Here is a 55,778-nt window from a genome sequence, read left to right as displayed (position 1 = left end):
CGAACATCCTGCTCTACTACATGGGCCGTGAGCAGGGGAACCGCGTCCCGGAGGACGTCAACGCCCTCCCCATCAACGGGTCGGTCGGGTCCCAGCTTCCCCACGCGGTCGGGCTAGCCTGGGCTAACGCCCTCCGGGACGACCCCACCTCTGCCTGCGTCGCGTACTTCGGCGACGGGGCGACCAGCCAGGGGGACGTCCAGGAGGCGTTCAACTTCGCGGGCGTGTTCGACACTCCGAACGTCTTCTTCTGCCAGAACAACCAGTGGGCTATCTCGGTTCCACGCGAACGCCAGACCGCCAGCGAGACCATCGCACAGAAGGCGAACGCGTACGGCTTCGAGGGCGTGCAGGTGGACGGCATGGACCCGCTGGCGGTCTACGAGGTCACGAAGACTGCAGTGGAGAAGGCGAAGAACCCCGACGGCGGCGAACGACGCCCGACGCTCGTCGAGGCGGTGCTGTACCGCCTCGGCGCACACAGTACGGCCGACGACCCGTCGAGGTACCGCGACGAGGAGGTGACCGAGAAGTGGCGGCAGAAAGACCCCGTCCCGCGCTTCGAGTCGTTCCTCCGGGAGACTGGCCGCCTCGACGACGAGCAGGCGACCGCCATCCAGGACGAGGTGGAGGACCGCGTCGCAGCGGCCATCCGCCGGGCGGAGAACACCGAGCCCCCCGACCCGAGGCAGCTGTTCGAACACACCTACGAGGAGCTACCCGACCACCTCGAGGAACAGGCCGAACTGCTGGCCCATCTGCGCGAGACGTACGGCGACGAAGCACTCACAGAGTAGGGGGCACCCGGCGACCGCATCGACCCATGGACGTGCGCTCTGTGAGGCGGCCATCCCGCTGCAGTCTCGGACGCTCCGTGTACGCCTGTGACTCGCTGCTCGAACCCTTCGACAAGCAGGGCCACGCGGCGGTCGTCTACGACCCGTCGACCAGCGCGTACAGCGTCCCGTTCTCGCGTTCCACCGGAACCGCCTCCAGCGACGCGTCCTGCCCGCTGGTACACGCGCCGGTTTCGGCGTCGAACTCCCAGCGGTGGTTCGGACACACGAGCGTCTCCCCGTCGGACACCCTCACTCGTCCGCGCTGGTGTGGACAGACGGCGCTGAAGAGGACGGGACCGTCGCCGTCCGCCGAGAGGACGAACCGGCCGCCGGAGGGTGGCGAGACCACCGTCGGCAGGTCGTCGAGGAGGGTAACCGGGCCGAGTTCGACCGGTTCGCCAGCATCGTCACCGCAGCCGTCGTCACTCATCGTCGACGTCCCAGACTGGCACTTTGCGGTGCGTTCCGGTGGTCTCTACCCGGGTCCGTGCGCGCCCTTCGTCCCCGTCCACGGTCAGCAGTATCTCGCCCATGGCACACGCTACGAAGGTTCCTGCCTTGTATCTTTACGCAAAACCCGCCTCTCGGGACGTCCGTAACTGCGGACTCGACCCGCCTCCTCCGGACTACTGCCCCGCTTTCAGTTCGAGTTTGTAGCCGAACGGGTCCGTCACGTACACCGCGGGGTTCCGACCGGTCGCTCCGAGCGGGTTCGACTCGCGGTCTATCTCGATGCCCGCCTCGTCCAGGACGGTCTTGATGTCGTCGATGTCGGCGTCCAGCACGATGCAGTAGTGCCTGTAGTTGTGCTCGGTCGGCGGTTCGAACCCGTCGGTCGGGCTGACGTGGACGACGCTGCTCTCGCAGAGGCGGAACGAGAAGAGCGGTCGCTCCCCGTCGCGCCACGCCTGCAGGTTCTCGGTTTCGAATCCGAGGCCGTCACGGTAGAACGCCACGGCCTCGTCGACGCGGTCCGCCGGGATTCTGACGTTCACGTGGTCGATCGCTCGTGCGTCCATGACTGTACGGATACGTGACCGCCATACACATAAACCGGCCGGCTGGCCGGCACAAGAGTCAACTCCCCTGCGCGAGAGTGATAACTGATGACACGAGACAGCGAGAGTGCCGACCTCGTGGTGGTCGGCGCGGGGATGGCGGGCCTCGCAGCCGGGGTCAGGGCGGTCGAGCGCGACGCGGACGTGCTCGTCCTGGAGAAAGGTGCCCGTGCCGGGGGGTCGATGCGGCTCTCGGCCGGACTGATATGGTCGTACGAGACGTTCGAGGAGGCGCGCGAGGAGGTGCCGGCGGGCGACCCCGCGCTCCAGCGACTCGTCGTCGAGGGCCTGGACGACGGCTACGAGTGGCTCGAGAGCATGGGTATCGAGGTGCTCGAACCGCCGGTCGAACTCCCGACGGGCGACGTCGTGACCGAACCGACGCCGGGCGCGAACTGCGGGAAGATCGACCCCGACGAGTACACGAAGACGATGCGCGGTCGCATCGAGGACGCTGGTGGCCGGGTCCTGCTCGAAACGCCGATGACCGACCTGCGGACCGACGACCGGGGCCGCGTGGTCGGTGTCGAGGCACGGGGGCCGGACGGCCACCTGACGGTGGACGCCGACGCTGTCGTCCTCGCCACCGGCGGGTTCCAGGGAAGCGAAGAGTTGCTCCAGGAGTACGTGCTGGAACCCGTCGAGAACCTCTGGCTCCGGGCGAACCCCTGGAGTACGGGCGACGGCCTTCAGGCGGCGCGAGACGTCGGTGCGACGACGACGGCTGGCCTCCACACGTTCTACGGGCACAACCTGGCCGCGCCACCTGCCGAGGTCACGCCCGACCGGTTCCTCGACGCCACCCAGTACTACGGTCCATTCGCCGTCGCCATCGACCGGCAGGGCGAGCGGTTCACCGACGAGTCCGAGTCCGAACTCGAACACACGCTCGCCCAGGACACCGCGCTGAAGGCGGACGGTCGGGCCTACTACGTCCTCGATGCAGACCTCTACGACGACGACGTGTTCAGCATGGGCCACGTCGGCACCATCGTCGAGCGCGCCGCGGAGATGGGTGCGGAGGTGCTCCGCGCGACCACGCTCGACGGCCTCCGCGACCGGTTCTACGACGCCGGCGTGGACGGCGATACAGCCGTCGCCACCATCCGCGAGTACAACGAGGCGGTCCGTGCCGGTGACGGCGACCGCCTGTCGCCGCCACGACGCGACCACGCCCAGCCCCTCGACTCGCCGCCGCTGTACGCCGTCGCCGTCCAGCCGGGAATCACGTTCACCATGGGCGGACTGGCAACCGACCACCGCCTGCGCGTCCTGCGGCGGGCCGAGAGCCAGTCCGGGCTCTGGGAGTACGACTACGAGCACGACGCCCTCCGGTCCCGGCCGATTCCCGGCCTCTACGCGGCGGGCGTCGACATCGGTGGCGTCAACAACCGCCACTACATGGGTGGACTGGCGAACGCGCTCGTGACCGGCCGGACGGCGGCCGAACACGCGACCGAGTGACCGTCCCGGTCACGTTCCGGTCGGCGGGCACGCCGTGAACGCGTCCCCGTCTGCCCCTCACGGGACTGCCAGCCAGCGGGTCCGTACGACCGCCGCAGAGCCCGACTAGAGGTCGTATCCGCCGGCGGGTTCGTCGGCACCGCGAATCGAGAGCCCGCTGTCGGCCTCGACGATGGTGCCCGTGGAGGCCCGCGAGTCGCGCTCGGAGGCGAGCAAGACGTAGTAGCCCGCGTACTCCTCCGGCATCGGGATGGGCAGCGGATAGCGCTCGTCGATCTCCTCCGGGACGGCAGAACTCGACTCCTGGCCGAGTGCGTCGATGCCCGAGAGGTTGGTCGGACTGTAGCCGATGCCGACCCCGTTGACCCGGACCTTCGGCGCGAGTTCGTACGCCAGCTGCCGGACGATGCCGGCGACGGCGTGCTTCGACGGGGTGTAGAGGAACCCGCCGGTCGCCGGGTAGAAACTGGAGTAGGAGGCGGTGAATATCATCCGACCCCCGGTCTCCAGCAGTTCGGGGAGCGCGGCTTTCGCGCCGAGCATGTAGCCGAGGACGTTCACGCTGAACAGCTCGTCGAACCCGGCTTCTATCTCCTCGGGCGTGAGGTCGGCCATGTGGACGGCGTCGTCGAAGATGCCTGCGTTGCCGACGAAGACGTCCAGCTGGCCGAACTCGGCGACTGTCTCGGCGACGGCGCGCTCGTTGGCCTCCCACTCGCTCACGTCGCCCTGCATCGCGTGGACGTCGTCGAACTCGTCGTTCAACTCGTCGACGCGCTCCTGGACGAGTTCGAGGACGCCGACTCGCGCACCTTCCTCCACGAACCGCTCGACGACGGCGCGGCCGATGCCTGACCCGCCACCGGTGACCAGCGCCGTCTCGCCTTCGAGCCAGCCCATCTAGGACCCCTTCTCGAGGAACTCCGGCCCGGGTACGACGCCACCCCAGTTGGAGACGGTGTTCTCCTCGCGGTTTATCTGGCGGACGCCGGGCTCTGCACCCTCGTCCACCGTGGCCATCTCCGCGGTCAGTTCGATGCGGTTGCCGCCCGGCGTCCAGAGGTACGCGAAGTTGTTCGCGCCGGCGTTGTGGCGGCTCGGGCCGAGTTCGAACTGGTAGCCCTTCTCGGTGAGGCGGTCCGCGAACGCCTTTATCTGGTCGAATCCCTCCATCTCGAAGGAGAGGTGGTGGAGGGTGTACGCGACGTTGTCGGCGGTCGAGATGCCGACGTCGTGGTGGAACTCGCCGAAGCGCAGCCACGCCTGGATGGTGAACCCGGACTCGCCGACGATCTTGTCGGACATCCGGAAGTCGAGGTGCGTCTCCAGGAACTCCCTGTCGCGGTCGGGGTCCCAGGACATCAGGTTGATGTGGTCCACGTCGCGGGGCGTGACGCGACGACGCTCGCCGACGGACTTCGTCGGGTGGTGATAGCTCGCGTCCGCGACGGTCACGAGTTCCATGTCCACGCCGCTCGGCAGGGAAAAGCGCACGCCCTCGACCTGGTTCGGTTCCGCGCCGTCCGTTCGTTCGACGTCGACGCCTGCGTCTTCGAGGCGGTTCTCGTAGTGGGCCAGTTCCTCGCCGTCCGCCAGCCGGATGGCGAAGTGTTCGACGCCGGTCTGTCCCTCCACGAGGCCGACGTCGTAGTTCTCGTCCAGGCCACAGCCCAGGTAGACAGCCCCGTCCGTCCGCTCTATCTCGACGAGTCCCATCACGTCCGTATAGAACTCGACGGCCTCGTCCAGGTCCTCCACGCGTAGCGTCGCGTGCTCGAATTTCTTGACTCCTGACATTGTCTAGCGTGCCTCCTCGAATCGGTTTATAGTTTGTTGCATCGTCCACTCCCGTCCAGTCGCTGTCCCGTTCCGCGGTGGGGCCGGCGTCGACGACCGACGAGGCCCCCTCACGGGCGCCTCAGTGTCCATGGTCGTGGTCGTCCGCATCCGGCCCGAACGGCGTCTCGAGCCACTCGGTGAACGTCTCGTGGTCCTGCGTGGCCAGCCACTCCAGTTCACGGACGTTCAACCGTATCTCGTACCCCAGTTTCGGCGCGCTAACGTGGAGCAACTCGGTCCCGTCCTCCACGACCTTGGTCACCCTCGCGAGCGCGAACTCGCTGCTGACGGTGACCGGTTCGTCGCGCTCCTCGCCGTCCAGTTCCGGCACCGGAACCGCGGTGTCACGGTCCAGCGCCTCGGCACGGGCCGCCATCTCCTCGGTGTCCTGCCAGGAGACGCTCTCCAGTGCGATGGCGTCCATCGAGACCGACTGGCCGAGCGTCTCTGCCGTCAACTCGAGGCGCTCGCCCATGGGGGTGAACACCTTCTGGGCGGTCACGACGTGCTCCTCGTCAGCCACGTGGAACGGGTCGCCGGCCGGCCGGGTCGCGTTCCGCATGGTCAGAAGAACACCGAGATGTTCTTCATCGGCAGGACGGTGTGGTCGAGGTGGATGTCGCGCTCGGCCAACTTGAGGTCGTCGTCCACCCGCCGAAGCGTGTCGACGCGCTCGGCCGAGAGCACCGTCCCGTCGGTGTCTTCACCCTGCCCGCGGTACAGCAGCAGATTCGTCTTGACGGTGAGTTCGTCGCCGTCCACGTCCTCGACCCGGACGTTGGTGACGAAGTGTCGGGTGCGCGACGGCGGGTCCTCCGACCAGGCGAACTCGGACTGGAAGCGCTCTACGCGGGCTTCCAGGGTGCTGTAGTCCTCGCGGTAGTTGTAGCCCTCGACGCTGAACTCGGACCGCTCCGCCGTCTTCTCTCGCGAGACTCGTATCGGCATGTCGTAGCGGACGTCCTCGGTCAGCATGGTGAGCCACTCCTCCAGTTCCTTGTCGTCGAGCAGTTCTGCCTCGCGGTTGTAGAACGCCACGCACTCGTAGTGCCGTTCCATCTCGCTCTTGCGTTCGGTCGTCTCGCTCATGGTTCTAGACGTGGTCCTCCGGGTAGCGCATACCGACTTCCTGTCCGGTCATCGCCTTGTACCAGTTGCCGTGGAAGGTGCGACAGGTCCCCTCTTCGAGGTTGGTGTCCCAGGCGGTGCCGGGGCCGTCCCAGTCGTCGTCGATGCTGGCGGGACTGACGTCCTCCATGCCCATCTGGTAGTTCATCTCGAATCCCTCCTTCTCGACGAACACCGAGCCTGCCGCTTCGGCGATGCCGTCCCAGACAGCGAAGTCGTCCTGCTCGAAGTTGCCCGAGGGGCTGAACGTCCCCAGCGCGACGTCGTAGGCGCGCTGTTTGTACTCGTCCGACGCGGCGGCAGGGGCGAGCACCCAGCTCCAGGCCTCCATCTGGCCGGGAGCGACCGGTTGCCACTGGCGGAACGACAGGAAGCCGTCGAGGTCCTTGTCGGGGTCGTTGGTCGCCGCGAGGTGGATGAACGAGAGGTTCGGGAAGATGGTCCCGGTCGCCGCACCACAGGCCGCCGCGACGTCCGTCTGTGCGTCGTCGAAACTCGACGTGTCGACGTACTCCTTCGGGTAGCCGAAGTATATCTCGTCGTCGGGGTCGAGCAACCGGAGACTCGTCGAACCGGAGTCCACGTGCGTCACGTGGCGCTGGGTCTCCTGGCCCGCCGTCCCGGAGATCTCCTCCGCGCCGAAGCCGACCTCGAACACCGACCGGTGTGCGAAGCCGGTGTGGTAGGAGTCGGCGGAGAAGTTGTCGGCGCCGGACTTCCAGTCGCTGTCGGCGCGCCACCGGTGGGGTTCGCCGACGACCTCCATCCCGCCCTTGGCGACGTCGAGGTGGATGTCGAGGAACCACTTGAAGTCGCCCAGGTACTCCTCCAGGCCCGGGCCGTCGCGGCTGAGGGAGGCGAACACCATGCCCTTGTAGTTCTCGACGCGCGGCGCACCGTGCATCCCCCACTCGCTCGGGTCGAGTTTGTCGTACGCCTTGTGTTTCAGCGGGATGCCGGCGAGTTCGCCCGTGTTCTTGAACGTCCAGCCGTGGTACGGACACCTGAAGTGCGAACTGTTCCCCTGTTCGGCACGACAGAGCTTGCTCCCGTGGTGGGTACAGGAGTCGAACAGCACGCGAATCTCGTCGTCCTCGCCGCGGACGAAGACGAACGGGTCCTTCCCGATGTAGCGCTGTGCGTAGTCTCCGGGTTCGGGAATCTCGGTCTCGTGGCCGACGAACACCCAGTTCTCGCCGAAGATACGTCGAAGCTCTGCCTCGAAGAGTTCCTCGTCGTTGTAGACCTTCTGCGGCAACCGTCCCGATTCGAGTGCCTGCCCGTGCTGGTCGATGATACGCTGTGCCCGGTCGGAGATTTCGAACTCCATCCCCAGCGAAGAGGGGTCCCGTCCCTCATCGTGCGGGCACGCGTCTTCTTCCGTTGCCATGTGGTGACAATACTACTCCTAGGACTTAGTGATTCGCGTCGACATAGGAGGGATTTATCAGCAGTCGTGGAACTTCGGCGCACGGTTGCGTATTCGACCGGGGAGGCCGACGTCCACGACCGGAACCGCGTGAACGCGTCCTCGGCGCCGAGGGAACCGACGTTCACTACGGGCGCTGTTCGACGGGACGGGACTGGTCTGCTGTCCCGACCCGCGTTCGACGCCACCTCCGTTCGACTACCGAATCGACGTCAGTTCGTCTTTCAGCACGCTGCCGCCGCTCGGGTTCCGTGGAATCTCCGGGACGAATGCCACCTCCCGTGGTCGCTTGTAGTCGGCCAGGTGGCTCTCCTTGCAGAACTGCTCCACGTCGTCGGCGTCCAGCGACGCATCGGGTTCGGTCACGACGAACGCCTTCGGCGTCTGGCCCCACTCCGGGTGGGAGACGCCGAGTACGGCCACGTCGTCGACGGCCGGATGGCCGAGCAGGACGTTCTCGAGTTCGCTCGGATAGACGTTCTCGCCGCCGCTGATTATCATGTCGTCCTTGCGCCCCTCGACGTAGAGGTAGCCGTCCGCGTCGCGCCGTGCCAGGTCGCCCGTGAAGTACCAGCCGTCCACGAGGACCGACTCGGTCTTCTCGGGCAGGTTGAGGTAGCGGTCCATCACCGACTCGCCCTCGACGACCAGTTCGCCGGTCTCGCCGGGGTCCACCGTCGCGCCCGGGTCCGGGTCACCGTCCGGTTCGACCACCCTGACTTCCTGCCCCATGTGGCCCGTCCCGCAGGACCCCGGCCGTTCGTGGCTCTCCTCGGGCGGGAGCGTCGAGACGGGTGGGCCGACCTCGGTCGCGCCGTAGACGATGGAGTGCGTGTCACAGAGCGTCTCGTGACACCGGTCGCGCAGTTCCTCGGTCAGCGGTGCGCCCGAAACCCACCAGAAGCGCATCGAGTCGAGGTCGGAGTCCGACTCGGCTGCCGCCTTCGAGATGCGGTCGTACTGTGCCGGAACGCCGCCGAGAACGGTCACGTCCCACTCCTCGATGGCGTCGAGCGTCAGTTCGGGGTCGAACCGCCTGAGGACGATGCTCGGAACGCCGAACTGGACGAACGGCATGAACCCCGTGTACAGCGGGCCACTGTGGAACAGGGGGAGGGGATTGCAGTTCACGTCGTCCCGGCGGAGGCCGAACTCCGAGACGACGTTCACGTTCACGAACACGCGGTCCGAGTGGGTGTGGACGACACCCTTCGGCCTGCCAGTACTACCCGACGTGTAGAAGTAGCCGTCCTCCGCGTCTGCCCCCACCGTGATTCCCGGTGGCGTCGTCGAGGAATCCGCGAGGTCCTCGTAGCTGTGATACTCGCCGTGGTCGCCGACGGTGACCACGTCGACGTCTCGGGCCGCCACCGTGTCCTCGATTCCATCCAGTTCGGCCAGCAGGTCCGGTTCCGCGACGAGGCAGGCGGGGTCGGCGTCCGTCAGCACGTGTTCGACGTCCGCCGCGTCGAACCGGACGTTGATCGGTACCACCGGTGCCCCGATCTTCTGGGTGGCGAAGAGCGTCTCGACGAACTCGATGGAGTTGTGCGAGAGGACGGCGACGGGGTCACCGAACCCCACTCCGTGGTCGAGAAAGCCGTTGGCGACTCGGTTTGCGGCCTGGTCCAGTGCAGCGAACGACCGGGTTCGCGTCTCGTCCGCCGAGAGACACGCGACTGCGAGGTCGTCTCCGAAACGCGCCGCTGACTGGGCCAGCATCTGTCCCATGTCCATTGTTATCACGTTATTCCCGGTGGTGACGGAATAAACATACCGGTAGAACCGATTCGGCAGTTGACATTCCCCGGATTCTAGCAGATAGTGACCAGGTTATATATATTTAGCTATCGTACCAATCCTTGTTCCATGCCATTTGATACCACTACCCGGAGGGATTTCCTCAGGGCGAGTGCTGGCGCGGCCGCTGCCGCCCAGTTCACCACGGTGACACTCGCTTACCAGGAGCACTCCGGACAGCAGGTTCGAGTCGTCATCAGGCGGGACGAGTACGGGGTCCCACACGTGTTCGCGCCGGACGCGAGCGGACCGGAGGCAGTGTTCTTCGGCTACGGATACGCCTCGGCCGCCGACAGACTGTTCCAGCTGGAGCTGTCGCGCCGGTTCTACCACGGCACCGTCGCGGACGTTCTCGGCCCGGACTGGGTGGATTTCGACCGGGCCGCGCGGGTGAACCGGTCCCTCCAGCCGAGCGTTTCGGAACAGCTCGAAACGCGACTCGACGACGAACACCGGTCCGTCCTCCAGGGGTACACGGAGGGCGTCAACCGCTACATCGAGACGGTAGAGACCTCGGACGAGCAGTTCCACAAGGGGTTCGTCGACAACGACTTCACGCCCGACCGGTGGACCGCAGAGGAGGTCGCGGGTATCTTCGTCGCCGTGATGGAGTTCTTCAGCAACTTCCAGCTGGAGACGCTCGGTGCCGCCGTCTTCGGCAGTCTGGAATCGGAGTACAGCACGGAGCAGGCCCGCGAACTCTTCGCGGACGTGCAGTGGGGTAACGACCCTGGGGCACCCACATCTGGCGCGGCCGCGTCCGGTTACACCCCGCCGTACACGCCGTCCGGTCCCGGGTCGGACGAGGAGGAGACAGCGTCGGCAGACGTAGCTGACGGGGACGCGGTCGCTCCCGAACCCATCGGCACCCACCGCATCCCGAGCGACCCCGAGGGCGTTCACGAGGCGGAGATGGAGCGCCAGCGCATCCTCGCGAAGGGGCTGGACGCGCTCGGCCTCCCCATCAAACTCGGGAGCAACGCACTCGCCGTGAACGGCGAGAACACCGAATCCGGCGACGCCATCCTCTTCGGCGGCCCGCAGATGGGCTTTTCCTCCCCCTCGGTCATGTACGAGGTCGGACTTCACGGACCCGACATCGACGTGACCGGCAGCACCGTCGCCGGGTTCCCGTTCGTCATGTTCGGACACAACCAGCACGGCGCGTTCACCAGCACTGCGGGCCTCGACAACGCCGTCCAGACCTTCGTCGAATCCATCGACACCGGTGGCGAACAGCCGACCTACACCTTCCGGGGCGAGGAACTCCCCGTCGAACGTCGGACCGAGTCGATTCCCGTGGCTGGCGGCGACGACGCCTCGGTGACCATCCGGCGGACTCGACACGGCGTCGTCACCAGCTGGACTCCGGAGGAGAACGAGGCCCTCGCCATCGACCGCGGGTACGAGGGACGGGGGCTCGACAGCCTCCGTGCGTTCTACGACGTGCAGTTCGCGTCCACCGTCTCCGAGTTCGCGGCGGATGCGAGCCAGTGTACCCACCCCATCAACTTCATGTGGGCGGACGAGGCGGGCGACATCGGGTTCTTCCACCTCGGCCGATACCCCGACCCCGAGCAGGTGGACTGGGACCTCAGACTCCCGGCGGACGGGACCCGGCACGACCTGACCCCAGGGGACTACCGGAGTGCCGCCGACGGCGACACCCCGTTCGTCGTGAACCCGGACCGGGGGTTCACCGCGAACTGGAACAACAAACCAGCGCCGGGGTGGAACAACGGCGACCTCAGCTACGCCTGGGGGACCGACCACCGCGTCCAGCGCATCATCAACCTCGTCACGAACCGCATCGACAGCGAGGGCGCGGTCTCGTACGAGTTCATGAAGGACATCGTGCGCGACATCGCGTTCGTGGACCTGCGGGCCATCCGCTACAAGGGTGCCCTCGTCGACGCACTCTCGAACGCGGACCTGAACGAGACCGAGCAGCAGGCCTTCGAGGCGCTCCGGTCGTGGGACGACTACCGACAGGCGGACGGCGAGGACTTCCTCGGCACCTATCCCGTCGGTTACACCGTCTTCGACGCGTTCTTCCCGCACCTGCTTCGGCGGACGTTCGAACCGACGTTCGGGTCGGCGTTCCAGTTCTCCAGGGGCGTGTTCTTCAACTACCGGTACGGGCGCCCACTGCTGATGCGTGCGCTCCACCCCGACGAGGCCGCGCTCGAACCCGCCGTCGACTACTTCGACGGGGAGCCGGAGACGGTGATGGTGGCGGCGTTCCGTGACGCGGTCGCCGACCTCGAATCGGAGTTCGGGAGCGACGTCGGTTCGTGGCGTGCGGACGCCATCGTGGACCGACTCGACAACATGGCCCTGTTCGGGATGCCCATCGGCGTCGGCGACGCCGGGAACATGCCGTTCTTGAACCGCGGCACGGAGAACCACTTCGTCAGGCTCGACACCGACGAGGCGAGCCAGACCTTCACCGCCGAGAACGTACTCCCACCGGGCAACTCGGCCTACGTGGCGCCCGACGGCACGCAGGACGAACACTACGCCGACCAACTCGAAGAGTTCCTCGACTTCGAGTACAAGACGCTGCTGTTCACACGCTCGCAGGTGTCCAAGAACCAGGAATCCACCCGGTCGGTCCATAGCGACTACGACGGACGGGGTGCCTGACCGGGTTCACCCGTCTTGCTCGTGGCGGGGGACGCGCCGACGAAGACGACGAACCCGATTATCCGGGCGAGTTGCCCACCGACGAAGCCCATCGGCAGCGCGACGCCGCCGTACTCGACCGTCAGAACGAGGGGAGGACCTCGTCCACGAACTGCTCTAACTGCCCTTCCTGGTCCTCGCCACCGAAGCGGATGATGAACTCCTTGCACCCGCGGTCGTTGAAGTCCTCGATCCACTCGATGAGGTCGTCGGCGTCGCCGCTCGGGCCCCACTCCAGGGGGTCCTTCCCCTTGTAGAGGTGGGGGTAGTAGGTCTCGATGTACTCTGCCATCTTCTCGTCGGCGGCGTCCGTGTCGTCGTCGATGGTCATCGTGACCTGGAACGTCGTGTGCACGTCGTCGGGGTCGTAGCCGTTGTCGTTGGCGTAGTCCGCGATGGCGTCGATCTGGCGCTCGTACTCGTCGGGGGCGTGGCCGAGACCGGCGGCCATCCAGCCGTCACCGAGTTCGACGATGCGCCAGGCGGCGCGGTTGACGACCTCGTCGCTCGCGGTGCCGTGGTGGGCCGGGTTGGAGACGACGAGAATCGGTGGGTCCTCCTGGACGGGTTCGAGGTCACGGACCTCGGGGCCGCGACGGAAGTCGACGTCCTCGTACTGGTAGATGTCACCGTCGTAGTTCAGTTCGCCCTCGCGCCAGAACTGCTTGAATATCTCCAGTTGCTCCTCCAGCATCTTGGCGCGCTTGCGGTAGTCGAGGCCGACCGCCTCGTACTGCTCCTTGCAACCGGGCGTCGGCGGCCCCATGCACGCCCCGAGGACCATCCGGCCGTCGGACAGCATCTCGAGGCTGTTCCACGCCTGCAGGAACTGGATCGGGTTCCGAAGCGGCGTTATCATACAGCCGGTGCCGAGTTTCACCTCGTCGGTCCCCCGGGCGAGGTGACCGAGGAGGCTGATCGGTTCGAGGCGCGGCCTGTCGAGGAGGCTGTCGCCGACCCAGACCGAGTCGAAGCCGTTCTCCTCTGCCAGTTCCCCCATGCGCATCATCTTGTCGACGGTGTAGCTCTCCACCAACAACGGCTCGCGATTGTTGATGTTGATACCGAACTCTACCATTTCCTTCTGGGATACGGAAACCCCCGAGTTAATACTTACCACGTCTATGTGGGGGTGGACGTATCGTACGGGCTCCGACAGGTACTCGTCGCCCCTCTCACTCGGATTCGTAGCGCGCCTCCAGCGCCTGTATCTCGGCGAGACCCGTTATCTCGTCACGGCCCTCCCACGAGACGAGGCGGTCCAGGAGGTGCGTCTGGGTGCCGGTCTCCAGAATCTCCCCGTAGAGGTCCTGGAGCGTCTTGCAGACGGCCTTGAACCCGGTCGCCGGGAACAACACGACGTCGAAGCCCAGCGCTCCGAGTTCGTCCGCGGGGAGCATCGGCGTCTTCCCTCCCTCGGTCATGTTGGCGACGAGCGGTGCGTCGAGTTCGCGGCCCACGCGGGCGAGTTCCGCCCGCGACTCCGGGGCTTCGACGAACAACACGTCTGCGCCGGCCTCGTGGTAGGCCCGTGCGCGCTGGAGTGCGGCGTCGAGTCCGTCCACCGCTGCGGCGTCGGTGCGAGCGATTATCTGGAAGTCGTCGGACGTACGCGCGTCCGTCGCCGCGTGGAGTTTCTGGACCATCTCTGACGTCGGAATCACGTCTTTGGACTCGAAGTGGCCACAGCGTTTCGGGAACGTCTGGTCCTCGACGTGGATGCCTGCCACGCCTGCTCGCTCGAACTCCTCGACGGTGCGCCGGACGTTGATTGGGTTCCCGTAACCGGTGTCGGCGTCGCAGAACACCGGAACGTCCACTGCGCCGGCCATCTGGCGCGCCCGCCGCACCATCTCGGTCGCTGTGGTCAACCCGACGTCGGGGCCGCCGTGGACCGACGTCGAGACGCTGGACCCACTCATGTAGACGACGTCACCGCCGGCTTGCTCCACGAGAGACGCAGAGAGCGCGTCGTACCCGCCGAGGGCGATGGTCGGGTCGTCCGATTCGACGAGCGCGCGGAACCGCGCCCCTGCTGTCCGCGTCCCCGCCTCCGTGGCTGGTCCGGAATCCGTCATCTTTCACCAAGCAGGAAGCCCCGCCGTTTACGGCGGGGAGGAATGCGACACTTGACTGTCTGTCCCATTATTGCGCCTCCTCGGTGTCGAGCGCCTTTGCGCCCTCTAACATCAGGCCCTTCCACGTGTATCCGCGGTCGTCTTTGAGTTGGGTTAGCCATTCGTACTGTTCGTCGTCTACCTCGAACCGAACCGATTTGCTCACACATGTTTATCGTTTCCGTGCAATTTATGTGCTTTGGTTGCGTACGCTGTACTGTCGGATGCCCGCCGGAACCACCGCCACGAAAACGCTCCAGGCCACGCTCGCGCCACCGCCGGCGCACAAAGAGCACCGACTTCAGCGGACCGTGGCCACGTACCGCCGCGCCCTCGAAGACGCCTTCGAGAGTGGCGCGGACACGCAGACGGCGGTCAACGATGTCGTCACCCCCTACACCCTCACGTTCTACGCCAAAGACGCGCTCAAGAACTACGTCCCGAAACTCCGGAACACGTACGACGCTCGTGAGATCGAAGACGACCACCCCGTCCGGTTCACGAACCGGGGGTTGCGTCTCGACCACTCCGAAGACCGCGAACACGAGTTCTGCTGGCGCGTCCCGCAGGCCGGACGTGGCAACGCCTTCTGGATTCCGCTCCGCATCAACCCCGCACAACGCGAGCTGTGGGACGACCTGCTCGACGGTGACGTGACGCCCTGCGAGTTCCGACTGCAGGAACACCGCACCACCTGGGAGTTCCACGTCACCGTCGAGTACGAGGTTGCGGCCCCCGAGGAACCAGACGACCCGACGCCGGTCGGCTTCGACATCGGCGAATCCAACCTCCTGACGGGCTGTGCCCTGACGGACACTGGTACTCCGACCCGACCCATGCTGTTCGACGGCGGGCGGGCGCGACGGCTCCGCAAAGAGATGTTCACGACCCTCCGCCGACTCCAGGAACGCGGCGCCGCCGAGTGGCGCGTCGACGAGCGGTTCGACCACTATCAGAACGCGCTCACGGACATCGTCGAGAAGGCGTCTCGGCAGGCCGTCGAGTACGCCAAACAGTTCGAGCGCCCGGTAATCGTCCTCGAAGACCTCTCGAACATCCGTGAGGGCTTGGACTACGGCAAGTGGATGAACCGGCGGTTGCACACCTGGGCGTTCGCGCGTCTCACCGGACGTATCGAGGATAAGGCCCTCGACGCGGGTATCCCCGTTCGGAAGGTGAACCCGGCGTACACGTCCCAGACGTGCCACGAGTGCGGACACATCGGGTCGCGGTCGTCGCAGGCGGCGTTCCGCTGTACGAACGACGAGTGTTGGGTGACGGAATACCAAGCAGACATCAACGCGGCGGCCAACATCGCTGGCCGCCTCGACCCGTGGGGAGAGAGCCTGCCGCTGAACACGGCGGGCGATGACTCGCCACAGGACGGGAGTGCTTGTGACAGCACCACGGGACACCGGGAGACGAGTCGGAACCCCCGACAGACGACTCTCTCGGAGTACGTCCCGGAACCTCCTCGAACGACGAGGCTTCCCTTGTAGGAAGCCCCGCCCTAATGGGCGGGGAGGAGTCACACAGCCACCTTCGAAGCCGAGGCCAAAAACCGCGTGGGTACCTCGCTGGCTCCGTCCCCCGCCCGAATCCCGAAGCGTTTAGTTCGCCTACGGCCTCAACTCGTGCAATGTCACTGTACACGCGGGTCAGGCCGGTTCTCTTCTCCCTACCGCCGGAGACGGCACACGAACTCGGCAAGAAGACGATGCGGGCGTCCCAGCAGTTCGGCGTCACCCGGCGACTCGTCCGGAAGCAGTTCCGCTACCGGCACCCGAAACTGCAGGTCGAGCGGTTCGGGCTCACCTTCCCCACACCGGTCGGTGTCGCTGCCGGGTTCGACAAGGACGGCGAGGTGACCCACACCCTCGCAGACCTCGGTTTCGGATTCACCGAGGTCGGGACCGTCACGCCGTTCCCGCAGGACGGCAACCCCAGACCTCGCCTCTTCCGTCTCCGGGAGGACGACGGGATGATAAACCGCCTCGCGTTCAACGGCCAGGGGGCCGACCGGGTCGCCCGCCGCCTCGAGGCCGACGGTCGCCCGGACGTACCGGTCTCCGTCAACGTCGGCAAGATGAACGACTCCGACGCAGAGGACGCCATCGACGACTACCGCTACGTCTTCGAGACCCTCTACGACCACGCCGACTACTTCGTCGTCAACGTCTCCTGTCCGAACACGCCCGAGGAGTACGACGAGCAGAGTCCAGAACACCTCGAAGCCATATTCTCGACGCTCGACGACGCGAACGACGACGACAAACCCGTCCTCGTCAAGGTCGGCCCGGACTCCCGCGCCGATGACCTCGCGGACCTCGTGGACATCGTTCACGACTTCGACGTGAGCGGCATCGTCGCGACCAACACCACCACGGACCACTCCGGCCTGCAGTCCGAGGACGCCGACGAGTGGGGCGGCGTCAGCGGCGAACCCCTCGAAGAACGCGCGACGGAGACGGTCCGGACCCTCGCCGGACTGACCGACCTCCCGATCGTGGGCGTCGGCGGCGTCCGCGACGCCGAGTCCGCCTACCGCAAGATTCGGGCGGGGGCGAGCCTCGTCCAGCTCTACACCGGGTTCGTCTACAACGGTCCCCGGACTGCCTACGACATCAACACCGGGCTCGTGGAACTGCTGGACAGGGACGGCTTCGACTCCATCGAGGAGGCCGTCGGCGTGGACGTCTAGTCCGTCTTCCTGCTCACTGCCACCCCTTCGCCGATGGGCAGGACGACCGTCTCGAAGTCCCGGTCGTCGCGGACCGTCGTCAGGTAGTCCGCCACGCCCGCCGTCGAATCGTTCAGGTCACCGGCCTCGCGTCCTTCGAGCGTCGCCAGCAGGCCGTCGAACTGGATGGACGTGCTCACCATCGCGTTGTCGGCGACGACGAGTCCACCCGGGTTCACCCTGTCCCGAACCGCGTCGAAGGCGTCCCGGTAGCGGGACTTCTGGTGGTCGATGAACACGACGTCGAACGACTCGAAGTCCGCGACGACGTCGTGTGCGTCGCCGACCGTGAACGTCGCCCGGTCCGCGACCCCGGCCTCGGTGTAGAACTCCTCGGCCTGCGCCACGTTCTCCTCCTCGACGTCCGTCAACACGACCGCCGCACCGCCGAGGACGAACCAGTACCCCGAGTAGCCGTACCCCGACCCGAACTCGAAGACGCGCTCGGCGCCGGTCAGTTCGGTCAGCAGGCGGCACAACTGGCCGACTTCGCGCCCGACCGTCGTCGGGCCGTGCGTCTCGCCGTATGCTTCCATCGCCGCCACGGTCTCGTCTGCCTCGGGTGCCATCGCACGCACGAACCGCGCCGTCTCCGCCGGTATCACGTCGTCCATGTCCGTTCGTACCGACGGCGAGCCGATAAATCCGTCCCCGGAGCACCCAGCCCGAGACGCCAGTCCTGGCGCTACCGTCGCGCCCGCAAGAGCACCTTCAGGTTGGCGAACGACGCCATCCCGTCCTCGTCGTGGGTGACGTCGTAGAGGTCGCTCGCCCCGTCCGGCGGGTCCGCGAACAGGGATTCGAGTTCGCGCCTGTTCTCCTCGGGCGTGTCCAGCTGGATCACCCAGTCGCGGTAGTCGATGGTCTTCTTGACGACGAGCGTCTCCTCGACCGAGAACCCAGCGGCGTCGACCCACTCGCGCCACTCGGACTCCCGGTGCGAACGACCGTGTGAGGGGTCCCGCAGGCGTTCGACCCGGTTCAGGAACGAATCCAGGTCGTCGTCCTCGGGCGCGATGTTGTCCTCGAACGCGAACACGCCGCCGGGTTCGGTCACCCTCGAAACCTCCTCGACGAACGCTTCCGGGTCGGGGAAGTGGTGTGCGGCGATGCGGCATGTCACCGCGTCGAACGAGTCCGCGTCGAAGGGCAACCGCTCGGCGTCGGCCACCACGCCCTGCACGCCGGGGAACTCGGTCTCCGCGGTCCGGACCATCTCCGGCGCGGCGTCGGTCGCCACGACCGCCGCCGCGCCCCGGTCGAGCACCGCGCCGGCGGTGTGACCCGCACCCGTCGCCACGTCGAGCGCCCGGTCGGCGTCCGCACACCACTCCGCGAGGGTGTCCAGGTCGTCGCCCGCACGGTGGACCGCGCTCTCGACGTAGGCCGAGGCGTGCTCGTCGAACGTCTCCGCAGCAGCGCGCTTTCTCCCGCTGTCGTCGGTCATTGCATCCACGATTGCCCGCGGGTGTGAAGTGGTTTTCCCCGACCTGCTCCGCGGAGTGTGCTGTCCGCGACCCTCGCAGAGAACACGACCCTGGGACGGTCCGACGGACGGCGTCGGCCGATACTATAAGGACCAGTGCCACGTAGCCCCGACCAGATGACACAGGAGAGCCTCCCCGCCACGCTGTTTCGGGGCGGGACGAGCAAGGGGGTGTACTTCCGGGAGTCCGACATGCCAGAGGACCGTGACGACTGGGACGACCTGCTGTTGACGCTCTACGGCAGTCCGGACCCGATGCAACTCGACGGCATCGGTGGGTCGCACTCGACGACGAGCAAGGCGATGATAGTCTCCGAGAGCGACGAGGACGACGTCGACGTGGACTACCTGTTCGGCCAGGTCGGCGTCGAGAACCCGGTGGTCGACTGGGGTGGGAACTGCGGCAACCTCTCGTTCGCCATCGGGCCGTTCGCGCTGGAGCGCGACCTGGCGACCGCCGACACGGCGGACGGCCGCGCCTCGCTCGTCCTCCGGAACTCGAACACCGGCACCGTCGTCGAGCAGTCGATACCGGTCGAAGACGGGACGCCCCGCTACGACGGCGATTTCAAGGTGTACGGCGTCCCCGGGACTGGCGGGCGTATCACGTCCCGCTTTCTCGACCCCGGCGGGTCCGTCACCGGCGAGGTGTTCCCGACCGGGACCCGGACGGATACCCTCGACGTCGACGGGGTCGGGGACATCGAGGTCTCGCTGGTGGACGTGTCCAGTCCCTGCGTCTTCGCGCGGGCGGCCGACCTCGGGATGGACGCGACGGAACTTCCGGACGAGGTGAACGCCGACCCGGACCTGCTGGACCGACTGGAGCGCGTGCGGAGCGCGGCCTGCGAGCGCTACGGGTTCGTGACCGACCGGGCTGACGCGACCGCCGAGAGCCCGGGAATCCCGAAGATGGCGGTCGTGGGCGAGCGCCAGCCCTACGAGACCGTGGGCGGCGAGTCGGTGACGCCCGACGACTACGACCTGCTCGCGCGCATCATGTCCATGCAGAAGCCGCATCACGCCTACGCGGTGACGGGTGCGATGTGCACCGCCGTCGCCGCGGCCGTCCCGGGGACCATCCCGAGCGAGTACCTCGACGCGGAGCGCCCCGACCGGGTCGTCCTCGGCCACCCGAAGGGGACGATGGGTATCGGCGTGGGACTGGACGGGGAGACGGTCACGTACACCGAGGCCGAGCGGACCGCCCGCCAGATAATGCACGGCGACCTCTACTACGTCCCGAGATGAGCACCGACCGGGACGGGACGGACGTAGAAGGGTTCGTCGGGCAGACGTTCGAGGGGAGCGAGTTCACCGTCGAGCGCTGGATGGCCTACCTCTGGGCGGACGCGACGGAGAACCCCGACGACGGTTTCCGCTACCCGGACGACGACGGTGTGCAGTACGTCCCCCCGACGTTCGGGCAGGTTGTCGCGCGCCAGGCAGCGGGAATCGACGACATCGAGGCGAGACTGCGCGGCGGCGACTGGGCAGACCCGAACGTCTTCCTCGGCGGCCAGCGGTTCTCCTTCGACCGGCCGCTCCGCGTCGGGGAGACGTACCGGGCCAGCGCCGAGATAACGGACCTGGAGGAGAAGTCCGGGTCGTCCGGCGACTTCCACGTCCTGACCGTCGCCTACACCGTCGAGACGGCGGACGGCACACCGGCCTACGAGATGGAGACCGACCTCGTCGTCCAGCGACCGGAGGCGGACGGATGACCGGGGACGGCGACCCCCTGGAACCGGGGACGGTCCTCGCCACGCGGACCATCGAGGACGTGGACGCCGAGGCGATGAAACTGGTCACGGCCGTCGTCCGCGACCCGAACCCGATGCACTACGACCCCGAGTACGCGACCGACCAGGGCTTCCCGGGTCGGGTGAACCAGGGTCCGATCAACGCGGCGTACGCCGCACAGGCGGCGCTGCTCGTGGCCGACTCCCCGGCCGACCTTCGCACGTTCGACGTCCGTTACGACGGGTTCGTCTTCGAGGGGGAGACGGTGGAGGCGACCGCGACGTTCGAGGGTGCCCGCGATGCGGACGGTCCCCTCGTGGACCTCTCGCTCGAACTCGTGAACCAGGACGGGGACGTGGTCCTGACGGGAACCGCGACCCTCCGGACGTCGCCGGAGGACATCGTCCGGTCCGGGAGCGAACGATAGGCGAACCCACGCCTCGCTCGTGAGGCACCCTCGGCGTGACACCTGCGCTCCCCGGTGACTGCAGCAGGTCTCACCGGACGTCGCCATGCACACTTAAGCCGTCGACGCCCGACGTCTCGCCCATGCGCGGACTCGCCGAGAAAACGGTTCTGGTCACGGGCGGTGGTCGTGGCATCGGACGAGCAGTCGCCGAGCGACTGGCCGAGGAAGGGGCCTCCGTCGCGGTGAACGACCGCCACGAAGAGCGCGCCGCCGAGACGGCCGACGCTATCGCGGACGTTGACGTCGCGGGAGACGCGGTCGCCATCGAGGCGGACGTGACGGACTTCGACGCCGTACGTTCGATGGTCGCGGACGTCGCGGCGGCCGTCGGTCCCATCGACGTACTCGTGAACAACGCGGGGTGGTACACGATGGATTGGTTCCTGGAGGAGGACCCCGACGTCTGGCCGGACCTCCTGGAGGTCAACCTGCTCGGACAGATTTACTGTGCGCGTGCAGTCGCGACGCAGATGGTCGAGACCGACACCGCGGGGACCATCGTCGCCATGAGTTCAGACGCGGGCCGGAACGGGACGAGCGCACAGGCGGTCTACGCCGGTGCGAAGGGCGGCGTCGTCGGCTTCACCAAGTCCATCGCCCGGGAACTCGCCCGGTACGACATCACCGCGAACGTCGTCTCGCCCGGCCCGACCGAGACCGAGGGTATGGACGAGGTGAAAGCGGAGAGCGAGGTTGCCAGGAAGATTCTCGGTAGCATCGGCGACCACACCCCGCTCGGTCGGATGACCCGCCCGGACGACGTGGCGGGGACCGTCGCGTTCCTCGCCAGCGACGACGCCGACTTCATCACCGGACAGGTCGTCAGCGTGTCGGGCGGACTGACGATGAACGACTGACGGGGGCACCCGGAGAACCGCCCGACGGCCGGCGTTCTCGAAGCACCCCCGACGGCGGCGGCACAACCCTTATAGTGGCACTTTCTGACTATACTGCTATGGCCGAGCAGCGACTTGTCTACGAGGACGTAGAGGGAATCTTCGGTATCATGCCGACGCCGGCGACGGACGACGCGAGCGACCCCGCCGTGGAGTACACGCTCGACGAGGAGGAGTCGAGACGGGGCGCCCGCGCGTTGGCGGACGACGGCGTGGACGCCATCATGATAAACGGGACGTTCGGGGAGGCCGCGACGCTCACCGAACGCGAGTGGAAGGAGTTCACCCGCATCGTCGTCGAGGCGGTGGACGGGGACGTGCCCGTCATCGCCGGTCCGACCACCCTCAATACCCGGACGACCATCGAACGCATGCGGTACGCCAGGGACGTCGGTGCGGACGGGGTACTCCTCGGACGGCCGATGTGGCTCGAACTCAGCCAGGAGGCGACCATCGAGTTCTACCGACAGGCCGGGGAGGCGGTCCCCGAACTCGGCATCGTCGTCTACCACAACCCGCCCGCGTTCAAGAACCGCATCACGCCCGAGATGTGGCGACAGCTCGCGGAGATTCCCCAGGTCGTCGCCGCGAAGTACGGCGCGACGGACGTGATGTGGCGCGACGCGGTCGCGCAGGTCGGTGACAGGGTCCAGTTGATGCCCATCGAGCGGAAGTGGTACCTCGCGAACGAACTCGCGCCGGACCGTGCGAACGCCGCCTGGTCCGGCAGTGCCTCCTGCGACCCGCTCCCCGCGCTCCGTCTGAAGGAGGCCATCGAGTCTGGCGACGAGGAGACGGCGCGCGAGCTGAACACCCTGATCAACGCGACGAACACCAAGTTCTACCCGCAGGTCGGCCCCGAGGCGGTCTATCCCGAGGCGCTCAACGTGCGCCACGACGACCTCTACGGCCTCTACACGGTCGCGCTGCAGAAGGCCCGCATCACCGGTTCCGGGTACATCGACGCCGGTCCGCCGCGCCCGCCGTACCACGTCGCGCCGGACGAACTGGTGGAGATGGCCGCCGAGTCCGGCCGCGAGTGGAAGGAACTGGCGGACGACCTCCGGGAAGCCTGAGAACGCCCCACCGCGACCGCGTTCTGCTCGCCGGAACCGGCCGGGCGCCGGACGTATCCCTCCCGGCCGTTCCAAACTCACACCGACCGCGACGCCCCGCCGTCGATGAGGACGCTTTCGCCGTTCACGTACCCCGCCCGTGGCGAGCAGAGGTAGGCGACGGTGTCACCGAGTTCCTGCGGGTCGCCGACGCGTTCGACGGGAACGTCCGCCGCCCAGTCGTCGAGTGCGTCCTCGTAGCTCTCGTAGTCGCCGCGTTCGACGCTGTCCCGGGCGAGTTCCTGCATGCGGGCCGTCTCGTGAGCACCGGGCAGGACGTAGTTCACCCGCACCTCCGGCGCGAACTCTCGCGAGAGCGTCTTCCCGAGGCCGACGACGGCCGACCGGACGGCGTTCGAGAGGACGAGGTCGTCGGCCGGTTCCGTCACCGTCCGTGACGCGACGAGGGCGACGCTGCCGCCGTCGCCCGCAGCCAGGTCGTCTGACACGGCCCGGAGCAGGCGGACGACGCTCATCACCAGCAGGTCGTAGGCGTCGTACCAGTCCTCGTCGGTGGTGTCCACGAACGACCCGCTCGGCGGGCCGCCGGCCGAGGTGACGACGTGGTCCAGCCTGTCGAACTCGTCCCGCGTTCGCTCGACCAGCGTCTCGATACCCGCCACCGTCGAGATGTCCGCCGGTACACCCAGGACGCGCCCACTACCGGCGGCGTCGATTTCGTCGACTGCGTCAGCGAGTCGGTCCGTATCGCGACCGTTCACCACGACGTGCGCTCCCTCGCGTGCGAGTGCCAGCGCGGACGCCCGGCCGAGTCCGCTCGTCGATGCCGTCGTCAACGCCACGTTCCCCTCCAGTTCGAGGTCCATGTACCGTCCGTCTCCCGGGAGACTGAAAAACCCCTCCCCGTCGGCGACGGTCCCGGTGACGCTCCACGGGAATCCGCCTCAGGATTTATCTCGTATGTCCCAGTAATTGAGAGTGGGTTTACCATGGGACTCGACTCACACGAGTACATCATCACCGCGGACGGAGACGCTATCCTCGGAATCGACCGGACGGAGTTCCTCGACGTGCTGCAGGACGAGGAGCGACTCACCGTCGAAGACCTCTTCTTCGACGGCTTCGTGACGGAGTACACGGACTTCGACTCGTTCGACGGGTTCGTCGACGAGAGCCCGTGGACGATAGAGTCGGCGTCCGACTTCGAGGACGTCCCGAGGGACGCACTCGACGAGTACGTCGCCGAGAACACCGAGTTCGAGAACTGGAAGTGGATGGTCCGAGCCGCGAGCGAGGAGTACGTCCAGCGCAAAACCAGCTACTGACGTTCCGGTGTCCCCGCGGACCGACTACCGCGGCTTCCCGCCGTCTGGCAGCAGAGAGCGAGAACAGTGCCGGACGAACCGGACGTCGCTCAATCGTCGAGCGGTGCGGGGGCTTCCTCGCCCACGTACGGGTCCTCGGTGTAGTGCTCCAGCCACGCCTCGCCGGTGAGGAACCGGTCCGGAACGTCGTCCTCGGTGGCGGCGGCGGTGACGTGGAGCCAGCCGTCGCCCTCGTCGGTCCGCCAGGCGTGACACGGCTTGCCGAGCGCCATGTAGACGTCGCTCTCCTCGGGGTCGTCGCCGTCGATGTCGACGATGATCGCCGAGAGCGAGGTCTCGTCCGTGTACCCGTGCTCCTCGTGGCGGCAGATGGAGTTCAGCCCGGGACCGTTCTCGTGGTCCACCGAGAGGTCGCGCATCGTCTCGACGGTCACGTCGCCGGCGTTCTCCTCCAGGACCTCCATGACGCGACCGTAGCGCGCGTACGAGGACGGAATCTCGTCTTCGGACCGGGCGAGGTCGGAGAGGACCTGGAACTTGTTCGCACGGCCGATGACCTCGTTCTCGACCCACTCGCTGGCGAGGTGGGTGAACTCGCCCTCCAGGACGATGGCGCGTTCGTGGTCCGCGATGTCGATGTTACCGGGTGAGGACATCGGGTCCGCAAAGAGCATGGGCGTGATGTGCTCGGCGACCTCGTCGGCGGTGTCACCGTGCAGGATGCCCTGGCGCATGTACTCGCCGCGCGAGGCAGCGGCCCAGTCCTTCGAGTCCGTCCCCTCCTCGTCGAAGGTGACGGTCCGGGAGATGTTCGACCCGATGGCGACGCCCTGGTCGTTCAGCCCCATCTTCACCGCCGAGGACCCGGCGGCCGTGATGGCGATGACCTTGTTCCGGTCGTCGGGGTCCTCGATGCGGACGACGTTTATCTGCTGGTGTTCGTGGTAGTCGTCGCCCTCGAACTCGTCGGCACCCTTCTTGTCGCTCTGTTTGAAGAAGACGGTGTCGCCGGCGGCGGCGGCGTCGCCGGCAGCGATGGCAGTCGTACAGCCGTCCGGAACGAGCGTCTCCTCGAACAGGGTGAACGCGAGGAGGTCGCTGTACGCGACGCCGGAGGTCTCCGCCTTCCCCTCGAGTTCGGCCCGCGTCTCGGGTGCGAGACGGTCGGCTCTCGCCCGTGCTTCCGCGTACACTGTTTCGCGGTCGATGCCGCGTGCGGTCACGTCGCTCCAGAAGCCGCGAACGTTGTGGCGGATGGCGTCCCGCAGTCGGCGTCCGCGCTCGCGGCCGAATTCGATGTAGTAATCGGTGCTCATGCGTATGCGTCGGTGATCTCTTTCACGTGTTGGTTGATAACCGATGGTGGTCGTGCGACCCGAACTCGTCAGTACGCCTTGTCGAGTTCGGTCTCTTTGCGCTCTTCCGGTGGTTCGCCGTAGTCGTTGTCGATGTCGTCTACGTCGACGCGGGTTCCGAAGCCCGGTTCGCCGACGACGTCCTGGTCCTCGTCGTAGACGAGTTCGCCGCGCACGATGGTCTTGGTCGCCTTGCCGGTGAACGACTCGCCTTCGAACGGCGTGACGGTGTTCTTCGAGTGGAGGGTGTGGCGGTCCTCCAGCGTCCACTCCCGGTCGAGGTCGAAGATGGTGAAGTCGGCGTCGGTCCCTATCTGGAGCGACCCCTTCTCGGGGTACATGCCCCATATCTGGGCGGGGCGGGTGGAGTGCATCTCGATCCACTTCTCAAGGCTCATCTTGCCGTCGTTGACGAAGGTGAGCATCGCGGGAATCTCGGTCTCCAGGCCGACGAAGCCGGAGATGACCTCCCAGGTGTTCTTGAACGGGTCGTCCATGCCCTTCTCCTCGTCCGTGTGCGGCGAGTGGTCGGTGGCGATGCAGTCGATACCACCGTCCTCGTCGAGCACCTCGTCCCAGAGGATGTCCCGCTCTTCCTCGTCGCGGATGGGTGGCTGGATGCGTGCGACGTTGCCCTTCTCGTTCATCACGTCCTCGGTGAACCAGAGGTAGTGAGGCATCGTCTCCGCGGTCACGTCGAGGTCCCTGGCCTTGCCATCGCGGACGAGCTGGGCACCGGTGCCACAGGAGAGGTGGAACATGTGGATCTTCGTGCCCATCTCCTCGGCGAAGAGCATGGTCCGCGAGATGGATTCACGCTCGGTGATGGGTGGACGGGACCACGAGTGGTGTATCGGGTCGTTCTTCCCTTCCGCCTGGAACTTCTCCGCGAGGTGCGTGAGAATCTGGTCGTTCTCCTCGTGGAAGCCGAGGCGCTTGCCCGTCTCGGCGACCTTGCCCATCGCCTCGAGCAGTTCGCCGTCGTTCGGCGGGGGGATGGCACCGATGGTGGTGCCGAGGAAGACCTTGTACCCGATGACGCCGGTTTCGTCGAGCCCCTTTATCTGGTCGAGGTTGTCGGACGTGATGACGGCGTAGGCCTGGAAGTCGACGAGGGCGTTCTCCTCGCCCAGGTCGAACTTCGTCTGGAGGTACTCCGGCCGGTCGATGATCGGGTCGGTGTTGGGCATCCCGACGACCGTGGTGACGCCACCGGCCGCGGCGGCGCGGGTCGCCGTCTCCCAGTCCTCCTTGTACTCCAGCCCCGGCGACCGATTGTGGATGTGACAATCGATGACGCCCGGTGCGAGGTACGCTCCGTCTGCATCGATGACTTCGTCCGCGTCCGGCAACTGGTCGTCCTCACTGACGGCGACTATCTTGCCGTCGTCCACCGCGACACCTGCGTTCGGACCGGTCTGTCCATCCGGTGTCACGATGGTGCAGTTTCTGACCACTAGGTCGACTGGCATACGGTGCCAATTTCAAAGCCCGACGTAATAAATGTGTGCTGTCCCGGGAAGCGTCACTTGACGCCGAGGTACTGCTCCATCAGCTCGCGGTTCTCCTGGAGTTCGGCCGCATCGCCCTCGAACTCGATGGCACCGCTGTCGATGACGTACGCCCGGTCGGCGAGCGTGAGCGCCATGTCGGCGTTCTGCTCGACGAGCATGATGGTGACGCCGTCGTCGTTCAACTCGCGGATGATGTCCGCGACGTCCGAGACTATCTGGGGTGCGAGTCCCTCACTCGGTTCGTCGAGGAGGAGGAGGTCGGTGTCGAGACCCACCAGTGCGCGGGCGATGGCGAGCATCTGCTGTTCACCGCCGGACATGGTCCCCGCCTTCTGGTTCCGGCGTTCGTCGAGGCGCGGGAAGCGGTCGTACATCGCTTCGAAGTCGCCGTCAGAGTCGTCCCCGTGGTGGGCGGCCAACCGGAGGTTCTCCGCGACGGTCAGCATCGGGAACACGCGCCGGTCCTCGGGGACCCAGGAGATTCCCGCACGCCTGACCTCGTGTGGGTTCGAACCCTGAATCGCCGTTCCCTTGAACCGAATCGTTCCGGATTCGGGTGGCGTGAGCCCCATGACGCTGCGCAGGGTCGTGGTCTTGCCCGCGCCGTTGCGCCCGACGAGCGTCACGACCTCGCCTTCGTCGACGTCGAACGAGATGTCGTGGAGGATGTGACTCGTCCCGTAGTAGGCGTCGACGTTCGAGACGTCGAGCATCGTGCGCCCCCGTTGCTCGCGCCGGGAGGTTTTGCAGTCGATACCACCGTCCTCGTCGAGCACCTCGTCCCAGAGGATGTCCCGCTCTTCGGCAGCGTCGCTCATGCGACCTGCCCACCTCTCAGGTAGACGTCCTGGACCTGTTCGTCCTCCTGCACCGCCTCGGGAGTGTCCATCGTCAGCAGGGTCCCCTGGTTCATCACCGCGATCTTGTCGGAGACGCTCATCACCACGTCCATGTCGTGTTCGATGACGAGGAGACTCGTCTCCTCGGCGATGTCCTCGATGAGGTCCATCGTTTCCCGCGTCTCGTCCGGCGACATCCCGCTCGTCGGTTCGTCCATCAGCAACAGGTCGGGGTCCGACCCGAGTGCGATGGCGATCTCGAGGTGGCGCTGCTGGCCGTGCGACAGCGTCTCTGCCGGTTCGTCCGCGATGTCGGCCAGGTCGAGTCGCTCCAGCACGGCCCGTGCCTCGGCCCGAGGGCCTTCGAGCGAGGAGTGGTGAGAGAGGAAATCTCTCGGTTTGAACCCCGTCTCCTCGGACTGCGTCGCGAGTCTGACGTTCTCGAAGGCGGTCAGTTCGGGGAAGAAGTTGGTTATCTGGAACGAACGGGCGATGCCGGCGTGATAGATGTCGTGTGGTGGGTCGCCGTCGATTCGCTCGCCACGGAACCGTATCTTCCCCGTGGTCGGTGTGTAGTTGCCGCTCAACAGGTTGAAGAGGGTGGTCTTCCCGGCACCGTTCGGCCCGATGATGGCGGTGACGTCCCCCTCCGCTACGGAGAGCGAGACGTCTTCGACCGCCGTGAGTTCGCCGAACTGTTTGGTCAACCCCTCTGTCTCGAGGAAACCGCCCATGTTCTATGTAACTACGGACGTGGGTCTTATAATTACCGTGCCGGACGGCCTGGCAATATCTTCGGAACCGACTGTCCTCCTCTCTGTCCGGGAGATTCCCCAGAAAATATATTGATTTTTACATTTCCTAAAGGTTATGTCACTCCTGATTCCAGACTCACGTATATGCCAACGAGTGGCAGGGGCAGCAGACCGGCCAGTAGAGAATCATCAACGAACAAATACTTCTCCAGGCGCTCGGTCCTCGCAGCGACCGGTACGGTGGGTGCAGCGTCGCTCGCGGGGTGTCTGAGTGGATTCGGTGGTGGCGACTCCGGCACGCTCACGGTCGGGTTCGCAGAGCCGCTGTCCGGGTCCATCGGCAACCTGGGGAACGAGGTCATCCGCGGCTTCAAACTGCGCGTGGACGAGGAACTGGACGGCGAGATAGGCGGCATGGAGGTCGAGTACGCCCAGCAGGACACCGCGGGCGACCCGTCGACGGGCGTCTCGGCAGCACGGAAACTCCTCCAGGAGGAGCAGGTGGACGTGCTCGTCGGCCCCGTCTCCAGTGCCGTCGCACTCGCGATGGTGTCGCCATTCAAGCAGGCGGCGCAGTCCCGCGACGCCATCTGGCTGAACGCCAGCGCGGCGAACTACAAGATCACGTCCGAGCACTGCCTGAAGTACCAGTTCCGCATCGCCCGGAACACGTGGCACGCGGGCGCACCGATGGCTCCCTACGTCTACGAGAACGTGTCGGACAACGTCGCCCTCGCGTTCCTCGACTACGCGGGCGGCGAGCAGACGGTGAACTTCTTCCAGCAACGGTTCGAGGAACTCGGCGGGACCATCGCGGGCCGGTTCCCGGTCGGCTTCGACGTGTCCGACTTCTCGTCGTATCTCCAGCAGATAGAGGACAGTGGCGCGGACGCAGTCTTCGGGATGTTCATCGGCGGCAACGCGGTGAACTTCGTGAAAGACTACGCCCAGTTCGGTCTGGACGAGAACATCCAGCTAACCGGCATCGGCGACATGGTCTCCGAACGGCTGGTCCAGTCACAGCAGGACGCCGCCCAGGGAGCCATCACGCACAGCTTCTACACGTCCTCGGACGACATCAGTCGGAACCAGGAGTTCGTCGAGTCCTACACGAGCGCCTATCCGGACCAGGGACAGCCCGACTCCTACAGCTGTGGCGGCTACGACTCCGCGCTGGCTATCGAGAAGGGCATCGAGGAGGCTGGCGGCATGGACGCGGACGGCATCGCCCAGACGCTCGCCGGGTCCGAACTGGACAGCCCACGTGGCTTCTTCCAGTTCCACCCCGACACCCACGACCCCATCACCGAGATGGACATCCGCAGGGTCGTCGAGCAGGACGGTGGGTTCGGGAACGAGGTCATCGACAAGATAGAGAAGGCAGAACCGCCGACCTGGGGCTGTACGATCGAGGAATAACCAGGTGCCATGGTCGAAATCACGACGCTACTGAAGACGACGCTGTTCGGACTCCAGCTAGGGATGACGCTGGTGCTCATCACCGTCGGACTGACGCTCATCTTCGGGATGATGGACGTCATCAACATCGCTCACGGGTCGCTCTACATGCTGGGCGCGTACTTCGGGCTCGGCGTGGTCGGCGCGACCGGGAACTTCTGGCTGGCCCTGCTCCTCGCCCCGCTTCTCGTCGGCGTCGTCGGAGCCGTAATGGAGGTGTTCGCCATCCGTCCACTGTACGGACGCGACCCGCTCTACCACATCCTCTTGACCTTCGGCATCGCCCTCATCATCCAGGGCACAGTCGAGGGGACGTGGGGAGCGGAGATCCAGAACATCACCAAGCCGGCTCTCATGCAGGGGACCTACACCATCGGTCCCATCCTCTACCCGAAGTTCCGCATCTTCATCACGGTCGTCAGCACGCTTCTCGTCGTGGCAATCTGGGTGCTGTTCACCCGGTCGAACTGGGGCATCCTGATGCGCGCGAGCGGCTACGACTCCGAGATGGTCGACGCACTCGGCATCGACGTGGCGAAGGTGTTCACCGGCGTGTTCATCTTCGGCGCGGTCCTCGCCGGGTTGGCTGGCGTCCTTCTCGGGACCGCCCGCGCCGCCTCGCCGTCGATGGGCGTCAACATCATCATCCAGGCGTTCGCCATCGTCGTCATCGGTGGCCTCGGAAGCTTCCGCGGTGCGGTCGTCGGCGCCATCGCCGTCGGAATGATCAACGCCTTCGGCGCACTCTACGCCTCGACGATGGTCGAGTTGCTGGTGTTCCTGCTCATGGCCGTCGTCCTGCTCGTGAAACCGAACGGGCTGTTCGGCGAGGAGGCGGAGGTAGCCTGAGATGTCGGTCGTCGGCCGCTTCATCGACTGGACGACGCCGGAGGCACACTCGGCGCTGCTCGGCCGGAACGGCCGCATCGGGATGCTCGTCGTGGGCATCGTGCTCGCAGTCCTCGCGCCGGTCGGCTACCTCGTCCAGCCGTTCTGGATCAACATCGCCGTCAGGATACTCATCTTCGCGCTGTTCGCGCTGAGTTTCGACTTCGCCTTCGGCCACGGCGGCCTGGCGTCGTTCGGCCACGCGGCCATGTTCGGCACGGCGGGCTACGCCGTCGCGTTCATGTTGCAGTCCGTGACGCAGAACGTCGTCGTCGTCCTCTCGGCCGCGGTCGTCGTCGGCGTCTTCGTCGCCGCGGTGCTGGCGTGGCTCTCCGCCCGAGCACGCGAGATATACTTCGCGTTCCTGACGCTCGCGTTCGCCCAGATGTTCTACGTCGCCGCACTCCGCGACATCCCCGCCGTCGTACTCGGCGTCGAGGCCATCACACAGGGTGACAACGGCATCGTCGCGCTGCCGACGTACGAACTGTTCGGGATGTCGTTCGGCCCGGTGCTGAACTACTACTACCTGACGCTCGTGCTCGTCGCGGTCTCGGTCGTCCTCGTGTTGCGCATCGCCAATTCGCCGTTCGGTCGCGTGATGCTCTCCATCCGCGAGAACGAGGACCGCGTCGCCTTCCTCGGCTACGACGTCCGGAAGTACAAGATCGTCGGCTTCGCCATCAGCGGCGGATTCGCCGGCCTCGCCGGCGGCCTGTTCGTCCCGTTCCAGAGCCTCGTCCACCCGAACATGCTGTTCTGGACGATGAGTGGCGACGTGTTCCTGATGACCTTGCTGGGTGGCATGGGAACGCTCTGGGGACCGATGGTCGGGGCCGCTGTCGTCATCCTCATCGAGGACACCTTCACGACGAACTGGAAGGTCGTCCTCGGGACGTTCTACGTGGTCGTCGTCATCTTCGCACCCAAAGGGCTCGCCAGCCTCCTGCGGTCGGTGAGCCGTGAACCCGAGCGAGCGGTTGCGAACGTCCGGAACGCGCTCCGGACGTACGTGGAGAAGGTCCGTTCGTAGCGGGCCTGGCCCCGACCCGGCTTTCTAGCGCAAATCGTCGTCCGACATCGCCTTGTACCAGTTGTAGTGGACCGTTCGCTCGATACCCTCCTCCAGGTTGGTGTCCCAGCCGACGCCAGGGCCCGGCCACTCGTCGTCGATGTCGGCGGCGCTCGTCCCGTCGAATCCCATCCGAGGTAGCCGGCGAGCGGTTTCTCGGGACAGCCGAAGAAGCGGTTCTTCTCCGGCGGGACGAGGCACGTGCTCACCGACCCGGCTCCACAGTGGGTGACGTGCTGCTAGCCGGGGTACACTTTTGTGACCGCCGCGAGTAGCCGACAGGGATGATAGCAAGGGACACACAGCCGCCGTTCTCGGGACGGGGGGGTCGACGATGACGGTCGTGGACGCGGAGACGCTCGTGCTCGACAACGACACGGGCTCGCAGTCCCTCCCGACGGGCAGCACCGACCTCGAAGTAGACATCCGGACCGTGCTTCTGAGACTCGAAACGGACGACGGACACACCGGTCTCGGTGCGTCGTTCCACCACGCGGCGTCGCTCACGGACACGTTCGCGCTGGCGAAGAGCGTCGAGGCGCTCGCCGAGCACGTCGTGGGGGAGGACGCAGACCCGGTCCGCGGGCACTGGCACGAACTGTACGACACCGTCAAGCGCTCGACCGCGTTCGAGGCGCTCTCGGTCGTGGACCAGGCGCTCTGGGACGTCAAGGGCAAGCGCGCCGACCTCCCCCTCTACCAGTTGCTCGGCGGGACGACCGGGGACCTCCGGGCGTACGCGACCTTCCCTCACGCGAAAGCGGCCGAGGAACTCGTCGCCGACGCGGAGTGGCTGGCGGACGCCGGTTTCGAGATGCTGAAGATAGTCGCCGGTTTCGGCCCGCGGGAGGACCGCGAGCGCATCGAGGCGGTCGCGCCGACCCTGCCCGCGGACTTCGGCCTGGCAATCGACGCGAACACCTCCTACGACTTCGGTGACGCCCTCGCCGTCGCACGGACCGCGAGCGAACACGACCTTCGCTGGTTCGAGGAACCCATCGCGCACACAGACGTTCGCGGCATCGCAGACCTTCGTTCGCGCGTCTCGGTCCCCATCGCTGGCTACCAGACGCAGACGCCCCATTATCCCGCGGTGGACCACCTCCGGGAGGACGCGTACGACGTCTACCAGCCGTCGCTCTACCACGTCGGCGGCGTCACCGCCGCGATGAACGTCGCGACGCTCGTCGAGGCGTTCAACAAGACGATGGTGCCCCACGCGGTCGGGCCAGCGGTCAACTACGCGGCTAGCCTTCACGTCGCTGCGGCGGCGCCCGCCTGCTCGCTCGTCGAGTTCGCCGTCTTCGACGACGAGGCAGACGACCCACGAGAGTTCGTCGCGAGTCCGTACGTGGCGAACCAGGACGAGTTGAGCGTCTCTCCCGACGGAACCATCTCACCTCCCGAACGCCCCGGGCTCGGGGTGATACTGGACGAGGACGCGGTCGAGGAGTATCGCGTGGAAGAGCGCTGAGTAATCGCCGTCTACGCTTCGTCGTCGTCCAGGTGCCCGATGACGCCCTTCTCGGCGAGTGCGACTATCTCGTCGTCCGAGTACCCGAGTTCCACGAGTTTCTCCACCGTCGTCTCGCCGAGCGTGGGTGCGTGCTTCTCGAAGCCAGCGTCGGAGTTCGAGAAGCGAAGCGGTTGCTCGATGACCGGGAAGTCCTCGACGGTCGGGTGGTCGAGGTCGGTCAGCAGGTTCCTGGCACGGGTGTGTTCGTTGTCGAGCGCCTCCGAGACGGGCGAGACGGGGCCGACCGGGAGGCCGTGTTCGTCCATCAGGTGGTCGACCCACTCCTCGACGGTGCGCTCGCGGAACGTGGCTTCGAGTTCGGCCTCCAGTTCGTCCATGTGCTCGACGCGGTCACGGTTCTGTTCGAACCGCGGGTCCTCTTTCAGGTCTTCACGGTCGAGCGCCGTGCAGAACTCCTCCCAGAGTTTCTGGCTGCCGATGGCAACGTTGAGGAACCCGTCGGCCGCCTCGAAGCTCTGGTAGGGGGCGATGACGGGGTCCTTCGAACCCATCCGTGTCGGTTCCTCTCCCGCCAGAGCCTTTCCCGCCTGCTTGGTCAACCACGGCAGGACGCCGTCGTACATGGCGAGTTCGATGTAGTCGCCTTCGCCGGTCCGCTCGCGCTCGAACAGCGCGGCGAGGACGCCGAAGGCCGTCCACGCGCCGGTGATGTGGTCTGTGAGCGCGATACCCGCTTTGGCCGGTGGCCCGTCCTCCTCACCGGTGACGGACATGATGCCCGTCAGCCCCTGCATCAGCAGGTCGTAGCCCGGTCGCTTCGACCAGGGGCCGGAATCCCCGAAGGCAGATACGGAGCAGTAGACCAGCGAGTCGTTGTGTTCCCGGAGCGTGTCGTCGTCGATGTCGAGGCGCGCCGCCGTGCCGGGGCGGAAGTTCTGCACGAACACGTCTGCCTCGGCGACGATGTCGTACAGTATCTCCTTGCCCTCGTCCGACTTGAGGTCCAACTCGACGCTCTCCTTGCCGTAGTTCACCGTCATGAAGTACGGCGACTCTCCCTCGACGAACGGCGGGCCGGCACCGCGAGCGGGGTCCCCGACGCCGGGGCGCTCGATCTTGACCACTTCCGCCCCCAGGTTGGCGAGCATGAGCGTTCCGAACGACGCGCTGACGTACGTCGAGACGTCGACGACGGTCACGCCGTCGAGGACCCGTCCACTCATGTCCCGTCGCTGTCGGTCGCCACGTTCTCCGTCCTCTCTCTGCCCGTTCGGATGCGCTCACCCGTCTCCGCGTCGAAGTAGCGCAACTCCGCGGGGTCGAGTTCGAGGCCGCGCCGTTCACCCTCGATGATGGACGACCGCGGTTCCTCTGTCACGACCCGCACTTCGCCCTGTGGCGTGTTCAGGTAGACGATGCGGTCGTGGCCCAGCGATTCGACGACCTGCACCTCGCCGGTGAGGTGGCCGTCCTGGGCGGTCGTGAGTTCGACAGTCTCGGGGCGGAAGCCGATGGTGACGGTGCCGTCCGGGACCGCCCCCGCATCGACCGTCGGAACCTGGCCCATCTCCGTGACGGACACGGACCCGTCGCGCTTCTCGCTGTCGAGGAGGTTCATAGAGGGCGTCCCCATGAAGCCCGCGACGAAGACGTTGTCCGGACGGTTGTATATCTCGTCGGGGGACCCCACCTGCATGATGTCGCCGTCGTTCATCACGACGACCTTGTCGGACATGGTCATCGCCTCCTCCTGGTCGTGGGTGACGTAGACCATCGTCTGGTCGGTCTCCTGTGCGACCTTCTGAATCTCCTTGCGAATCTCGACCTTCAGCTTGGCGTCGAGGTTGCTGGTCGGCTCGTCGAACAGGAAGACGTTCGGTTGCTGGACGAGCGACCGCGCGAGCGCGACCCGCTGTTGCTGCCCGCCGGATAGTTCCGGTGGATGCTTGTTCAGGTACTGCTCGATCTGGAGCATGTCTGCGGCCTCGTGCAGGCGGCGGTCGCGCTCGTCCTGTGAGACGGTCTGTATCTTCAACGGGTAGACGATGTTCTCCGCGGCGGTCATGTGCGAGTAGATGGCGATGTTCTGGAACACCATCGAGACACCGCGCCGTTGCGGGATGACGTTCGTCACCTCCCGCTCGTCGAACTTGATACTCCCCGAGGTCGGACTCTCGAGCCCCGAGATACACCGCAGGAGCGTGGTCTTGCCACACCCCGACGGGCCGACGATGGTGACGAATTCGCCCTGCTGTGCTGTGAAACTGATGTCGTCGACGGCGACCTCGATGTCGGGGCCGACGTCGAACTCCTTCGTGAGATTCTCGACTGTGACTCGTGCCATGTTAGTGCATTCCTCCGATGCTGAAGCCCTCGAGGACGTACTTCTGTAGCGTCAGTACGACGACGAACGGTGGGAGACTGACCAGCGTGATGGCGGCCATCATCTGCCCCCAGAGGATAGTGTTCTGCTCGACGAACGCCAGGATGCCGATTGGCAGCGTCTGGACGTTGAGTTTCGTGAGCAACAACAGTGCGAGACTGAAGTCGTTCCAGCTCATCGCGAACGCCCAGATCGAGATGGCGATGAGGCCGGGCTTCGCGTGCGGAAGCGCGACCTGGAAGAAGGCCCGCGGACGCGATGCCCCACAGAGCCACGCCGCCTCCTCGTAGGACTCGTCGATGGAGAGGAAGAACTTCCACATGATCCAGACGCAGAACGGCAGGATGATGGCGAGTTGCGCCAGCACCAGGCCGTACAACGTGTTCACCATGTTCAGCTTGTCCCAGATCATGTAGATGGGAATGCCGAGCAACAGCGGCGGGAACATGTACCCGAAGAGGATCGACTTCGCGAACGTCTTCTTCCACGGGAACTCCAGGCGCGCGAGTCCGTACCCCGCGAGCACGGCCGAGACGTCGGTAACGACGACCGTGGAGACCGCGACGATGACGCTGTTCCAGTAGAACGTCGGGAACTTCGATTTGAACAGCACGTCGCGGTAGGCCTCGAAGCTGAACGTCTGGGGGACGTACTGCGCCGGGAGCGAGTAGGCGCCGAGTCCCTTGAACGACGATACCACCATCCAGTAGATGGGGAAGAGATAGAACAGACACACGGCGCCGATGAGCACCCCGACGACGAGCCGTCGGAAGGTCTGCAGCGTCTCCGGTGGGACGTACTCGTAGATGCCGGCGAATCCGGTATCCGCGGTCGTCGTGGCGGTGGATTCTTCGGCCGTCATCGCGCCGCCACCTCCTCAGCCGGGCTGAACACCCGGAAGTAGACGATGGCGACGATGGTCAGCAGGACGAACCCGATGACCGATATCGCCGAGGCGACCCCGAGCCTGAACTGGATGAACGCCGTCTCGTAGGCGAACACGGGCAGCGTGTTGAGCGCGTCGTTCGGACCACCCCTCGTCAGTATCCAGATGATGTCGAACTTGTTGAACATCCACACACCCCGAAGCAACAGGACGATGAGGATGATGCCCTTCAACTGGGGGAACGTGATGTCCCAGAACTGCCGCCAGGGGCCGGCGCCGGATATCTTCGCGGCCTCGTAGTAGTTGTTCGGGATGCTCTGGAGGCGTGCGAGGGTCATCAGCACCACGAACAGCGTGAACTTCCAGACGCTGGCGAACACGACGCCGATGAACGCGAACGGCATCTGCGTGAAGAACGGCTCCGGGTTCTCGAAGATGCCCAGTTTGAGCAGGATGTCGTTGAACACACCGAACTGCGCGCCCATGAACTGGAACAGGATACCGACGACGACCGTCGGCAGCAGGTACGGCGAGAGGACGACCATCCGGATGATGGAGATGCCCTTCATCTTCCTGTTGATGAGCAGTGCGATGGCGACGCCGAGGACCAGTTCGAGGACCGTCGTCCCGATGGCGTACGCGAGGCTGATGAAAAGCGAGTAGTGGAGCGTCCCGGACGACAGGACCTCGGTGTAGTTCTGGAGTCCGATGAACACCCACTCCGGCCGGAACACCGGCACCTCGTTGAAGCTCGCTGCGACCGCCCAGACGATCGGCAGGACGGCCGAGAGCGTGAACAACACCAGCACGGGGAGTATGGTCAGGTAGCCCAGCAGCCGTTCGTTCTCCGAGGTGACGGTCACGAACGACCTGCGCAGACGCTGGATGGTGGGGGTCTCCCCCTCTGTCTCGACGCTCATCTACGGTGACTCCCTCCTGTGTGAAGCGTCGTCATCCCTGGACGTCATTGAGGGTGTTCCGGAGTGTCTGGGCCGCCTGGTCGACTGCCGCTCCCGGGTCCTCGCCCTGGACGGCGACGGCGTTGCCCATATTCCCGATGGCGAACGTGCCCTGGAGCGCGCCGATGTACGGGTTCGGCGTGCCAGTCGTCAGGAACCGGGGTTCGCCTCGCGGCATGATCTCGTTCTTGAGCGTGTCGAGGACCTCGTCCGGGACGTCGTTCTCCTGCATGTAATCCGCGTTGCGGTACCGGTCGTCGTTGTAGATGGTGTCGAGGACCGGTGCGTTGTGCAGCGGTGCGAAGTTCAACAGCATGCCGAAGATGGTGTCGCCCGTGAGCAGGTACTCGATGAACTGCCGACCCGCGTCCGGGTACTTCGCGTTCTTGAGGACGGAAAAGCCCTCCAGGAACGAGAAGTACGTCGGGTCGTCGCCGGACGGTCCGTGTGCGAGCGGGGTGAGCATGGAGTTCCGTGCGACCTCTGGGTTTTCCCGGTAAGCGGCGGTCAGCGGACGCGGCCCGCCGTACTCGCCGATGGCGGACTTTCCGGTGAAGTAGGTAGAGGCCCACGAGGAGATGCCCATCTGCGGGTCGACCGAGTACTCGGCCACCGTCTTGCAGTGTTCGAGCGCCTCGATGGCGCGTTGCCTGTTGTCTCCCTGGTCGAGGACGACCTCGAACCCGGAGAACGGGTCGTCACCCGAGTGTGAGAGCATGTTCACGCCGTTCACGTCGATACGGTGGTGGGTGGTCGCCGTGCCGACGAGTCCGGTGTTGAACGCGAAGTTCCCGACGCTCGTCCCCTCTGACAGCGAGTCGGCGAGCTGCGGGAACGCCTCCTGCTCCTCGGCGAAGGTGGTCGGCGGTTCGACGCCGGCTTGCTCGAAGATGTCGGTCCGATAGGTCTGGCACGACGGGTTGATGTGGAGCGGTGCCAGGTAGTCCTCGCCGTCGAGAACGAGGCGGTGCTTCTCACGGTACTCTGTGTCCCAGGACTCTTCGATGGCCTCCCGGACGCCGGTGACCGGTGCGGCGATGTCGTCGCGGATCCAGTTCGTCACGAGGTACCCGGGCGCCATGGCCACCTCGGGCGCGTTACCCGTGCGGATGAGCGTCGCGATGCGCTGGTCGAAGCTCGACCCCAGACCGGTGAACTCTGTCGTCACCGGGATGTCCGTCTCCTCGGTGAACTTCGCCGCGGCCTCGTTGATGAACGTCTTCGCAGACGGTGAACTCTCCTCGGTGATGAAGTGGACCTCCTCGTTATTCCCCGACGTCCCACCGCCGCCTCCCAGACACCCTGCGAGTGCGGTCGCCCCGCCGACGCCAGCCAGTTTCAGATACTGTCTTCTCGAACGATACTCTGCCGGCCCCATGCCAGAGTTTGTCATGCAAACCAGTTCTATCATATTTGCTACTGTATTTAAATCTTTGCCTGTAGTGGCGGTTCGACAGGGTTCTGGGACCCTCGGAGCTTCTACCGCCTTCCATCGTCACGACCACCGAATAACTATCCTGAACGTTAATTAAGGACTTCTGGGAATCTGCAGAGGCCTTCTGTGAAATGCAAAAGCCGGCCTCGTTCACCCAGATAAATAACGCACTTAGTGTGTTATTTCCCCGATTGGACAGAACGTATCAAAGATGCGGTTCTGTGTGAGAGTGTGTCATGGTGGCCGTCGAACCGAGACGGGTCATCACCAACGCTTTTGCTCTCCGACGACACACCCACCGTCGTATGGGTGAATCTACCACGGTCTCGGAATCCGTCGATTCGCTCTCCACCGGTCCGTTCCACCGACGTCTCCTCGCGCTCACTGGCGGCGTCCTGAGCTTCGCAGCGGTCGAGATACTCGTCATCTCGTTCGTCCTCCCCCAGCTCGTCTCGAACTGGTCGCTGTCGGGGTTCGAAGCCGGGTTGCTCGGGAGCGCCAGCCTGATCGGAATCATGCTCGGCAACTGGGTGGGCGGGTGGTACGGTGACAGGGCGGGGCGAGTCGTCGCCCTCCAGTGGTCGGTGCTCGGCTACTCGCTGTGTGCCGCCCTCACCGCCCTCTCGGTCGGGTTCTACTCTGCGTTCGTCTTTCGTCTCCTCACCGGTGTTTTCGTTGGCGGGACCATCGCCGTGGACGTCTCCTACCTCACCGAGCATCTCCCCACCGACCGCCGGGGACGCTATCTCGTCTACCTCGAGGCATTCTGGCCCTCGGGAACCCTCCTCTCGGTTCTCGTCGCCTGGCTCGTCCTCTCGGCGTTCTCGACCGGGGGTACCACGTTCGGCATCGACTCCTGGCGCGTCCTCTTCCTGTTCGCGGCGCTCCCTGCGCTCGCGACCCCAATCCTTCGCCGGACGCTGGCCGAGACGCCCTACTATCTCGCCGGTGACGGGCGACTCGACGCCGCCAACGACCGCATCCGGGAGATGTCCCGCGCGAACGGTGACGAGTTCCACCCCGTCACCGAACCCGGCGACGACGAGGGCGAGTCCGCCAGCTTTCGCCGCCTGTTCGCTCCGGGACTCCGTGGCCGGACCGCCCTCGTTTGCGTCCTCTGGTTCGGTCTCAACTTCGGCTTCTACGGCGTCTTCATCTGGTTGCCGAGTACCTTCGAGGCCGTCCCGCTCGGCGGCAGCACCTACGAACAACTGTTCGTCGTCGGGGCCGTCCAGTTACCCGGCGTCGTCAGCGCCGCCCTCCTCGTCGACCGACTCGGCCGCCGCCCCACCATCGGGGGCTACCTCTTCCTCTCGGGCATCTTCATGGTCCTCTTCGCGGACGGACTCGGAAGCGGGTCCACCCTCGCGGCCGTCGTCCCGTTGCCCCCGCTGGCGAGCCTCTTCCTCTCCAGTTTCTTCTTGATCGGTGCGTGGGGACCGATGTTCGCGTACACCGTAGAGGTGTTCCCGACGTCCGTCAGGGGGACCGGTTTCGGCTTCGCGAGCGGCGTCGGCAAGATCGCCGCCATCCTCGGCCCGGTGATGGCTGGCGCGCTGGTCCCGATGGGCTATCGCATCGCCTTGCTCCCCTTCGGGTTCGGCGTCGCGCTCGCTGGGGCGGTCGTCCTCGCAGTCGGCCCGGAGACGAGGGACGAGGCGCTGTCCTGAGGGACAGACCGGTTCCCGGAAGCCCCCTATTTAAGACACCCGACGCGGTATCGGCGGGCATGACGTTCCGTTTCAGTACGACGCCCTTCTTCAACACGCGCCAGTTCTACTACGCGCTGGAGTCGGGCGAGGTAGATTCCGGATTCCCCCTGGCGATCGAGCACAATCACTCGCCCGTCAAGGACCAGAAACTCCTCTGTGGTGACCTCGACGCCACCACGATGTCGATGGGGAAGTACGTCACCTCGAAACTCGTCAGCCACACCGACGTCGTCCCGACCGACCCACTCGCCGTCGCGGCCGGCCTCACCTACCGCGAGGGGAACGGCATGTTCGTCCGCGCCGACGCCGACGTCCACGACCCCCAGGACCTCGAGGGCAGGCGTATCGGCATCCACGACACGACGCTCGCGATGACCTACCACAAGGCCATCCTCGAGACGCGATACGACCTCGACCCCGACGACGTGGAGTGGGTGGTCGACACCCATCGGGCCCTCGCCGACCGGATGGAGCGTGGCGATCTGGACGCCGTCGAGCGCATCAACGACTGGTACTGGACCATGCGCGAGGGCGACGACTACCGCCTGCTCTACGACATGGGTCAGGAGTGGGACGGACTCTACGGCTACTATCCGCTCGTCCACCTCGTCTCGGTGGACCGCGCGGTCTACGACGAGGACCCGGACCGCGTCGACGCGTTCGTCGAGGCGCTCCGGGCGTCACGAGAGTACCGCGACGACAATCACGGCGACGTCCTGCGGGCGTTCCTCGCCGAGGAAGACGGTGGCGAGTGGGAGGGAGAACGCACGGTCGAGGCACTGCGACGCGTCACCGACGGCGTTCGATGTCCGTTCGAACTCGGTCCGGACCAGCGTCACAACGTCCTCGACTGGATGCGACACGCCGACGAGTACGACGTCTTCGAGTCCGCCCCCGTCTCCGAGGAGCGACTGTTCCCCGAGTAGGCCGTCGCCGCCCATCTACCTACATACATTCTGACAAAACGGCTAAATAACGCTGCTGAGCATGTTGTATCAGAGCATGTTCGAGTACGAACTGGAGACCCTTTCGGGGAAGCGGATTCCACTCCATATCGAGGACAGGATGTACGTCGACGGCGAGTTCGTCGGGTCGGACGAGACCTTCGAGACGGAGCACCCGCCGACCAACGAGGTGCTGGCGAACCTCCCGGTTGCATCCGAAGAACAGGTAGACAGGGCCGTCCAGGCCGCAAAGCGGGCGAGCATGGTGTGGCGGGACCTGGACGTCTTCGAGCGTCGCGAGATACTGGAGGACTTCGCCGACTTCCTCGAGGCCCACGAGGCGGAACTCACCAACCTGGACGTCGCCGACAACGGCAGCTCCATCGCCCGGATGAAGTTCGACGTGGAGAAGGGCGCGAAGAACATCCGGTACATGGCCGGTATCGCACACGAACTCAAGGGCGAATCACCGCCGACGGGGGCGAACACCCACGACTGGACCCAGCGCGAACCGTTCGGCGTGGTCGCAGGCATCGTCCCGTTCAACCACCCGAACATGTTCGTCTCGGAGAAGATCGCACCCGCGCTCGCCGCCGGTAACGGCATCGTCGTCAAACCCTCCGAGTTCACGTCGCTCTCGGCGCTCTACATCGGCCACCTCGTCGAGAAGTTCGGCCGATTTCCAGACGGCCTGGTCAACGTCGTCACCGGCTTCGGCGAGACCGGCGCTTCGCTCGTGGAGAACCGCGACACGGGCCTGGTCTCGATGGTCGGCGGGCCCGAGACGGGCAAGGCCATCATGCGCGGCGCGGCCAGCCACCTCGCGCCCGTCCTCCTGGAACTCGGCGGCAAGAATCCCTTCATCGTCTTCCCCGACGCGACCATGGACGACGTCGTGGACGGTCTCCAGGGCGCGATGGCGCTCCCGTGGCAGGGCCAGTCCTGTGGCAGCGGCACACGCCTGCTCGTCCACGAGGACGCCTACGACGACGTGGTACCCGCCATCGTTGACCGGGTCGAATCCGTGACGGTCGGCGACCCGTTCGACGAGTCCAACACCATGGGGTCGGTCGTCTCCGAACCCCAGTTCGAGAAGGTCGTCGGCTACATCGAGCAGGCCAGGGAGGAAGGTGCCGAGGTCCTGACGGGTGGCGAGGTCGTCGACGATTACGACACGGGCTACTTCCTCCGTCCGACGATCTTCCGCGCGACGCCCGAGCACACCATCGCCCACGAGGAGACGTTCGGCCCCGTCCTCACCGTCATGACCTGGTCGGACTACGACGAGATGGTCGGGGTCGCCAACGACATCGACTACGGCCTCGCAGCCAGCGTCTGGACGAACGACCTCAACTCCGCACACCGGGCGGCCGACGACATCGAAGCGGGCTACATCTGGATCAACCAGCACGGCCGTCACTACATCGGCGCACCCTTCGGCGGCTACAAGGAGAGCGGCATCAGGGGCAAAGAGGACCTGCAAGAACTGCTCGACCACACCCGGGTGAAGAACGTCAACGTCGACTTCAGCGGCGATTCGCCCACCCTCGCGGGCGGGAACGAGTAGTTACAGTCACGCCGGAGGAACGTCTCTTCGGTCGCCATCCACCGTGCGACCCCGTCGTCCGGCCAGTCAGACCTCCAGAATCGCGAGGTCCCCCGTTCTATCCCTGGTCGACTCTGCCGTCCTCACTCGCTCACGTGGATACTCGCGTCGACGACGGCGAGTCCGTCCTCGTAGCAGAACACGGGATTGAGGTCGAGTTCCCCGATCCGTGGGTTGGCAGCGACGACCTCGGAGACCGTGACGAGCAACTCGACCAGCGCGTCCTCGTCGATGCCGGCCCGTCCCCTCGCGCCGGTCAGCAGCTCCCTGCCCTCGATACTCTCGACCATCTTCCGGGCGTCGTGTTCGGTCACCGGGACGGCACCGAACGAGACGTCCTCGAGTACCTCGACGAAGATTCCGCCCAGACCGAACAGCATCACCGGGCCGACCTCGTCGTCGTGGACCGCGCCGAGTATCACCTCGACTCCCTCCTCGGCCATCGGCGAGACGAGTACCCCGTCGATGGTCGCTCCGGGGTCGTACTCGTGGGCGTTCAATACCAGGTCGTCGTAGGCGTCCCGGACGTCGGACTCGCCGGACACGCCGAGCGCGACGCCGCCCGCTTCGGTCTTGTGCTGTATCTGCGGCGAGACGACCTTCATCGCCACCTCGTCACCGAAGCGGTCCGCGGCTTCCACGGCGTCGTCCACGCTGGTCGCCAGTTCGTAGGGAACGACGGGAACGTCGTAGTCGGTCAGCACGTCCTTCGCCTCGGCCTCGGAGAGCTGGTTCCGGCCGTCCGCGACGGCACGTTCGATGGACTCGTGGCCGCCCTGCTCGGCGTCGAGGACGAACTCGGTCGTCGAGTCGGCCGTCTCCAGGTACTCGCTGTAGTCGGCTAGCGCCTCGAACGCGATGGCTGGGTGTCTGAACGTGGTGTACACCGGGATACCGGCGTCGCGCAAGATGGCCAGCGCCTCGGACTGGTCGGGCGTGAACGTACTCTTGACGACGACGGGCTTGTCGTACTCCCCGGGGAGGGTCGCGATGTGGCGCGCCGACTCGACCTGCGCCTCGGCGGACGCGTCGTCCGTGGGCAGTTCGATGCCAGTCCCACCGATTCCGTACCCGCCGTACGCTCCACAGATGACGAGGCCGTCGACGTTCGGGTCCGAGAGGAGTATCTCTGCGGCATCCCCGTGCAACGACGCCGTCTCCCCGGTCACCATCGTGTCGACGGGGTTCGCGAGGTTCGGGGAGTAGGGGAACAGTTCGGCGAGTCGGTCCTGGGTCTCCCCGGCCAGTTCCGGGACGTTCAGGCCGTGCTCCACGAGTGAGTCCGCGGTTATCGTCGCGACGCCGCCCGCTTCGGTCAGTATCGCGACGTTCCGTCCGGACAGCTCCGGGAGCCCCGTCACGGCCTGGGCGACCGGGACGATGTCGTCGAAGCTCTCGACCGTCACCACGCCAGCCTGGCGGTACACCGTCTCGACGATGTCGGCGTCGCCGGCCAGGGAGGCGGTGTGTGACGCCGCAGACGATTTGCCGGCGCCGGTCCGGCCGCCTTTCAGGGCGATTATCGGTTTCTCCCGCGAGAACTGCCTGGCCTCCTGCACGAACGAGCGACCGTCGGACATCCCCTCCGCGTACACCACGACCGCCTCGGTCTCGTCGTCGTCGGCGAAGTACGGGAGGAGTTCGTGGAACTTCAGGTCGGATTCGTTGCCGATAGAGACGAAGTGACAGAGGCCCGTATTCCGCTCCTCGTTCGCCAGCATGCCGAGGTTCATGCCGAGGTTCCCGCTCTGGGAGACCATCGAGAGGCCGCCCTGCGCGTAGTTCGCGTCGATACCGAGGTAGATGTCCGCCGGAACGTTCACCATCCCCATGACGTTCGGGCCGAAGTACCGGATGCCGTACTCGTCGGCGATTCGGACGAGTTCCGCTTCGGCCTCCTCGTTCCCCGTCTCGCTGAAGCCGGCGGAGAAGATGACCGCGCCGGCAGCGCCGGCCTCGCCGGCGTCTTCCAGGACCGATGCGACGACGCTAGCCGGCGTCACGATGTAGACCAGGTCGACCCGGTCGGGAATCTCGGAGACCGAGGGATAGACGGTCTGGCCGAGGATTTCGCCCTCGTACGACGGGTTGACGGGGTACACCGCACCGTCGTACTCGGAGTCGACGAGGCGGTTCGTCGCGATGTACCCCCGTTTCGAGGTGTCGGCAGAGGCACCGGCGATAGCGATGGAGTCCGGGTCGAGGATGCGATTCAATTGCGCTACTGAGGCCTCGGAGTCCGCCATACGCACCGATTGTATCAGCCGGTATTATAAGTTGTGACCGGGTCGTCCGTCCTGACACCGCACCGTCCCCTGCTCGCTCCCGCGAACATTTACCACCTCGCGGCGTGACGTCCCGGACGACCATGGACATGGACCTGGGGGCGTTCGTGACGCCCTACTTCCGGGGCGACGTGCCGGCGAGCGAGAACGCCGAGGCGCTCGTCGGCCGGGCCGAACTCGCGACCGAACTGGACTACGAGTACGTCGAGGTGGGCGACCACCACGTCACGAGCGACGACCAGTTCTTCCAGAACGTGCCGACGGCCGGGAGACTGGCTGCCGAGGTGGACCACCTGGCCGTCCTCTTCCTCCTCCCGATGTACCATCCGCTCTACGTCGCGGAGTACCTCGGGACGCTCGGTGCGTTCACCGACCGCCTCGACTTCTGGTGTGCGGTCGGCGGTAACCCCGACTCGTTCGATGCACTGGACATCCCGCTCTCCGACCGTGCCGGTCGCATCGAGGAGGCGCTCGCCGTGGTCACCCGACTGCTCGACGGCGACCCGGTCTCGTTCGACGGCGACCACTTCTCGCTCGACGAGACGACCATCAGTCCGACTGCAGACCCCCGCATCTGCATCGGCGGGCTCGCGCGTCCCGCCGTCGAGCGCGCGGGCCGACTCGGCGACGCCTGGGTCGTGCACCCGAGCGAGCGCGTCGACGACCTCCGACGCAAGCGCGGCTGGTTCGAGGACGCAGGTGGCGACACCGTCATCGTCCGTCGAGACGCGCTCGTCCTGGAGGACGGTGACGAGGCTCGCGAACGGGTCGAATCGATGCTCCGGGCAGGCTACCGCGGGTGGCCCGAGGACGCCGAGTACCCCCTCGTCGGTGACGCCGAGGACGTCGCGGCCGACCTCGAAGCTCTCCAAGAAGCAGGTGCGGACGAGGTCGTCGTCGGGGCGATGGACCACGAGACCGCAGCAGAGACGTTTCGGGAGGTCGCAGCAGCGCGGGAACGGCTGTGAGGTCGGGGCGGACCTACTGGGCCGCGCGTTCGGCCGGCTGGACGACGCCGTGGTCCAGGCCGGCGTCCCCGATTGCCATCGCGCTGTCGGGCAACAGTGCCGTGACGAGCAACGACGACTCGTCGGCGAAGTACGCGAGCAGGTCCGCCGTCCGGTCGGCGTCGAACGCGCCCAGCGTATCCATCATCAGCACCGGAACCACCTCGGACACGTCGTAGGCGACGTACCCCGCGAGCGCCAGCACCAGGCCGACCATCTCGCGCTCGCTCTCCGAGAGGTTCGAGATGGAGTCCTGACGCGTCACGCCGTCCTCCTCGCGGGCGATGACGAGGTCGAAGTTCCCGTCCAGCCAGACGCGCTCGATGCGTTCGTAGCCGAGCACGTCGAGCAGTTCGTCCATCGCACCGTTGAACTCCTCGCGCAGTCGCCGTTCGAGGTTCTCGATGCGCTCGGTCAGCGCCGTGATCTCCTCGGACAGTTCCTCGACGCGGGCCTCCTTCTCCGACCGCTCCTCGCGCTTCGATTCGAGTTCCTCGATGGCTGTCTCCAGGCGCTCGACCTCGCGGCGCGCGGTGTGGAGTTCCACGCGCCGGGACTCGATATCGTCCGAGAGGTCCGACACGGCGGTCTGCTGCTCGGACTCCCGTTCGGTCAGCGTCTCGTCGAGCGCGGCGAGTTCGTCGCGCAGGTCGGCGAGCTGTTCGCGTTTCGTCGAGAGCGACTCCTCGCGGCTCTCACGCCGCTGTTCGAGGTCCCGTTTCTGTGATTCCAGCTCCGTCACCCTGCGGTCCGCGCGTTCGGCAGCCTCTATCTGGGATTCTATCTCGCGGAGGCGCGGCTCGTACTCCCGGCGACGATGCTTGTCGCGCTCGATGAGGTCCTGGAGCTCTGCGACCGTGTCCGCGAACTCGGACTCGCCGGCCTCGTTGCCACAGGCCCAGCAGGTGACCGAATCCTCGAGCAGGCTCGTGTCCTGCCCGAGTGCCCCCGCGTACGAGGAGTTCAGCATCTCCCGGTTCGCCGTCAGCACCGACTGGAGCACGTCGATGCGGTCCGTGACGTCGTCGAGGTCGCGCTCTATCTCCTCGCGCTCCGCGCGCAGTTCCTCCACGTCGTGTGCGTTCGCGTCTTCGCGTGCGCTCTCGACGTCCCCTGCCGTCTCGTCGATTCGCTCCGCGAGTCGCTCGATGGCACCCTCCAGGTCCGACACCTGCTCCTCGTACTCGTTGCGCTGCCGAGCGAGTTCGGCCCGCTCCTCGCGCAGGTCCGCGAGACCGCCGTCCGCCGTCGTCGCGTCGGTCTGTCGCTCGCGGAGCTCGTCCAGTTCCGTCTCGAGTCGCTCGACCTTCTCTCGCGTCGTTGCGAGTTGCTCCCGTCGGTCCGCCAGTTCACCGTCGACGTCGCCCATCGCGTCGAGTTCCGACCCGAGGTGCTGTTTGCGTTCGACCTTCTCGGCGCGCTCTCGCTCCAGTGCGTCGAGGTTCATCGGTGCCTTCAGCACGTTCTCGAACTCCCGGTCGTCGTACACTGCCTGGCGGACCTCGTTGAACTCGAGCAGGCACGCGAACCGTTCCAGGAGTTCGACGTCGCCGGAGGTTTCGAGCCAGCTCTCGCCGGAGACGTCGACGCCGTTACGGGTCTTTCGTGCGGTCCTGACGACGCTGTGGCCGTCTATCTCCAGTTCGACTCGGGCCTCCTCGGCGTCGTTCTTGATGGGGACGGTCGAGTGACCGAGGCCGAACGCGATGGCCTGCAACAGCGACGTCTTGTTGGACGCGTTCGGCCCGGTGATGACGGTCAGGTCGTCGTCGAACGAGCACTCCATGGCGGTGATGCCGCCGACGTTGGTGATCGAGATATCCAGTTCAGTCATCGGCGGTCGCCTCCGTCGGCTGCTCGCAGTGACAGACGCGGCCGCGCCGGAGCGCGCGCCGGAGCGGGACGCGCGTCTGGCACTCCTCGCACTCCAGCTCGACGTCGAGGTGAACGGCGATGGAGTCCCCCACGTCCAGTTCGCCCTTCCCGACGAGCGACCTGACGGCCTGCTCGACCTTCTCGTTCGCGTGGTCACGGGCGATGTCGATGGCGTCTGGCTCCCAGTCGGTGGGGGCGTCGGGTTCGTAGGTCGCATCGAGACAGTCGGTGATGTGGGTCCTGACGACGCCGTAGGAGACGAAATCTGCCTGGAGCGAATCGACGTTCACGCCCTCCCGTTCGAGCATGTTCGCGACCTCCAGCGCGTTCGCGTCGTCGCCCTGGAGTCGTTCGTACTTCGACGCCGCCTCGTCGCCGAGCGTCGGCAGGCCGACCTCGTCCATCTCTCGGCGGAGGAGCGTGACGTTGAGCCAGCGGGCGAGCTGGCGGTATCCCTTCCGTCGTCCGTTCTCACCGCGCCACTCCGAGAGCAACCGGTCGTCGTAATGATGGAGGCCGCGTTCGTCGAGCACGCGACAGACTTTACATCCGTAGTCCGGGTTCATATCGGCCGTGTAATCCATGGACGACCAAAAATGTGCTTATCCTCCCATCGTCCCCAGGTCCGCGTCTGTGATTTCAAGGTGTTCCTCGAACGTTCCTGTCCAGGGCAAGTCGGCAGTAAGAATCAGTGTCGGCGACCGTGTCTGGAGTCGAAATCTGGAGCGAGAAGACGGTTACAGCGAGAGGTAGTTGTCGATGTTCGTCGTGCGGTCGGTCTCCATGGCGTGTTCGACTTCCGTGACGTGTTCCAGGCCACGCACGGCGCTGATGAGGTCGCCGGCGTCGCGGTTCGACTGCACGGTCGCGACCGCGTAGAGGTCGTAGGTCCCCATCACCTCGCAGGTCATCCAGAACGGCAACTCGTCCAGCTCGACGAACGTCTCGGCTTTCGAGTCGGGCGCGTTCTCGACGGAGATGAACAGCCGCATGACCTCCCAGCCGTGTTCCTTCGGTGCTGTGAGCAGGAGGATGGACGTCGTCTCGAAGAGCTTCGAGACCCGGTATCGGATCCCCTCGCTCGACATCTCGTGGCCCTCCTCTTTGAGTTCCTCCGCGATGTCGGAGTAGGGGATGCGGGGGTCCTGGGCGAGGATGCGGAGAATCGTCCGGTCGATGTCGTCCAGGCCTTCGATGGGTCGGTCGGTCATGGACTCGGGTACGGAAACCCCGCCAATAAATGTACACCCACCGGACGTGGACGACACCCGAGCGCCCGTCACCGTATCTGTGGCTATACTCCACCGGCAAATACTCAGAATCTTTAGTGGAATAGTAGGAATTTATTATCATAGCCGAATCAGAACCGACTAATGCCCAAGCGTATCGGCTTCGACGTCGGGGGTACGTTCACCGACTTCGTATTGGTCGACGAGGAGACAGGTGAATTGGACGTCTACAAGTATCCGACGAACGTCGAGGACCCGGCGCAAGGGGTTCTCGAAGGGTTGGAGGAGTTTCTGACGGAATCCGACACGTCGCTGTCTACCGTGCGCCAGTTGATCCACGCGACGACGCTCGCGACGAACACCGTCCTGGAGCGTGACGGTGCTGACACCGCGCTCGTCACGACGGAGGGGTTCCGCGACGTGCCCATCCTGGGACGCCAGAAGCGGTACGACCTCTACGACCTCTTCATCGAGAAACCGGACCCCATCATCGACCGGGAACACATCTACGAGATAGACGAGCGAATCCACCCCCGGGAGGGCGTCGTCTCGCCGCTCGACGAGGACGCGCTCGGCAACCTCGCCGCGCAACTGGACGAGGACTACGACTCGGTCGCCATCAGCTTCCTCCACTCCTACGAGGACGACCAGCACGAGGTGCTGGCCGAGGACGTGCTGGCGGACGTCGCGTCGGAGCTCTACACCACCCGGGCGTCGAACATCTCGAAACAGTACCGCGAGTACGAACGCACCAACACGGCCGCCCTGGACGCCTACGTCAAACCACGCGTCCAGCAGTACCTCGGGAAGATAGAGGACGAACTGGACGCCCTCGGCTACGACGGGTCCTTCTTCATGATGAAGTCGAGCGGGGGCGTCGCCACGCCGGCGATGATCCAGCAGTCGCCGGTCCAGATAATCGAGTCCGGCCCGGTCGCGGGCGCGCTCAACGCCGCCTACCTCGGCGACCACGTCGGCTTCGACAACGTGTTCTCGTTCGACATGGGCGGGACGACGGCGAAGATCTGCTTCATCGTCGACGGCCAGCCGAAGCGGACCGACGTGTTCGAGGTGGACGAGGCCGAGATGAAGGAGGGAAGCGGCCTCCCCATCAACCTCACGGTCATCGACATGATAGAGATCAGTGCCGGCGGCGGGTCCATCGCGTCCGCGGACGACACGGGTCGCATCAACGTCGGGCCGGAGAGCGCGGGTGCACAACCCGGCCCCATCTGTTACGGCCGCGGCGGTACCAGACCGACCATCACGGACGCCGACCTCGCACTCGGCTACCTCAACCCCGACTACTTCCTCGGGGGCCGGATGGAGATAGACGTGGACGACGCACTGCAGGGCATCGAGCGCGACATCGGTGACCCCCTCGACATGGACGTCCACACCGCGGCGTGGGGCATCAAGGAGATCGTGGACAACGCGATGACGCGTGCCAGCCAGATTCACGCCTCCGAACGCGGCCTCGACCCACGCAAGTTCGGCATGATAGCCTTCGGTGGTGCCGGACCGGCCCACGCGGCGTTCCTGGCGCACGAACTCAACGTCCCGACGGTGTTCGTCCCGCCGGGTGCGGGCGTCGCCAGTGCCGGCGGGCTGCTCGTCGCGGACGTAGAGTTCCACCTCGACCAGACCCACATCGGCGAACTCGATTCGTCCCTGCTGGACCCGGTCAACGATATCTACGACCAGCTGGAGGCCGAGGGCCGCGAACTCGTGCGCGAGACTGGCGGCTCGGACGCGACGGTCGAAATCGAGCGCGGGGCCGACATGAAGTACGTCGGCCAGGCCCACGAGATCGGCGTCGAGATCCCGAACGGCACGCTCGACGAGTCCGACCTGGAGACCATCGAGGAGTCGTTCCACGACACCTACGAGACGACCTACGGATACAGCGACCGCGACGAGGAGGTCGAGGGCATCACCTGGAAGGTGACGGTCCGCAGTCCGACCGAGTCCCTCTCCATGAAGGAGGCTGAAGGCGGTTCGACGCGGGCGAGCGACGCCAGGAAAGGCACCCGCGAGGCGTACTTCAAGTCCGCGGGCGGGTTCACCGAGACCGAGATATTCGACCGGTCGGAACTCGGCCCCGGCGCGACGTTTACCGGGCCTGCCGTCGTCGAGGAGGTCAACTCCACGACGGTCGTTCCGCCCACCGACGCGGTGCGCGTCGACGAGTACGGTAATCTGGTCATCGACATCGGGGGAGGTGAGTGACGATGAGCGACTCGACGGACACTGATACGACGACCGGGGCGGGAACCGAGGGAGACGTCGACGGCATGGAACCCGGGGAACTCGACCCCATCACGTTCACGGTCATCTGGGACCGACTGGTCGCGATGTGCAACGAGATGGGGACGGTCCTCCAGCGGACGGGGAAGAGCGAGGCGGTCTCGCTCGGCCAGGACTTCTCGACGGGCCTGTTCGACCGAGACGGTCGCCTGGTGGCACAGGGGAACTTCAGCCCCGGCCACCTCGGCTCGATGCCGTACGCGGTCGAGCACGTCCGCCAGCGCTTCGACGAGGACGACCTCGAACCCGGAGACGCCATCGTCCTGAACGACTCCTACATGGGGTCGGGCCACCTGCCGGACATGTTCATGATATCGCCCATCTTCGTGGACGACCGCGTCGAGGGCTACGCGGTCACCATCGCCCACATGATAGACGTGGGCGGGATGACGCCCGGTTCGCAGGCCCCCGAAGCGACCGAGATATACCAGGAAGGGCTGCGCCTGTTCCCCGTCAAGGCCATCGAAGGCGGCGAGATTCAGCCCTGGTTCGAGAGCCTCATCGAGGCGAACGTTCGCATCCCGGACATGGTCCTGGGCGACCTGAAGGCACAGCAGAACGCCAACCACCGCGGCGAGACGCTGTTTCGCGAGGTCATCGAGGAGTACGGACGCGAGACGGTCTACGCCGCCATCGACCAGGTCATCGACCAGTCCGAGCGCCGCGTGCGCAAGAATCTGGAGGAGATACCGGACGGCGACTACAACTTCACGGACGTGATGGACAACGTCGTCGAGGGCATCGGTCCCGTCAAACTCGAGGTCACCATCACCATCGACGGCGACGAGATGATATTCGACTACGAGGGGACCGACCCCCAGACCGAGAGCGCGATAAACAGCTACATCAACTACACCAGGGCCTACTCCGCGTTCGTCCTGAAGGCGATCACGGAGAAGTACCTGCCACAGAACGAGGGTATCATGCGGCCGATGACGGTCAAGGCACCGGACGGGACCTTCCTCAACCCCGAACCGCCGTGTGCGGCGAACGCGCGGCCCATCATCAACCAGCGTATCGTGGAGGTGAACCTCGGTGCGATCGCGAAGGCCGCGCCCGAGGAGGTCATCGCAGCGAGCAGCCACTTCGCGAACCCCAACTTCGGCGGCACCGACCCCGAAACGGGCGAGCGGTTCATCCTCTACGACTTCATGATCGGCGGCGTCGGGGCCGCCCACAGCAAGGACGGCGAAGAGGGCCTCTGCTCTGCGTTCAACGTGACGAACATCCCCGTCGAACTCCACGAGACGCGGTACCCGGTCGTCATCGACCGCCTCGAACTGATGGCGGACTCCGCGGGTGCCGGCCGCCACCGGGGTGGCTGTGGCCTCCGGAAGGACTTCACGCTCCTCGGGGAGGACGTCTCGTTCACGAACCTGCTCGAACGCACCGAGTCCCAGCCCTGGGGACTGGCGGGCGGCGAGGCCGGTGACCGCGGCACGACGCTGCTCAACCCCGACGGCGAGGTGAAGGAACTCCACCCGAAGGGCGAGTACAAGCTGGAGTACGGCGACACCGTCAGCTTCCAGCTTTCGGGTGCTGGCGGCTACGGCGACCCGACCGAGCGCGACCCCGAAGCGGTCCGGACGGACGTGATGCGGGGCTACGTCACGCCGGAGGAGGGACGCGAGGCCTACGGCGTCGTCGTCGTCCAGGAGGACGGCGAGTGGGTCGTTGACGAGGAGGCGACGGAAGCGCGCCGCGCAGAGATGGCCTGACCCCCGAACTGCGTTCTGACTCGAACCGCGACAGTGAGACGGGTTTTCCACGATATGAGTACACCCGGCCGACGAGCGTGGACGCGATGGCGAGCGTACCCCGACGACTACCGGCGGTTCTGCGGCGTCATCTTCGTCGCCGGGTTGGCCTACGGCTTCGTCGACATCCTCGTCCCGCTGTACGGCGACTCCTTCGGGGTCTCGAATCTCACCATCGGCCTGTTGTTCGCGGTGTTCAGTCTCCCCAAATCCATCATCTCGCCCCTGGTCGGTCTCCTGGCCGACCGGATGGGTCACCGCCGGAACATCGTCGCCAGCGGGTTCGTCCTCGCGGGACTCCTCTACGGTCTGGTCCCGGTGCTCGGCCTCGTCACGGCCTTTCTCGCCATCCGCTTCCTGCTCGGCGGACTGGATGCGGCCATCCGACCGACTGCACAGACGCTCGTCTCGGAGGTCGGTGGTGACGACGGTCGTGGACAGTCGTTCGGGCTGTACAGCTCGTTCCGCACGTTCGGGACCGTCGTCGGTCCGGTCGTCGCCGGCGTCCTCATCGCCGTCTCGGGCTTTCTGGCCTCCTTCGCGGTGACGGGTGCGCTCTTCGTCGCCGCGGGGGTGTTGACCTACGTGCTGGTCGCACCGGAGTTCGGTCCCGAGTCCGAGAACCTGTCGCCCAACGAAGCCCTCTCCTCCATCCGCGAATCCGTCGACGGTGCATCGCTCCGCACTCCCTCGGCCGCACTGGTCGTCCTCTACTGCATCGTCTTCCTCAGGTTCCTGGGACTGCACGCGTACGTTCGCTTTCTCCCGCTCTACCTGGAGGTGGTCGGGTTCGCCCCCGGTGCCGTCGGGACGCTCTTCTCGGTCCGGACGCTTTCGGCCGCGGTCTGCTTCCCGTTCGGTGGCCGGGCGTCCGACCGGTTCGGGCGACTGCCGGTGCTGGCGTCCGGCGTACTCTTGAGCGGCGTTGCACCCGTCGTGCTCTACCTCCGGCCGTCGCTCCCGTGGGTGGTCGGCGGGTTGCTCGTCGCGGGCGTCGGTCGGGCGCTGTTCATCCCGACCCTGCCCGCCTACATCTCGGACGTGTCGCTGGAGACGGCCCGCGGGTCACAACTCGGCGGCGTGGCCGCGGTGAGTTCGCTCGCCGTGGGCGTCGCACCGCTCGCTGCTGGTGCCCTTGGCGACGCGTTCACCATCGCGGAGATACTCGTCTTCGCCGGTGCAGCGCTGGGGCTGAGCCTGGCGCTGTTCGGCGTCCTGGAACTGGTGAGAGAGTAGGGAGCCCCCTACAGTGCGAGACCGCTATCGACCGGCAGGACGGCGCCGGTGATGGTCGCGGCGTCGTCCGAACTGAGGTAGAGACAGGCGTTCGCGACGTCCTGTGGCGTGGTCAGTCGCTCGTAGGGTTGCTGGTCGTAGAGGTCCTGCTTCTGGTCCTCCGAGAGCGCGTCCGGGTCCCGGATGAATCCCGGTGAGACGACGTTCGCACGGACGCCGTGCGGGCCGAGTTCCCTCGCCGCCTCCTGGACGAGGGCGACGAGACCCCGTTTGCTCGCGTCGTACGCGGCGAGGCCGTCGTTGCGGATGATTCCGTCCGAAGCGGAGAGCGCGACGATGGTGCCGTGGCCCTGCTCCTTGAGATGGGGGGCGGCGGCGCGGACGAGGTTGAACGCCCCGGTGACGTTGGCGTCCATGTGGTCCTGCCACGACCCGGGGTCTATCTCGTCTATCGCGCCCGGAGAGATGACACCCACCGTGAACACGATGGTGTCTATCTCGCCGAGCGCGTCGAACGCCCTGTCGACGACCTCCCCGGTGGCCTCGGCGTCGGTCACGTCGCACTGCCACGCGTCGTGTTCGTCGCCGGGGACGTCGTCGAGCAGTTCCTGGGCTTCGTCCGCGCCGGAGTTGTACGTGAACCCGACCGTCCCACCCGCGTCTGCGACGGTTCGAACGAGTGCTCGGCCGGAATCTGCGGTACCA

51 protein-coding genes (2 of these 51 running past the window's edge) are annotated in these 55,778 nt (G+C 65.9%); 22 read left to right on the top strand and 29 right to left on the bottom strand.

The features are described 5' to 3' along the window. A protein-coding gene (gene pdhA / locus ACSC1W_RS16250; RefSeq protein WP_435348636.1) for a pyruvate dehydrogenase (acetyl-transferring) E1 component subunit alpha crosses the window boundary here: on the top strand, window positions 1-797 show its 3' portion. The gene continues 313 nt to the left of window position 1, outside the view; 797 of the gene's 1,110 nt are visible here — the last part of the coding sequence; its start codon lies beyond the left edge, outside the window; the stop codon is at window positions 795-797. A gap of 136 nt (window positions 798-933) precedes the next feature. Here pdhA and ACSC1W_RS16245 read toward each other — a convergent pair whose 3' ends face one another. After that, a complete protein-coding gene (locus ACSC1W_RS16245; protein ID WP_435348635.1) occupies window positions 934-1,269 on the bottom strand; it encodes a Rieske (2Fe-2S) protein in 336 nt (111 codons plus the stop codon). 196 nt (window positions 1,270-1,465) lie between these two features. Continuing rightward, window positions 1,466-1,858: a VOC family protein gene (locus tag ACSC1W_RS16240; protein ID WP_435348634.1), complete on the bottom strand. Its 393-nt coding sequence runs from the start codon at window positions 1,856-1,858 to the stop codon at window positions 1,466-1,468. Window positions 1,859-1,945: 87 nt separating this feature from the next. Between ACSC1W_RS16240 and ACSC1W_RS16235 the strand changes: the two genes are divergently transcribed. After that, the gene (locus tag ACSC1W_RS16235; RefSeq protein ID WP_435348633.1) at window positions 1,946-3,361 is read left to right on the top strand and encodes an FAD-dependent oxidoreductase; all 1,416 of its coding nucleotides are present in this window, start codon (window positions 1,946-1,948) and stop codon (window positions 3,359-3,361) included. 105 nt (window positions 3,362-3,466) lie between these two features. Here ACSC1W_RS16235 and hcaB read toward each other — a convergent pair whose 3' ends face one another. The 6 genes from hcaB to ACSC1W_RS16205 form a co-directional block, all read right to left on the bottom strand. Continuing rightward, window positions 3,467-4,261 carry a 3-(cis-5,6-dihydroxycyclohexa-1,3-dien-1-yl)propanoate dehydrogenase gene (hcaB, locus tag ACSC1W_RS16230; RefSeq protein WP_435348632.1) on the bottom strand — a complete coding sequence of 265 codons (795 nt, stop codon included), beginning with the start codon at window positions 4,259-4,261 and terminating at the stop codon, window positions 3,467-3,469. After that, window positions 4,262-5,158 carry a VOC family protein gene (locus ACSC1W_RS16225; protein WP_435348631.1) on the bottom strand — a complete coding sequence of 299 codons (897 nt, stop codon included), beginning with the start codon at window positions 5,156-5,158 and terminating at the stop codon, window positions 4,262-4,264. 121 nt (window positions 5,159-5,279) lie between these two features. Continuing rightward, window positions 5,280-5,762: a hypothetical protein gene (locus ACSC1W_RS16220; protein WP_435348630.1), complete on the bottom strand. Its 483-nt coding sequence runs from the start codon at window positions 5,760-5,762 to the stop codon at window positions 5,280-5,282. Between the two features lie 2 nt (window positions 5,763-5,764). Next, window positions 5,765-6,289: an aromatic-ring-hydroxylating dioxygenase subunit beta gene (locus ACSC1W_RS16215; protein WP_435348628.1), complete on the bottom strand. Its 525-nt coding sequence runs from the start codon at window positions 6,287-6,289 to the stop codon at window positions 5,765-5,767. Window positions 6,290-6,293: 4 nt separating this feature from the next. Continuing rightward, window positions 6,294-7,718, bottom strand: coding sequence for an aromatic ring-hydroxylating oxygenase subunit alpha (locus ACSC1W_RS16210; protein WP_435348627.1), 1,425 nt, complete (start codon window positions 7,716-7,718; stop codon window positions 6,294-6,296). Window positions 7,719-7,955: 237 nt separating this feature from the next. Further along, window positions 7,956-9,494, bottom strand: coding sequence for a class I adenylate-forming enzyme family protein (locus ACSC1W_RS16205; protein ID WP_435348626.1), 1,539 nt, complete (start codon window positions 9,492-9,494; stop codon window positions 7,956-7,958). A gap of 132 nt (window positions 9,495-9,626) precedes the next feature. Here ACSC1W_RS16205 and ACSC1W_RS16200 point away from each other — a divergent pair, with 132 nt between their 5' ends. Then, window positions 9,627-12,203: a penicillin acylase family protein gene (locus ACSC1W_RS16200; protein WP_435348625.1), complete on the top strand. Its 2,577-nt coding sequence runs from the start codon at window positions 9,627-9,629 to the stop codon at window positions 12,201-12,203. Window positions 12,204-12,324: 121 nt separating this feature from the next. Here ACSC1W_RS16200 and ACSC1W_RS16195 read toward each other — a convergent pair whose 3' ends face one another. From ACSC1W_RS16195 to ACSC1W_RS16185, 3 genes are all read right to left on the bottom strand, one after another. Next, a complete protein-coding gene (locus ACSC1W_RS16195; RefSeq protein ID WP_435348624.1) occupies window positions 12,325-13,320 on the bottom strand; it encodes an LLM class flavin-dependent oxidoreductase in 996 nt (331 codons plus the stop codon). A gap of 97 nt (window positions 13,321-13,417) precedes the next feature. After that, on the bottom strand, window positions 13,418-14,320 hold the full coding sequence (locus tag ACSC1W_RS16190) for an isocitrate lyase/PEP mutase family protein (RefSeq protein ID WP_435348623.1): 903 nt from the start codon (window positions 14,318-14,320) through the stop codon (window positions 13,418-13,420). Between the two features lie 67 nt (window positions 14,321-14,387). After that, the gene (locus ACSC1W_RS16185) at window positions 14,388-14,525 is read right to left on the bottom strand and encodes a hypothetical protein (RefSeq protein ID WP_435348622.1); all 138 of its coding nucleotides are present in this window, start codon (window positions 14,523-14,525) and stop codon (window positions 14,388-14,390) included. A gap of 58 nt (window positions 14,526-14,583) precedes the next feature. On the opposite strand from ACSC1W_RS16185, the gene ACSC1W_RS16180 reads away from it, so the two are divergent. Both ACSC1W_RS16180 and ACSC1W_RS16175 read left to right on the top strand, forming a co-directional pair. Further along, a complete protein-coding gene (locus ACSC1W_RS16180) occupies window positions 14,584-15,858 on the top strand; it encodes an RNA-guided endonuclease TnpB family protein (RefSeq protein WP_435348621.1) in 1,275 nt (424 codons plus the stop codon). Window positions 15,859-15,998: 140 nt separating this feature from the next. After that, complete coding sequence (locus ACSC1W_RS16175) at window positions 15,999-17,060, top strand: quinone-dependent dihydroorotate dehydrogenase (protein ID WP_435348620.1); 1,062 nt, start codon at window positions 15,999-16,001, stop codon at window positions 17,058-17,060. On the opposite strand, the gene ACSC1W_RS16170 is transcribed toward ACSC1W_RS16175, so the two are convergent. Both ACSC1W_RS16170 and ACSC1W_RS16165 read right to left on the bottom strand, forming a co-directional pair. Then, window positions 17,057-17,713: an O-methyltransferase gene (locus tag ACSC1W_RS16170; RefSeq protein ID WP_435348618.1), complete on the bottom strand. Its 657-nt coding sequence runs from the start codon at window positions 17,711-17,713 to the stop codon at window positions 17,057-17,059. The genes ACSC1W_RS16175 and ACSC1W_RS16170 overlap by 4 nt on opposite strands. A gap of 71 nt (window positions 17,714-17,784) precedes the next feature. Further along, on the bottom strand, window positions 17,785-18,546 hold the full coding sequence (locus ACSC1W_RS16165) for a class I SAM-dependent methyltransferase (RefSeq protein ID WP_435348617.1): 762 nt from the start codon (window positions 18,544-18,546) through the stop codon (window positions 17,785-17,787). 156 nt (window positions 18,547-18,702) lie between these two features. Between ACSC1W_RS16165 and ACSC1W_RS16160 the strand changes: the two genes are divergently transcribed. The 5 genes from ACSC1W_RS16160 to ACSC1W_RS16140 all read left to right on the top strand — a co-directional run bounded on the left by ACSC1W_RS16160 (window position 18,703) and on the right by ACSC1W_RS16140 (window position 22,769). Beyond that, window positions 18,703-19,836, top strand: coding sequence for a PrpF domain-containing protein (locus ACSC1W_RS16160; protein WP_435348616.1), 1,134 nt, complete (start codon window positions 18,703-18,705; stop codon window positions 19,834-19,836). Next, complete coding sequence (locus ACSC1W_RS16155; protein WP_435348614.1) at window positions 19,833-20,309, top strand: FAS1-like dehydratase domain-containing protein; 477 nt, start codon at window positions 19,833-19,835, stop codon at window positions 20,307-20,309. Before ACSC1W_RS16160 ends, ACSC1W_RS16155 begins: the two co-directional genes overlap by 4 nt. Then, window positions 20,306-20,755: a MaoC family dehydratase gene (locus tag ACSC1W_RS16150; protein WP_435348612.1), complete on the top strand. Its 450-nt coding sequence runs from the start codon at window positions 20,306-20,308 to the stop codon at window positions 20,753-20,755. Before ACSC1W_RS16155 ends, ACSC1W_RS16150 begins: the two co-directional genes overlap by 4 nt. A gap of 122 nt (window positions 20,756-20,877) precedes the next feature. After that, on the top strand, window positions 20,878-21,654 hold the full coding sequence (locus ACSC1W_RS16145; protein WP_435348611.1) for an SDR family NAD(P)-dependent oxidoreductase: 777 nt from the start codon (window positions 20,878-20,880) through the stop codon (window positions 21,652-21,654). 98 nt (window positions 21,655-21,752) lie between these two features. Then, complete coding sequence (locus ACSC1W_RS16140; protein ID WP_435348610.1) at window positions 21,753-22,769, top strand: dihydrodipicolinate synthase family protein; 1,017 nt, start codon at window positions 21,753-21,755, stop codon at window positions 22,767-22,769. Window positions 22,770-22,846: 77 nt separating this feature from the next. Here the strand turns inward: ACSC1W_RS16140 and ACSC1W_RS16135 are convergent, their stop codons facing one another. Then, window positions 22,847-23,635: an SDR family oxidoreductase gene (locus ACSC1W_RS16135; RefSeq protein WP_435348609.1), complete on the bottom strand. Its 789-nt coding sequence runs from the start codon at window positions 23,633-23,635 to the stop codon at window positions 22,847-22,849. 123 nt (window positions 23,636-23,758) lie between these two features. Here ACSC1W_RS16135 and ACSC1W_RS16130 point away from each other — a divergent pair, with 123 nt between their 5' ends. Beyond that, window positions 23,759-24,094, top strand: coding sequence for a hypothetical protein (locus tag ACSC1W_RS16130; RefSeq protein WP_435348608.1), 336 nt, complete (start codon window positions 23,759-23,761; stop codon window positions 24,092-24,094). Window positions 24,095-24,183: 89 nt separating this feature from the next. Here the strand turns inward: ACSC1W_RS16130 and ACSC1W_RS16125 are convergent, their stop codons facing one another. The 4 genes from ACSC1W_RS16125 to ACSC1W_RS16110 all read right to left on the bottom strand — a co-directional run bounded on the left by ACSC1W_RS16125 (window position 24,184) and on the right by ACSC1W_RS16110 (window position 28,536). Then, window positions 24,184-25,410, bottom strand: coding sequence for a C45 family autoproteolytic acyltransferase/hydrolase (locus ACSC1W_RS16125; RefSeq protein ID WP_435348607.1), 1,227 nt, complete (start codon window positions 25,408-25,410; stop codon window positions 24,184-24,186). 68 nt (window positions 25,411-25,478) lie between these two features. Beyond that, window positions 25,479-26,921: an allantoinase AllB gene (allB, locus tag ACSC1W_RS16120; RefSeq protein ID WP_435348606.1), complete on the bottom strand. Its 1,443-nt coding sequence runs from the start codon at window positions 26,919-26,921 to the stop codon at window positions 25,479-25,481. Between the two features lie 53 nt (window positions 26,922-26,974). Further along, complete coding sequence (locus ACSC1W_RS16115) at window positions 26,975-27,676, bottom strand: ABC transporter ATP-binding protein (RefSeq protein ID WP_435348703.1); 702 nt, start codon at window positions 27,674-27,676, stop codon at window positions 26,975-26,977. Between the two features lie 101 nt (window positions 27,677-27,777). Next, on the bottom strand, window positions 27,778-28,536 hold the full coding sequence (locus ACSC1W_RS16110; RefSeq protein ID WP_435348605.1) for an ABC transporter ATP-binding protein: 759 nt from the start codon (window positions 28,534-28,536) through the stop codon (window positions 27,778-27,780). Between the two features lie 165 nt (window positions 28,537-28,701). On the opposite strand from ACSC1W_RS16110, the gene ACSC1W_RS16105 reads away from it, so the two are divergent. From ACSC1W_RS16105 to ACSC1W_RS16095, 3 genes are read left to right on the top strand one after another with little or no spacing between them, the layout of a single operon-like run. Further along, window positions 28,702-29,976 (top strand): ABC transporter substrate-binding protein, encoded by a 1,275-nt coding sequence (locus tag ACSC1W_RS16105; protein WP_435348604.1) that lies wholly within the window; start codon window positions 28,702-28,704, stop codon window positions 29,974-29,976. 9 nt (window positions 29,977-29,985) lie between these two features. Further along, window positions 29,986-30,864 carry a branched-chain amino acid ABC transporter permease gene (locus ACSC1W_RS16100; protein WP_435348603.1) on the top strand — a complete coding sequence of 293 codons (879 nt, stop codon included), beginning with the start codon at window positions 29,986-29,988 and terminating at the stop codon, window positions 30,862-30,864. 1 nt (window position 30,865) lies between these two features. Next, window positions 30,866-31,936, top strand: coding sequence for a branched-chain amino acid ABC transporter permease (locus ACSC1W_RS16095; RefSeq protein ID WP_435348601.1), 1,071 nt, complete (start codon window positions 30,866-30,868; stop codon window positions 31,934-31,936). A gap of 24 nt (window positions 31,937-31,960) precedes the next feature. Here ACSC1W_RS16095 and ACSC1W_RS16090 read toward each other — a convergent pair whose 3' ends face one another. Further along, complete coding sequence (locus tag ACSC1W_RS16090) at window positions 31,961-32,107, bottom strand: hypothetical protein (protein ID WP_435348600.1); 147 nt, start codon at window positions 32,105-32,107, stop codon at window positions 31,961-31,963. A 202-nt stretch (window positions 32,108-32,309) separates the two neighbouring features. Between ACSC1W_RS16090 and ACSC1W_RS16085 the strand changes: the two genes are divergently transcribed. Continuing rightward, on the top strand, window positions 32,310-33,449 hold the full coding sequence (locus ACSC1W_RS16085; protein ID WP_435348599.1) for a mandelate racemase/muconate lactonizing enzyme family protein: 1,140 nt from the start codon (window positions 32,310-32,312) through the stop codon (window positions 33,447-33,449). An 11-nt stretch (window positions 33,450-33,460) separates the two neighbouring features. Here the strand turns inward: ACSC1W_RS16085 and ACSC1W_RS16080 are convergent, their stop codons facing one another. From ACSC1W_RS16080 to ACSC1W_RS16060, 5 genes are read right to left on the bottom strand one after another with little or no spacing between them, the layout of a single operon-like run. Beyond that, window positions 33,461-34,675, bottom strand: a complete 1,215-nt coding sequence (locus tag ACSC1W_RS16080) for a CaiB/BaiF CoA transferase family protein (RefSeq protein ID WP_435348598.1) — start codon at window positions 34,673-34,675, stop codon at window positions 33,461-33,463. After that, window positions 34,672-35,796: an ABC transporter ATP-binding protein gene (locus ACSC1W_RS16075; protein WP_435348597.1), complete on the bottom strand. Its 1,125-nt coding sequence runs from the start codon at window positions 35,794-35,796 to the stop codon at window positions 34,672-34,674. Before ACSC1W_RS16075 ends, ACSC1W_RS16080 begins: the two co-directional genes overlap by 4 nt. 1 nt (window position 35,797) lies before the next feature. Further along, a complete protein-coding gene (locus ACSC1W_RS16070; RefSeq protein ID WP_435348596.1) occupies window positions 35,798-36,697 on the bottom strand; it encodes a carbohydrate ABC transporter permease in 900 nt (299 codons plus the stop codon). Next, entirely contained in the window at window positions 36,694-37,641 is a 948-nt protein-coding gene (locus tag ACSC1W_RS16065) for a carbohydrate ABC transporter permease (protein WP_435348595.1), read from the bottom strand. The genes ACSC1W_RS16070 and ACSC1W_RS16065 overlap by 4 nt, the downstream gene beginning before the upstream one ends. A gap of 31 nt (window positions 37,642-37,672) precedes the next feature. Further along, window positions 37,673-39,073 (bottom strand): ABC transporter substrate-binding protein, encoded by a 1,401-nt coding sequence (locus ACSC1W_RS16060; protein WP_435348594.1) that lies wholly within the window; start codon window positions 39,071-39,073, stop codon window positions 37,673-37,675. A 347-nt stretch (window positions 39,074-39,420) separates the two neighbouring features. On the opposite strand from ACSC1W_RS16060, the gene ACSC1W_RS16055 reads away from it, so the two are divergent. The 3 genes from ACSC1W_RS16055 to ACSC1W_RS16045 all read left to right on the top strand — a co-directional run bounded on the left by ACSC1W_RS16055 (window position 39,421) and on the right by ACSC1W_RS16045 (window position 43,338). Beyond that, window positions 39,421-40,785: an MFS transporter gene (locus tag ACSC1W_RS16055; RefSeq protein WP_435348593.1), complete on the top strand. Its 1,365-nt coding sequence runs from the start codon at window positions 39,421-39,423 to the stop codon at window positions 40,783-40,785. 59 nt (window positions 40,786-40,844) lie between these two features. After that, a complete protein-coding gene (locus ACSC1W_RS16050) occupies window positions 40,845-41,753 on the top strand; it encodes an ABC transporter substrate-binding protein (protein WP_435348592.1) in 909 nt (302 codons plus the stop codon). Window positions 41,754-41,829: 76 nt separating this feature from the next. Next, window positions 41,830-43,338: an aldehyde dehydrogenase family protein gene (locus ACSC1W_RS16045; protein ID WP_435348591.1), complete on the top strand. Its 1,509-nt coding sequence runs from the start codon at window positions 41,830-41,832 to the stop codon at window positions 43,336-43,338. 122 nt (window positions 43,339-43,460) lie between these two features. On the opposite strand, the gene ACSC1W_RS16040 is transcribed toward ACSC1W_RS16045, so the two are convergent. Then, window positions 43,461-45,623 (bottom strand): acetate--CoA ligase family protein, encoded by a 2,163-nt coding sequence (locus tag ACSC1W_RS16040; protein WP_435348590.1) that lies wholly within the window; start codon window positions 45,621-45,623, stop codon window positions 43,461-43,463. Window positions 45,624-45,745: 122 nt separating this feature from the next. On the opposite strand from ACSC1W_RS16040, the gene ACSC1W_RS16035 reads away from it, so the two are divergent. Beyond that, a complete protein-coding gene (locus ACSC1W_RS16035) occupies window positions 45,746-46,630 on the top strand; it encodes an LLM class flavin-dependent oxidoreductase (RefSeq protein ID WP_435348589.1) in 885 nt (294 codons plus the stop codon). A 13-nt stretch (window positions 46,631-46,643) separates the two neighbouring features. Here the strand turns inward: ACSC1W_RS16035 and ACSC1W_RS16030 are convergent, their stop codons facing one another. From ACSC1W_RS16030 to ACSC1W_RS16020, 3 genes are all read right to left on the bottom strand, one after another. Continuing rightward, window positions 46,644-48,503, bottom strand: coding sequence for an archaea-specific SMC-related protein (locus ACSC1W_RS16030; protein WP_435348588.1), 1,860 nt, complete (start codon window positions 48,501-48,503; stop codon window positions 46,644-46,646). Continuing rightward, window positions 48,496-49,110 (bottom strand): rod-determining factor RdfA, encoded by a 615-nt coding sequence (gene rdfA / locus ACSC1W_RS16025; RefSeq protein ID WP_435348587.1) that lies wholly within the window; start codon window positions 49,108-49,110, stop codon window positions 48,496-48,498. The genes ACSC1W_RS16030 and rdfA overlap by 8 nt, the downstream gene beginning before the upstream one ends. Before the next feature lie 171 nt (window positions 49,111-49,281). Continuing rightward, on the bottom strand, window positions 49,282-49,755 hold the full coding sequence (locus tag ACSC1W_RS16020; protein ID WP_435348586.1) for an Lrp/AsnC family transcriptional regulator: 474 nt from the start codon (window positions 49,753-49,755) through the stop codon (window positions 49,282-49,284). Window positions 49,756-49,917: 162 nt separating this feature from the next. Here ACSC1W_RS16020 and ACSC1W_RS16015 point away from each other — a divergent pair, with 162 nt between their 5' ends. The 3 genes from ACSC1W_RS16015 to ACSC1W_RS16005 are packed head-to-tail and all read left to right on the top strand — an operon-like array spanning window position 49,918 to window position 55,073. Beyond that, window positions 49,918-52,002, top strand: coding sequence for a hydantoinase/oxoprolinase family protein (locus ACSC1W_RS16015; RefSeq protein ID WP_435348585.1), 2,085 nt, complete (start codon window positions 49,918-49,920; stop codon window positions 52,000-52,002). Window positions 52,003-52,004: 2 nt separating this feature from the next. Then, window positions 52,005-53,798 (top strand): hydantoinase B/oxoprolinase family protein, encoded by a 1,794-nt coding sequence (locus tag ACSC1W_RS16010; protein WP_435348583.1) that lies wholly within the window; start codon window positions 52,005-52,007, stop codon window positions 53,796-53,798. 54 nt (window positions 53,799-53,852) lie between these two features. Next, window positions 53,853-55,073 (top strand): MFS transporter, encoded by a 1,221-nt coding sequence (locus ACSC1W_RS16005; protein ID WP_435348582.1) that lies wholly within the window; start codon window positions 53,853-53,855, stop codon window positions 55,071-55,073. Window positions 55,074-55,081: 8 nt separating this feature from the next. On the opposite strand, the gene ACSC1W_RS16000 is transcribed toward ACSC1W_RS16005, so the two are convergent. After that, a protein-coding gene (locus ACSC1W_RS16000) for an SDR family NAD(P)-dependent oxidoreductase (protein WP_435348581.1) crosses the window boundary here: on the bottom strand, window positions 55,082-55,778 show its 3' portion. The gene runs 35 nt beyond the window's last position; 697 of the gene's 732 nt are visible here — the last part of the coding sequence; the start codon falls outside the window, past its right edge; it ends in the stop codon at window positions 55,082-55,084.

Origin of the sequence: Haloarchaeobius marinus (assembly GCF_051207415.1) — an archaeon.
Taxonomy (GTDB): domain Archaea; phylum Halobacteriota; class Halobacteria; order Halobacteriales; family Natrialbaceae; genus Haloarchaeobius.
This window is presented reverse-complemented; position numbering and strand designations above follow the sequence as displayed.

Bases quoted from the DNA above. Each gene is read 5' to 3' on its own strand.
- ACSC1W_RS16245 (WP_435348635.1), bottom strand. From the start codon at position 1,269: ATGAGTGACGACGGCTGCGGTGACGATGCTGGCGAACCGGTCGAACTC.
- ACSC1W_RS16240 (WP_435348634.1), bottom strand. From the start codon at position 1,858: ATGGACGCACGAGCGATCGACCACGTGAACGTCAGAATCCCGGCGGAC.
- ACSC1W_RS16235 (WP_435348633.1), top strand. From the start codon at position 1,946: ATGACACGAGACAGCGAGAGTGCCGACCTCGTGGTGGTCGGCGCGGGG.
- hcaB (WP_435348632.1), bottom strand. From the start codon at position 4,261: ATGGGCTGGCTCGAAGGCGAGACGGCGCTGGTCACCGGTGGCGGGTCA.
- ACSC1W_RS16225 (WP_435348631.1), bottom strand. From the start codon at position 5,158: ATGTCAGGAGTCAAGAAATTCGAGCACGCGACGCTACGCGTGGAGGAC.
- ACSC1W_RS16220 (WP_435348630.1), bottom strand. From the start codon at position 5,762: ATGCGGAACGCGACCCGGCCGGCCGGCGACCCGTTCCACGTGGCTGAC.
- ACSC1W_RS16215 (WP_435348628.1), bottom strand. From the start codon at position 6,289: ATGAGCGAGACGACCGAACGCAAGAGCGAGATGGAACGGCACTACGAG.
- ACSC1W_RS16210 (WP_435348627.1), bottom strand. From the start codon at position 7,718: ATGGCAACGGAAGAAGACGCGTGCCCGCACGATGAGGGACGGGACCCC.
- ACSC1W_RS16205 (WP_435348626.1), bottom strand. From the start codon at position 9,494: ATGGACATGGGACAGATGCTGGCCCAGTCAGCGGCGCGTTTCGGAGAC.
- ACSC1W_RS16200 (WP_435348625.1), top strand. From the start codon at position 9,627: ATGCCATTTGATACCACTACCCGGAGGGATTTCCTCAGGGCGAGTGCT.
- ACSC1W_RS16195 (WP_435348624.1), bottom strand. From the start codon at position 13,320: ATGGTAGAGTTCGGTATCAACATCAACAATCGCGAGCCGTTGTTGGTG.
- ACSC1W_RS16190 (WP_435348623.1), bottom strand. From the start codon at position 14,320: ATGACGGATTCCGGACCAGCCACGGAGGCGGGGACGCGGACAGCAGGG.
- ACSC1W_RS16180 (WP_435348621.1), top strand. From the start codon at position 14,584: ATGCCCGCCGGAACCACCGCCACGAAAACGCTCCAGGCCACGCTCGCG.
- ACSC1W_RS16175 (WP_435348620.1), top strand. From the start codon at position 15,999: ATGTCACTGTACACGCGGGTCAGGCCGGTTCTCTTCTCCCTACCGCCG.
- ACSC1W_RS16170 (WP_435348618.1), bottom strand. From the start codon at position 17,713: ATGGACGACGTGATACCGGCGGAGACGGCGCGGTTCGTGCGTGCGATG.
- ACSC1W_RS16165 (WP_435348617.1), bottom strand. From the start codon at position 18,546: ATGACCGACGACAGCGGGAGAAAGCGCGCTGCTGCGGAGACGTTCGAC.
- ACSC1W_RS16160 (WP_435348616.1), top strand. From the start codon at position 18,703: ATGACACAGGAGAGCCTCCCCGCCACGCTGTTTCGGGGCGGGACGAGC.
- ACSC1W_RS16155 (WP_435348614.1), top strand. From the start codon at position 19,833: ATGAGCACCGACCGGGACGGGACGGACGTAGAAGGGTTCGTCGGGCAG.
- ACSC1W_RS16150 (WP_435348612.1), top strand. From the start codon at position 20,306: ATGACCGGGGACGGCGACCCCCTGGAACCGGGGACGGTCCTCGCCACG.
- ACSC1W_RS16145 (WP_435348611.1), top strand. From the start codon at position 20,878: ATGCGCGGACTCGCCGAGAAAACGGTTCTGGTCACGGGCGGTGGTCGT.
- ACSC1W_RS16140 (WP_435348610.1), top strand. From the start codon at position 21,753: ATGGCCGAGCAGCGACTTGTCTACGAGGACGTAGAGGGAATCTTCGGT.
- ACSC1W_RS16135 (WP_435348609.1), bottom strand. From the start codon at position 23,635: ATGGACCTCGAACTGGAGGGGAACGTGGCGTTGACGACGGCATCGACG.
- ACSC1W_RS16130 (WP_435348608.1), top strand. From the start codon at position 23,759: ATGGGACTCGACTCACACGAGTACATCATCACCGCGGACGGAGACGCT.
- ACSC1W_RS16125 (WP_435348607.1), bottom strand. From the start codon at position 25,410: ATGAGCACCGATTACTACATCGAATTCGGCCGCGAGCGCGGACGCCGA.
- allB (WP_435348606.1), bottom strand. From the start codon at position 26,921: ATGCCAGTCGACCTAGTGGTCAGAAACTGCACCATCGTGACACCGGAT.
- ACSC1W_RS16115 (WP_435348703.1), bottom strand. From the start codon at position 27,676: ATGCTCGACGTCTCGAACGTCGACGCCTACTACGGGACGAGTCACATC.
- ACSC1W_RS16110 (WP_435348605.1), bottom strand. From the start codon at position 28,536: ATGGGCGGTTTCCTCGAGACAGAGGGGTTGACCAAACAGTTCGGCGAA.
- ACSC1W_RS16105 (WP_435348604.1), top strand. From the start codon at position 28,702: ATGCCAACGAGTGGCAGGGGCAGCAGACCGGCCAGTAGAGAATCATCA.
- ACSC1W_RS16100 (WP_435348603.1), top strand. From the start codon at position 29,986: ATGGTCGAAATCACGACGCTACTGAAGACGACGCTGTTCGGACTCCAG.
- ACSC1W_RS16095 (WP_435348601.1), top strand. From the start codon at position 30,866: ATGTCGGTCGTCGGCCGCTTCATCGACTGGACGACGCCGGAGGCACAC.
- ACSC1W_RS16090 (WP_435348600.1), bottom strand. From the start codon at position 32,107: ATGGGATTCGACGGGACGAGCGCCGCCGACATCGACGACGAGTGGCCG.
- ACSC1W_RS16085 (WP_435348599.1), top strand. From the start codon at position 32,310: ATGACGGTCGTGGACGCGGAGACGCTCGTGCTCGACAACGACACGGGC.
- ACSC1W_RS16080 (WP_435348598.1), bottom strand. From the start codon at position 34,675: ATGAGTGGACGGGTCCTCGACGGCGTGACCGTCGTCGACGTCTCGACG.
- ACSC1W_RS16075 (WP_435348597.1), bottom strand. From the start codon at position 35,796: ATGGCACGAGTCACAGTCGAGAATCTCACGAAGGAGTTCGACGTCGGC.
- ACSC1W_RS16070 (WP_435348596.1), bottom strand. From the start codon at position 36,697: ATGACGGCCGAAGAATCCACCGCCACGACGACCGCGGATACCGGATTC.
- ACSC1W_RS16065 (WP_435348595.1), bottom strand. From the start codon at position 37,641: ATGAGCGTCGAGACAGAGGGGGAGACCCCCACCATCCAGCGTCTGCGC.
- ACSC1W_RS16060 (WP_435348594.1), bottom strand. From the start codon at position 39,073: ATGACAAACTCTGGCATGGGGCCGGCAGAGTATCGTTCGAGAAGACAG.
- ACSC1W_RS16055 (WP_435348593.1), top strand. From the start codon at position 39,421: ATGGGTGAATCTACCACGGTCTCGGAATCCGTCGATTCGCTCTCCACC.
- ACSC1W_RS16050 (WP_435348592.1), top strand. From the start codon at position 40,845: ATGACGTTCCGTTTCAGTACGACGCCCTTCTTCAACACGCGCCAGTTC.
- ACSC1W_RS16045 (WP_435348591.1), top strand. From the start codon at position 41,830: ATGTTCGAGTACGAACTGGAGACCCTTTCGGGGAAGCGGATTCCACTC.
- ACSC1W_RS16040 (WP_435348590.1), bottom strand. From the start codon at position 45,623: ATGGCGGACTCCGAGGCCTCAGTAGCGCAATTGAATCGCATCCTCGAC.
- ACSC1W_RS16035 (WP_435348589.1), top strand. From the start codon at position 45,746: ATGGACATGGACCTGGGGGCGTTCGTGACGCCCTACTTCCGGGGCGAC.
- ACSC1W_RS16030 (WP_435348588.1), bottom strand. From the start codon at position 48,503: ATGACTGAACTGGATATCTCGATCACCAACGTCGGCGGCATCACCGCC.
- rdfA (WP_435348587.1), bottom strand. From the start codon at position 49,110: ATGAACCCGGACTACGGATGTAAAGTCTGTCGCGTGCTCGACGAACGC.
- ACSC1W_RS16020 (WP_435348586.1), bottom strand. From the start codon at position 49,755: ATGACCGACCGACCCATCGAAGGCCTGGACGACATCGACCGGACGATT.
- ACSC1W_RS16015 (WP_435348585.1), top strand. From the start codon at position 49,918: ATGCCCAAGCGTATCGGCTTCGACGTCGGGGGTACGTTCACCGACTTC.
- ACSC1W_RS16010 (WP_435348583.1), top strand. From the start codon at position 52,005: ATGAGCGACTCGACGGACACTGATACGACGACCGGGGCGGGAACCGAG.
- ACSC1W_RS16005 (WP_435348582.1), top strand. From the start codon at position 53,853: ATGAGTACACCCGGCCGACGAGCGTGGACGCGATGGCGAGCGTACCCC.